At 68.7% G+C, this 57,671-nt stretch carries 41 protein-coding genes (2 of these 41 only partly in view); 21 read left to right on the top strand and 20 right to left on the bottom strand.

Annotation, left to right across the window (positions count from 1 at the left end; all coding sequences use genetic code 11):
* Positions 1-542 carry the 3' end of a bifunctional glycosyltransferase/CDP-glycerol:glycerophosphate glycerophosphotransferase gene (locus AC3RX1_RS00730; RefSeq protein WP_491499313.1) on the top strand. The gene continues 2,134 nt to the left of window position 1, outside the view, so 542 of the gene's 2,676 nt are visible here — the last part of the coding sequence; the start codon falls outside the window, past its left edge; it ends in the stop codon at positions 540-542.
* 7 nt (positions 543-549) lie between these two features.
* Here AC3RX1_RS00730 and AC3RX1_RS00725 read toward each other — a convergent pair whose 3' ends face one another.
* The 3 genes from AC3RX1_RS00725 to AC3RX1_RS00715 all read right to left on the bottom strand — a co-directional run bounded on the left by AC3RX1_RS00725 (position 550) and on the right by AC3RX1_RS00715 (position 3,790).
* Positions 550-2,160 (bottom strand): glycosyltransferase family 61 protein, encoded by a 1,611-nt coding sequence (locus AC3RX1_RS00725; RefSeq protein WP_491499312.1) that lies wholly within the window; start codon positions 2,158-2,160, stop codon positions 550-552.
* Positions 2,161-2,288: 128 nt separating this feature from the next.
* On the bottom strand, positions 2,289-2,420 hold the full coding sequence (locus AC3RX1_RS00720; protein ID WP_491499311.1) for a hypothetical protein: 132 nt from the start codon (positions 2,418-2,420) through the stop codon (positions 2,289-2,291).
* Positions 2,417-3,790 (bottom strand): SDR family NAD(P)-dependent oxidoreductase, encoded by a 1,374-nt coding sequence (locus tag AC3RX1_RS00715; protein WP_491499616.1) that lies wholly within the window; start codon positions 3,788-3,790, stop codon positions 2,417-2,419. Before AC3RX1_RS00715 ends, AC3RX1_RS00720 begins: the two co-directional genes overlap by 4 nt.
* Before the next feature lie 173 nt (positions 3,791-3,963).
* Between AC3RX1_RS00715 and AC3RX1_RS00710 the strand changes: the two genes are divergently transcribed.
* Entirely contained in the window at positions 3,964-5,403 is a 1,440-nt protein-coding gene (locus AC3RX1_RS00710; RefSeq protein ID WP_491499310.1) for a glycosyltransferase family 2 protein, read from the top strand.
* Here AC3RX1_RS00710 and AC3RX1_RS00705 read toward each other — a convergent pair.
* Positions 5,381-7,750, bottom strand: a complete 2,370-nt coding sequence (locus AC3RX1_RS00705) for a CDP-glycerol glycerophosphotransferase family protein (RefSeq protein WP_491499309.1) — start codon at positions 7,748-7,750, stop codon at positions 5,381-5,383. The two genes, AC3RX1_RS00710 and AC3RX1_RS00705, sit on opposite strands and share 23 nt — an antisense overlap.
* 106 nt (positions 7,751-7,856) lie before the next feature.
* Between AC3RX1_RS00705 and AC3RX1_RS00700 the strand changes: the two genes are divergently transcribed.
* The 3 genes from AC3RX1_RS00700 to AC3RX1_RS00690 all read left to right on the top strand — a co-directional run bounded on the left by AC3RX1_RS00700 (position 7,857) and on the right by AC3RX1_RS00690 (position 14,228).
* Positions 7,857-9,680: a DUF4012 domain-containing protein gene (locus AC3RX1_RS00700; RefSeq protein ID WP_491499308.1), complete on the top strand. Its 1,824-nt coding sequence runs from the start codon at positions 7,857-7,859 to the stop codon at positions 9,678-9,680.
* 66 nt (positions 9,681-9,746) lie between these two features.
* Positions 9,747-11,579: a DUF4012 domain-containing protein gene (locus AC3RX1_RS00695; protein WP_491499307.1), complete on the top strand. Its 1,833-nt coding sequence runs from the start codon at positions 9,747-9,749 to the stop codon at positions 11,577-11,579.
* Between the two features lie 21 nt (positions 11,580-11,600).
* Positions 11,601-14,228 (top strand): bifunctional glycosyltransferase/CDP-glycerol:glycerophosphate glycerophosphotransferase, encoded by a 2,628-nt coding sequence (locus AC3RX1_RS00690; protein WP_491499306.1) that lies wholly within the window; start codon positions 11,601-11,603, stop codon positions 14,226-14,228.
* On the opposite strand, the gene AC3RX1_RS00685 is transcribed toward AC3RX1_RS00690, so the two are convergent.
* Together AC3RX1_RS00685 and AC3RX1_RS00680 are read right to left on the bottom strand one after the other, a co-directional pair.
* Entirely contained in the window at positions 14,213-15,529 is a 1,317-nt protein-coding gene (locus AC3RX1_RS00685; RefSeq protein ID WP_491499305.1) for an O-antigen ligase family protein, read from the bottom strand. The genes AC3RX1_RS00690 and AC3RX1_RS00685 overlap by 16 nt on opposite strands.
* Positions 15,526-16,950, bottom strand: a complete 1,425-nt coding sequence (locus tag AC3RX1_RS00680) for an O-antigen ligase family protein (protein WP_491499304.1) — start codon at positions 16,948-16,950, stop codon at positions 15,526-15,528. The genes AC3RX1_RS00685 and AC3RX1_RS00680 overlap by 4 nt, the downstream gene beginning before the upstream one ends.
* A 192-nt stretch (positions 16,951-17,142) precedes the next feature.
* Between AC3RX1_RS00680 and AC3RX1_RS00675 the strand changes: the two genes are divergently transcribed.
* Genes AC3RX1_RS00675 through AC3RX1_RS00665 form a run of 3 tightly spaced genes read left to right on the top strand, consistent with a single transcriptional unit; the run spans position 17,143 to position 21,871 of the window.
* Complete coding sequence (locus AC3RX1_RS00675; RefSeq protein ID WP_491499615.1) at positions 17,143-17,463, top strand: WhiB family transcriptional regulator; 321 nt, start codon at positions 17,143-17,145, stop codon at positions 17,461-17,463.
* A gap of 59 nt (positions 17,464-17,522) precedes the next feature.
* Positions 17,523-20,489, top strand: a complete 2,967-nt coding sequence (locus tag AC3RX1_RS00670) for a glycosyltransferase (protein WP_491499303.1) — start codon at positions 17,523-17,525, stop codon at positions 20,487-20,489.
* Complete coding sequence (locus AC3RX1_RS00665) at positions 20,486-21,871, top strand: DUF5719 family protein (RefSeq protein WP_491499302.1); 1,386 nt, start codon at positions 20,486-20,488, stop codon at positions 21,869-21,871. The genes AC3RX1_RS00670 and AC3RX1_RS00665 overlap by 4 nt, the downstream gene beginning before the upstream one ends.
* 171 nt (positions 21,872-22,042) lie before the next feature.
* Here the strand turns inward: AC3RX1_RS00665 and AC3RX1_RS00660 are convergent, their stop codons facing one another.
* Entirely contained in the window at positions 22,043-22,474 is a 432-nt protein-coding gene (locus AC3RX1_RS00660) for a metallopeptidase family protein (RefSeq protein WP_491499614.1), read from the bottom strand.
* A gap of 221 nt (positions 22,475-22,695) precedes the next feature.
* Here AC3RX1_RS00660 and AC3RX1_RS00655 point away from each other — a divergent pair, with 221 nt between their 5' ends.
* A complete protein-coding gene (locus AC3RX1_RS00655) occupies positions 22,696-25,218 on the top strand; it encodes a CDP-glycerol glycerophosphotransferase family protein (protein ID WP_491499301.1) in 2,523 nt (840 codons plus the stop codon).
* A gap of 21 nt (positions 25,219-25,239) precedes the next feature.
* On the opposite strand, the gene AC3RX1_RS00650 is transcribed toward AC3RX1_RS00655, so the two are convergent.
* Genes AC3RX1_RS00650 through wecB form a run of 3 tightly spaced genes read right to left on the bottom strand, consistent with a single transcriptional unit; the run spans position 25,240 to position 32,251 of the window.
* A complete protein-coding gene (locus AC3RX1_RS00650; RefSeq protein ID WP_491499300.1) occupies positions 25,240-29,850 on the bottom strand; it encodes an FkbM family methyltransferase in 4,611 nt (1,536 codons plus the stop codon).
* The gene (gene wecC / locus AC3RX1_RS00645) at positions 29,847-31,094 is read right to left on the bottom strand and encodes a UDP-N-acetyl-D-mannosamine dehydrogenase (RefSeq protein ID WP_491499299.1); all 1,248 of its coding nucleotides are present in this window, start codon (positions 31,092-31,094) and stop codon (positions 29,847-29,849) included. Before wecC ends, AC3RX1_RS00650 begins: the two co-directional genes overlap by 4 nt.
* Positions 31,091-32,251 (bottom strand): non-hydrolyzing UDP-N-acetylglucosamine 2-epimerase, encoded by a 1,161-nt coding sequence (gene wecB, locus AC3RX1_RS00640; protein ID WP_491499298.1) that lies wholly within the window; start codon positions 32,249-32,251, stop codon positions 31,091-31,093. Before wecB ends, wecC begins: the two co-directional genes overlap by 4 nt.
* Before the next feature lie 193 nt (positions 32,252-32,444).
* Here wecB and AC3RX1_RS00635 point away from each other — a divergent pair, with 193 nt between their 5' ends.
* The 3 genes from AC3RX1_RS00635 (at position 32,445) to ahcY (ending at position 36,317) form a co-directional block, all read left to right on the top strand.
* Complete coding sequence (locus AC3RX1_RS00635) at positions 32,445-34,346, top strand: glycosyltransferase family protein (protein ID WP_491499297.1); 1,902 nt, start codon at positions 32,445-32,447, stop codon at positions 34,344-34,346.
* Between the two features lie 157 nt (positions 34,347-34,503).
* Complete coding sequence (locus AC3RX1_RS00630) at positions 34,504-34,710, top strand: DUF3499 family protein (RefSeq protein ID WP_491499296.1); 207 nt, start codon at positions 34,504-34,506, stop codon at positions 34,708-34,710.
* 134 nt (positions 34,711-34,844) lie between these two features.
* The gene (ahcY, locus tag AC3RX1_RS00625; protein ID WP_491499295.1) at positions 34,845-36,317 is read left to right on the top strand and encodes an adenosylhomocysteinase; all 1,473 of its coding nucleotides are present in this window, start codon (positions 34,845-34,847) and stop codon (positions 36,315-36,317) included.
* Between the two features lie 214 nt (positions 36,318-36,531).
* On the opposite strand, the gene AC3RX1_RS00620 is transcribed toward ahcY, so the two are convergent.
* Positions 36,532-37,368 (bottom strand): RDD family protein, encoded by an 837-nt coding sequence (locus AC3RX1_RS00620; protein WP_491499294.1) that lies wholly within the window; start codon positions 37,366-37,368, stop codon positions 36,532-36,534.
* A gap of 17 nt (positions 37,369-37,385) precedes the next feature.
* Here AC3RX1_RS00620 and AC3RX1_RS00615 point away from each other — a divergent pair, with 17 nt between their 5' ends.
* From AC3RX1_RS00615 to katG, 3 genes are all read left to right on the top strand, one after another.
* Positions 37,386-38,381, top strand: coding sequence for a stage II sporulation protein M (locus AC3RX1_RS00615; protein WP_491499293.1), 996 nt, complete (start codon positions 37,386-37,388; stop codon positions 38,379-38,381).
* A gap of 264 nt (positions 38,382-38,645) precedes the next feature.
* Positions 38,646-39,098 carry a Fur family transcriptional regulator gene (locus AC3RX1_RS00610; protein ID WP_491499292.1) on the top strand — a complete coding sequence of 151 codons (453 nt, stop codon included), beginning with the start codon at positions 38,646-38,648 and terminating at the stop codon, positions 39,096-39,098.
* A 41-nt stretch (positions 39,099-39,139) separates the two neighbouring features.
* Positions 39,140-41,395, top strand: a complete 2,256-nt coding sequence (katG, locus tag AC3RX1_RS00605) for a catalase/peroxidase HPI (RefSeq protein WP_491499291.1) — start codon at positions 39,140-39,142, stop codon at positions 41,393-41,395.
* 162 nt (positions 41,396-41,557) lie between these two features.
* Here the strand turns inward: katG and aqpZ are convergent, their stop codons facing one another.
* The 7 genes from aqpZ to AC3RX1_RS00570 form a co-directional block, all read right to left on the bottom strand.
* A complete protein-coding gene (aqpZ, locus tag AC3RX1_RS00600; RefSeq protein WP_491499290.1) occupies positions 41,558-42,331 on the bottom strand; it encodes an aquaporin Z in 774 nt (257 codons plus the stop codon).
* Between the two features lie 130 nt (positions 42,332-42,461).
* Entirely contained in the window at positions 42,462-43,613 is a 1,152-nt protein-coding gene (locus tag AC3RX1_RS00595) for a calcium:cation antiporter (protein ID WP_491499289.1), read from the bottom strand.
* A 386-nt stretch (positions 43,614-43,999) separates the two neighbouring features.
* A complete protein-coding gene (locus AC3RX1_RS00590) occupies positions 44,000-45,301 on the bottom strand; it encodes a DUF58 domain-containing protein (RefSeq protein ID WP_491499288.1) in 1,302 nt (433 codons plus the stop codon).
* A 2-nt stretch (positions 45,302-45,303) separates the two neighbouring features.
* Positions 45,304-46,401, bottom strand: a complete 1,098-nt coding sequence (locus AC3RX1_RS00585) for an AAA family ATPase (protein WP_491499287.1) — start codon at positions 46,399-46,401, stop codon at positions 45,304-45,306.
* Positions 46,398-47,654 (bottom strand): DUF4350 domain-containing protein, encoded by a 1,257-nt coding sequence (locus AC3RX1_RS00580; protein WP_491499286.1) that lies wholly within the window; start codon positions 47,652-47,654, stop codon positions 46,398-46,400. Before AC3RX1_RS00580 ends, AC3RX1_RS00585 begins: the two co-directional genes overlap by 4 nt.
* Positions 47,651-48,343 carry a DUF4129 domain-containing protein gene (locus AC3RX1_RS00575; protein WP_491499285.1) on the bottom strand — a complete coding sequence of 231 codons (693 nt, stop codon included), beginning with the start codon at positions 48,341-48,343 and terminating at the stop codon, positions 47,651-47,653. Before AC3RX1_RS00575 ends, AC3RX1_RS00580 begins: the two co-directional genes overlap by 4 nt.
* Entirely contained in the window at positions 48,340-49,782 is a 1,443-nt protein-coding gene (locus tag AC3RX1_RS00570) for a glycerophosphoryl diester phosphodiesterase membrane domain-containing protein (RefSeq protein WP_491499284.1), read from the bottom strand. Before AC3RX1_RS00570 ends, AC3RX1_RS00575 begins: the two co-directional genes overlap by 4 nt.
* A 165-nt stretch (positions 49,783-49,947) precedes the next feature.
* Here AC3RX1_RS00570 and mtrA point away from each other — a divergent pair, with 165 nt between their 5' ends.
* The 5 genes from mtrA (at position 49,948) to hpf (ending at position 55,756) form a co-directional block, all read left to right on the top strand.
* Positions 49,948-50,628 carry an MtrAB system response regulator MtrA gene (gene mtrA / locus AC3RX1_RS00565; RefSeq protein ID WP_491499283.1) on the top strand — a complete coding sequence of 227 codons (681 nt, stop codon included), beginning with the start codon at positions 49,948-49,950 and terminating at the stop codon, positions 50,626-50,628.
* Between the two features lie 7 nt (positions 50,629-50,635).
* Positions 50,636-52,402, top strand: a complete 1,767-nt coding sequence (mtrB, locus tag AC3RX1_RS00560; protein WP_491499282.1) for an MtrAB system histidine kinase MtrB — start codon at positions 50,636-50,638, stop codon at positions 52,400-52,402.
* Positions 52,399-54,093, top strand: a complete 1,695-nt coding sequence (locus AC3RX1_RS00555; protein ID WP_491499281.1) for an LpqB family beta-propeller domain-containing protein — start codon at positions 52,399-52,401, stop codon at positions 54,091-54,093. The genes mtrB and AC3RX1_RS00555 overlap by 4 nt, the downstream gene beginning before the upstream one ends.
* A gap of 187 nt (positions 54,094-54,280) precedes the next feature.
* Positions 54,281-54,958, top strand: a complete 678-nt coding sequence (locus AC3RX1_RS00550; protein WP_491499280.1) for a ComF family protein — start codon at positions 54,281-54,283, stop codon at positions 54,956-54,958.
* Positions 54,959-55,090: 132 nt separating this feature from the next.
* Entirely contained in the window at positions 55,091-55,756 is a 666-nt protein-coding gene (hpf, locus tag AC3RX1_RS00545; RefSeq protein WP_491499279.1) for a ribosome hibernation-promoting factor, HPF/YfiA family, read from the top strand.
* Positions 55,757-55,804: 48 nt separating this feature from the next.
* On the opposite strand, the gene AC3RX1_RS00540 is transcribed toward hpf, so the two are convergent.
* Positions 55,805-57,151 (bottom strand): hypothetical protein, encoded by a 1,347-nt coding sequence (locus AC3RX1_RS00540; RefSeq protein WP_491499278.1) that lies wholly within the window; start codon positions 57,149-57,151, stop codon positions 55,805-55,807.
* A 131-nt stretch (positions 57,152-57,282) separates the two neighbouring features.
* On the bottom strand, positions 57,283-57,606 hold the full coding sequence (locus tag AC3RX1_RS00535) for a DUF2249 domain-containing protein (RefSeq protein WP_491499277.1): 324 nt from the start codon (positions 57,604-57,606) through the stop codon (positions 57,283-57,285).
* A 60-nt stretch (positions 57,607-57,666) separates the two neighbouring features.
* Here AC3RX1_RS00535 and AC3RX1_RS00530 point away from each other — a divergent pair, with 60 nt between their 5' ends.
* On the top strand, positions 57,667-57,671 hold the 5' portion of the coding sequence (locus AC3RX1_RS00530; protein WP_491499276.1) for a helix-turn-helix transcriptional regulator. 673 nt of this gene lie beyond the right edge of the window; only the first 5 of its 678 coding nucleotides appear in the window; the start codon lies at positions 57,667-57,669; the stop codon falls past the right edge of the window.

Raw genomic sequence — 57,671 nt, 5'->3', positions numbered from 1 at the left:
TCCGCTCGCCGCGGCTCGCCGAGGCCGCGCGGAGGACCCATTCGCGGATCGTCTTCATGCCGCATCCGAACATGCACGCCTACCTCGATCGCTTTGAGCTACCGCGCGAGGTGACGGTGGCGTCCTACGACGACGTCGATGTCCGCGAGATGATCGTGCGTGCCCGCGTGCTCGTGACCGATTACTCCTCGACCGCCTTCAACATGGCCTATATTCAGCGACCGATCGTGTACTTCCAGTTCGACCGAGAAGAGTACTTCACCAACCACACCGAGCGCCCGGCGTACTTCGACTACGAACGAGACGGGTTCGGACCCGTGACGACGCAGGCCGACGCGGCGGTCACGGCCGTCGCCGACGCATTGGCCGGGTCGGTCGATGCCGTCTACGCCGAGCGCATGCGCCAGACGTTCCCCGTCCGAGACGGACAGAACTGTCGACGGGTGTTCGAGGCGATGCTCGAGGCTCGGCGTGTGCGCCCGTTCGAGGAGCGACTCACCCGGGCGGAGACGGATACCTGGGCGCAGGACGCGGGCCGCTGAGTCGCGGTCATCCGAGGGCGCGAAGCGTCTCGCGCAATGGTGTCCCGTTTCGTTCGAAGTCGAACTCCCAGGCCGAGTGGAAGGCTCGGGGATCGAACGTCGCCCCGGTTTGGGGACGGTCAGGCCGGCTCCAGAAGTAATGGAGCTGGGCGCCGAGGCCCATGGCGTACAGGTGTTCGTTCCGGGCCGCATACGCTTCGTGGTTCAGGACGACCATTGCATGCAGCCGTCCGGAGAAGAGAACGTTGAACATCGCCGACCCGCCGAAGCCCGCCACGATGCGGGCCTTCGCGAAGAGCGCGGCCTGTTCCCTCAGCGTGTGGTCCTCGGGATAGACCACCTCGAAGCCGTGCTCCTGGAACAGCTCCTCCACGTCGGGGGCGTTCCGGCAGTCGCGATGGACCATACCCGGACGTCGCGACACGAAGAGCTTGCGTTCTGCATCTCGTCCGGTGACATCGGTGAGTCCCGCTCGCAGTCGCGCCCACACCTCCCGGATGGCGGGGTGGAACCAGTACGGCTCGTGGTTCTGCCAGAGCGGCGTGCAGGCGATGAGCGAATCGACCTCGGCGGGATTCTGCTGCCAGACGACATCCTCTTCGCCGAGACCGTAGGCCCCCAGGAGCTCCCTCTCATAAGTCGGTTCGTACCCGGGAGGGACGCGGATGATCGCGCGGAGGCCGGGATAGCGTCGCTTGGCTTCGTCCCAGCCCCAGAGTTTCGCGGGAACCTCGGTCATGAAGTGGCCGAAGTGAGCGTGGTACGCGGTCGTCAGGTCGTACAACGGACCCGGAACACTCGCGGTCGGAGCCTCGAACCTGGCCGGAATCGAAACGAAATCAGGAGTGACGTCGGGCGCGAGGACCGTCCCCGGAACAGCCTCGGTGGGGAACCGGAATGAGGGCGGAAGAAGCGTATGTTCGTGAACCCATGCCATGTGGCTGAGCACTCGCAGACGTCCGCGATAGTGCCGCATCACGATCTCTGGTGTGTCCATCTCGGTGTCCAGGTTCTCGACACCGGCACCCGGGTCGTTGGTGTGCACCTCGCGCGTGGCTGCGACGTGCGCCCCCGGGAGGGTGTCGAGTACCTCGATGCCGAGGTGCGGTGCCCGGGTGGCGAGGGACGCCACCCGACGCTCCGGGACCTTGAGGAAATGAGCCCGCGCCTTGGTGTGCACGGCGTAGCCGCCGAGAACCTCGACCTTGGCGGTCGCGGCGATCAGATCGTCCGCCAGCTTGCCGGACGTCGGCTCGGAGGGAAGACGTCCACGGACGACGCCCGCCCAGCCTCTCGGATCGCCTGCCGATGCTCCGTGGGCGGTGCGGTGCACGTACAGGCCGTCTGCGGGCAGATGCGGGTAGAGCGCCCGCCAGCGAGCGACCGAATCCGCCTCCGCTGCGGGGTCGCAGAGATCGATGATGATGTCAGGCGGAGGCACCGTGCGCAGTGAGTCGCTGATCGACGACGCCGGGCTGCGCGGGTGGACACGTACCTTCGGCTGGTGCATTCTGCTCGGCGCGAAGCCCGACGCGTAGACTGCGACGTCGTCGGCGAAGAACGTGCGGAGCCACCGCTGCACTCGCCAGCGTGAAGGGCGATCGGCGATCAGGACCACGCGCCGATCCTCTCCTGGCCGTCCGGGGATGAGAGCGCGGATGGCGTCTGCCACGGACGATGTGGACGGGCGTCGTCGCCAGCGCCACAGGACGTACCCGAGGGCGCGCCGCGCGAGACGACGGATGCTCACTCGAACGCCTCCCCGTGCGCGATCGAGCGAGTCTGCCGGGCCGCGATTGCACGAAGCCTCGTCGATGCGGCGTCTGCCCGCCGCTGCAGCGGTACGGTGACGCCGACCACGAGGCCGAGCTCTGTCATGGGCGTTCTCGGAGCGCTGCCATCGCTGCCACCTCCACGGTGACGACCTGCCCGGTCAGATCCGATGCGAGGACATGCGTGGTGACGCGTGCGACGTCGTCAGGGTCGAGCAATGTACCGTCCGGCTCGGCGCCGAACGCTGCGGTCCGCATGGGAGTCGCCGTGCGTTGGGGGTTGATGCAGTTGATGCGCACGCCACTGTCTGCCCATTCTTCGGAGAGCGCCTGAGTGAGATTCACCACACCGGCCTTCGTCGCCGAGTACGTGCTGTAGTTCGCGCGACCGCGTGTGTACGAACTCGACGTGAAGAGTACGACCTGCCCCTGCGTCTCGGCCAGATACGGATAGGCCTCGCGGCAGACCAGGGCGGGAGCTGTGAGGTTCGTCAGGATCGTCTTCTTCAGGTCGCTCTTCTTCGTCTCGATCAGGGGGGCTATCCGGAGCACACCCGCAGTGATCACGACAGCATCGATCCGACCGATTTCGGCGGCCGCCTTCGCGAGAGCCCTGCGCACATGCTTACCGGAGGTGACGTCCGTGCCGGTGCTCGACCGGCTGAACTCGACAACGGCAGCACCGGCCGCTGCAGCGAGCCGGACGATGCTCGCGCCGATCCCATAGCTGCCGCCGAAGACGACGATTCCCCGTCCGGTGAGGTCGGGAAGGGCGCCCATACCGTCGAGCGAGAGGCTGGCCGACTGCAATTGGAAGAGCTTGTCCGCGATGTGCACGTCTATGGGCTCGGTCACCTTCATGTTCTCGGCGGTGCCGTCGACGACGAAGATCGGCACGTGGGGAAGGTAGGTGAAGACGACTCCGCAGTCGTCCGTGGCATGGAAGTCGGGGTCCTGCCGGGCGAGTTCGTATGCCCTCCGGATCGTCCCTAACCGGAATGCCTGCGGCGTCTGGCCACGGCGGAGCGTGGAACGGTCGGGGATCGCGGTCACATGTCCCGCGCCGTTGACCTCGATGATCGTGTCTGCCGAGGGAATCGCGGTGTCCACGGCGTCGTACTCGTCAAGAGCAACGACGCAGTCATGAATGATGCGCTCGTCGATGAACGGACGCACGGCGTCGTGAAACAGCACCTTGGTGTCATCGCCGGCCAGTGCGGCGATGGCAAGCTCTGTGGTGTCGTTCCGAGTCGCGCCACCTGGGAGGATACGGCTGAGCTTCGGGAAGCGGGCATCGTTCTTCAGGTGCTCCAGCTCTGCGATCGCACCGGCATTCATCATGACGACGATCTCGTCGATGTCGTCGCTTGCCTGCACCGCCTCCAGAGTGTGCTCGACGATCGCCTTGCCCGCGATCCGGATGAGCTGCTTCGGAATGCCGAGGCCGACGCGCACTCCGATGCCGCCTGCCAGCACAACCGCCACCGTTCGGGTGCTGTCACTCACGTGTCGATACCTCGTGCAATTCGTCGGATCTGAGAGAGAAACCGCCGCATGGGGCGTCCGCCCATCTTACGGTTGACCAGCAGGAGGTGCTGTGATGGCGTCGTCCTCACGTCTTCGCCGGCTCGGAATAGGATCGGTGGGCAATGATCTCCATCAGCGCCGTCATCCCGCTCTACCGCGTCGAGAGGTACCTGCCAGACCTGCTCGACAGTCTCTCCGAGCAGCGGCCGGGGGAGTATCGGCTCGAGGTGATCTTCGTCGATGACGGTTCTCCCGACCGGTCGGCGACCATGGCGGAGGACTGGCTCGCTGGCTCCGACGTTGAGGGGCGCCTGATCCGCCAGGAGAACGCCGGAGTCAGCGCCGCGCGCAACGCCGGTCTCGATGCCGCGCAGGGCGACTGGTTGACGTTTCCCGACTCGGATGACTATCTTGCGCCCGACTATTTCTGCCGCGTCGCGCGGTTTCTCGTACGTCATGGCGAGGAGGTGAGCGTCGCCTCCACACACCTCCTACGGTTGCGTGAGCCAGACACGGTGACGAAGGACGTGCACGCGTTGAAATTCCGCTTCATGGCCGGGAACCGCTGTGTCTCGATGAACGAGTTCCCGGACTTCTTCCAGTTGAACGTCGCCTCTGCATTCTTCCGTCGGGCCGATCTCGTGTCCCGAGGTGTGAGATTCCGCTCGGGCCTGCATGCCTCAGAAGACGCCCTCTTCGTCGCGGAGTTCCTTCTCGGCACCGCCGATCCCGTTCTCGGGCTCGTCGCCGACGCACGCTACGTGTACCGCAAACGGGCGACCGGTGATTCGGCCGTCGACAGGTTCCGCCGCGACCCCGACACCTATATCGAACGCTTCCGCGACGGTTACCGAGTCCTCATGGAGGGCGCCGCCGCCGGCGCCGGCGTGCCGGGATGGCTTCAGTCGATGTTCCTCTACGAGTGCCAGTGGATCCTGCCTGCGCAGCTCACAGAAGAAGGGCATGCCGACGTTCTGGGCCCATCCGAGCGCACCGCCGCACTCGACGCACTCGCCGCCTGCGCGCGACACGTAGCCGAGCAGCGGTTGTTCGAGTACGACGCGACCGCGCTGCCGCTGGAATCCCGTCTGCTGCTCCAACGACTCGCGGGACGGACGGTCCCCGCCTGGGTTGGCGCCTATCGGGACCTCGGCGGCCGCGTGATGGTTCCGACGGCTGAGCCTGCAAAGGTCGAGTTGCATGACGTGCACGACGAGGTCCTCTCCGTCGCCCCAAGTGTCATCACGCCGGACTACTTCGGTCAGCAATTGCTGCATCGGTGGCAAGCCGAGGCGCCGACGGCGCGGTGGGCGGTATCGGACGGGGAGCGTCGGTCGGTCGTTGAGCGGAGAGCCGACGACACGGCCACTCAGCAGCAGGACCGTCATCGCCGGGAGCGGTTCGGTCAGCTCCATCGTGCCGTTCCCGCCAGAACCGGCGAAGTCAGGGTATGGAAACCGGTGCCCGGTCCGACGGGATCGCGGTGGCGGCGCCTGCTCTGGGACGCCCAGCTCGCGCGTCATCGCGCCGGCCGTCTGGTCAGGCGTCTGCTGCGGCGATGATGAGACCCGCGATTGTGTCCGCACACGCCGTCGCGGGGTTGGCGGTCGGGGGGACCTGCACCCACCGGTTGGCGAACTCGCGGGCGGCTTCGCGCGTACCTTCGTTCGCCTCAATCGCTGCAACGAGGGCCGCGATGTCGCGAACAATCGGGCCCGGAAGGTCGGCGCCGTAGTCGATGTAGAAATCCCGTGACGCGATGTACTCATCGAGATCGGGTGCAAGGAAGTAGCTCGGCACTCCGAGCACCGCCGCCTCGTAGAGCGTCGAGGAGTAGTCGGTGATGAAGAGGTCGGCGACGTCAAGGAGCTCCTGCGTCGAGAACCCTGGGGCGGTGTCGACCTCTGGCCCGAAGTCGACCGGCATCAACGGATGCACTTTCACGACCAGGTGCACCCCGATCTTCGCGAGCGCTGCCGAGACCGCTGCGGCATCGGTGATGACACTGCCATCGAGGCGGAACGTTGGTGCGAACACCGCGACTCGGGCGTCTCGCAGATGGGGATGGACGCCGAGGATGCGATCACGTGTCCGCGCGGCGCGGTGTCGGTCGAGAAGCCGATCGACGCGGGGGAGCGGAGCGACGGCGACCCTGTCGACATCCGTTCCGAATGCTTCGGCGAACGCCGGTCGGCAGTCCTCGCTGCTGGAGAGAACGATGTCGTAGCCCTCGTGCATCCGCATGGCCCGCGCCAGCCGGCGGTCACGTCCTTCCTCGTGGTCGAGAATGCTCAGCCCGAACTTCTTGAAGGCCCCCAGGGCGTGCCAGATCTGCACGACCGTCAGGCCCCTGCCGTGCTTCAGCAGGCTCGCGACCATTGCGTAGGTATCGATCACCAACACCCGCGATGTGGCCACGTGGTAGAGCTGCGCGAGCATGTGGAACACGTATCCGACCTTGGCGAGCACCCCGGGCGGCACCATCTGTACGAGCGTCACGACACGAACGGAAGGATCCGCACGGGAGATCGCATCTGCGAGGTCGGTGAAATCCTCCGGCACGGTCTCGTGCTCCCGGCTGATCATGACCACCTTGCGCCGCCGGGGCAGGATCCGAAGAGGCGTATACACGATGTTCAGGCCGATGCGTGCAGCATGTGCGACAAGCAGTCTCAGGCCCATGGCGCCTCCGGTCCGAGTCGGCTCGGGCGCGCTGCCCCCCGGGGCTGCCGCTGCTGGTCGGCCGCCCGTGCGCGGGGTGAGGATGAGTTCCCGTGTGATGCGCTCGCTGGATCGTCCGTCGCACGCCGACATGAAGAACTCGAGGAATCGGTCCTGCTCGGCCTCGTGGCGTGCCTGTCTCACGGCATCCGGTAGCTCGGCGGCATCGCGGACGAGCGGTCCGGTGACGTAGCGCTCGAACGGATAGTAGAAATCCCTGTCTGCGGTGTACTGCTCGAGGTCAGGGCAGAAGAAGACGATGGGGCGGCGCAGCAACGCGTACTCGAAAATCGTGGACGAGTAGTCGGTCACGAGCACGTCCGCGGCCATGAGCAGCTGCGTGATTTCGCGATCGCCCGTGACATCGATGACGCCGGTGACGGAGGGGCGTGCAACGATGAGGGGCTTCACGAACGGATGCATCTTGACCATGACGACCCAGTCGTCGCCAAGGTCGGCGGCCAGGGCATGCCAGTCGATGCTGTCGTAGTCGAACGTTGCGGTGAGCTGGCCGTTGCCGCGGAACGTGGGCGCGAAGAGCGCGATACGGGCTCCGTCGGCGATACCGTAACGTGACCGCACCGAGCGACGGGCCTCGGCGATGAAGGTCTCGTCGAAGAACATGTCTGTGCGGGGAACGCCGAGCGCCTTCACTCGGGCGACATCGATGCCGAACGCTTCGGCGTAGTCGGGGCGAACTGCTTCGCTGCTGACCGTCACATCCGTGTAATTGCGGTGGATGATCGAGCCCGGGATCGGTCCTCCCGGCAGTCCCTCCCGGCTGAAGCCGACGCGCTTGAAGGCGCCGGCTGCATGCCACACCTGCACCAGGCGACTGCCGGGCCGGATTCGGAAGCCGTAGATCGCCGGATAGAAGTCATCGACGACGATCGTCTGAGCGGTGGCGGCGAGCCATGGGAGGCGTACGACATCACGGAGTGGACGACGCGCCGCCATGCTCCGCTTGAACAGCCCGATGACCTCGGCGGCCGGATTCTGGCGGTTGATCTCTTCCCGGAGCAGCGCGATGTTGCCGGAGTAGCCGGCCCGTGAATCGGACAGGAACAGCACGCGCCCGGGCCGTATTCGCACGATTCGGGCGAGGATCGCGTACGGAAGGAAGTAGTGGGCGAACCGCCACTTCTGGAGGATGCGGCTTCTGCGGAGAATCCTGCGGAGGCTGGGCATCTGGGCTCTCTTCCGAACGGCGAAACTGTACGGGATCCTATGACACCGACATCAGTGATTCATGAGACTCGGCTTCGTCACAGTTGCTGCTCGCTAGGCTCGGGCCGTGCCCGACACCCGTGCAGCCGGACGCCACAGCGCCGCAACGAACGCCACTCACGCCACGAGCAACCGCCGTCGGCGCTGGCCATGGATCACGGCGATCGTCGTCGTCCTGATCGTCGGCGCCGCAGCGGCGGTCTTCGCTCTGCAGGCGTTGTCCGTCAAGAACGATCTCAATGCGGCGAGGTCCGAGGTGTCGGCGATCATGAAGGCGGTCAAGAAGGGCGACACCGCGTCGATCAAGGCGTCGGGCGACAAGGTGATGACGCTGACCGCCCACGCTGATGACACTGTGGCCGGGCCCCTGTGGACGGTGTTCGGTGCCATCCCGTTCGTCGGCGCCAATGTGGACGCCGTGCGCACCGTCACCCAGGCGACGCACACGATGGTTGCGGGCGCGATGCCTTCCGGGGTGAGGATGCTCAGCACACTCAAGCTCGACAGCCTCGCTGTGAAGGGCGGCGGCATCGACCTGAAGCCCATCCAGGAGGCAAGTGACTCGCTGCCAGCGATCACGGACGCCTTCGACAAAGCCCAGGAGCAGCTCGCCACGGTCGACCGCACGAAGATCCTCCCCATGGTCGACGGCGCCATCAGCCCGCTCTTCGATCTCATGGACGAGACGGCCCCGGTCCTGAAGAATGTCCAGAAGTACCTCCCCGCGCTGCTCGACATCGCGGGCGCCAAGGGGGAACGTTCCTACCTGCTGATCTTCCAGAACAACGCTGAGTCGCGCAGCACCGGCGGGCTCCCTGCCGCGACGGCGAAGGTGATCGTCGACGATGGCCGCATCTCGCTCGGGAAGCAGACGAGCACCTACAGCTTCCCGCGCGACCGTCAAGTAATCGATCTTCCCGAGAAGACGCTCGCGTTGTACGACTCCGACACCTTCTCGGGCTTCGGCAACTTCACCCGCACCCCGAACTTCCCGACCACGGCGAAGGCGTTCCAGGCGCTCTGGTCGAACACCTATGGCGAGAAGCTCGACGGCGTGATCAGCATCGACCCGGTCGTACTCTCCCACGTGCTGAAAGTCACGGGGCCCGTCACGGTGACCGACGGCACGAAGCTGACGTCGAAGAACGTGGTCGACGAGGTGCTCTACAAGCCGTACATCCGCTACCCGTCCCGTGACGCACAGGATCTGTTCTTCGCCGACGTCGCCGCACGCGTCTTCATGAAGGTCGCGGGTGGAGGCTGGGACGTGCCGAAGATGTTCAACGCGCTCAAGACCTCGGCCCAGGAGCAGCGCCTGTACCTCTGGTTCACGCGAGACGGCGAGCAGGCGATGGCCACCGAGTTCGGGCTGGACGGCGCCCTGAAGACGAAGAACACGGGCACGACACAGGTGGGCATCTTCCTCAACGACTACGCCGCGAGCAAGCTCGAATACTTCCTGACTTCGAAGGTCGCTGTCGCCTGCGATGCTGCCGCTCGCACCGTCACGACCAGCGTCACGGTCACGAACACGCTGACCGATGACGACGAGCTGTCGTCGTACCAGATGGGCATCCGCAACAGGGGGTACGGCATCCCGCGCACGTCGTTCATTCTCGACGTCATGTACTTCGCTCCGCCCGGAGCATCGATCGGGTCAACCGATCCGGCCGCCGGAGATGACCCGTCCGCGACGCGCACGGGCGAGGAGGACGGCCGTGACGTCGAGAGCATGCGCATCTTCGTAGCGAAGGGCGAGACACGAACCGTCTCGTTCACCAGTACGGTGCCGAAGGGCGAGCTCGGTCCGCTGTCGGTGCGGTACACGCCGACGGCGACGTCGACGAAGGTGGACGTGGCCGCATCGTGCGGCGCACTGGCCGGCTCGTAAACATCCGACTGGTCCCCGGCCCCGTCATTCGGCGGGATCACAGTGTGACCCGGGTATTCTCGACGGGTGCCCAAGACCTCTTCTCCTGGACGCTACCGCGCGGATCGAGCCGGATCCCACGCGGCACCCAAGCGCCGTCACCGCTGGCCGTGGATCACCGCATCCGTGGTCGGCGGTGTCATCGTCGCTCTCGGCGGGGTGACCGCCGTCTTCGCCTTCCAAGCGATCTCGGTCAAGGACGACCTGATGTCGGCGAAGAGCGAGATCAGCTCGATCACGAAGTACATGAAAGCCGGCGACTCTGAGAAGATCGTCGCGGCGGGCGACAAGATCCTGTCGTTGACGAGGGGCGCGAACAGCACGGTACAGGGTCCGCTGTGGGAAGTGGCAGCCGGGATTCCGCTTGTGGGGCAGAACGTCGACGCAGTGCGGAAGGCGACGGAGGCGACGCACACCCTCGCGGAGGGCGCCATGCCGGCGGGCGTGAAGCTGCTGAGCACTCTGCAGATCGACAAGATGTCGGTGAAGGGCGGAGGCGTCGACCTCGAGCCGATCAGCGAGGCGAGCAAGTCTCTGCCCGAGATCACCGACGCGTTCGGTCGTGCGCATGAGCAGCTGAAGGGTGTCGACCGCACGAAGATCCTGCCGGTCGTCGACAATGCGATCGGGTCGCTGTTCGACGTGATGGATGAGGCCGGTCCGCTGCTGAAGCAGGTGCAGCACTACCTGCCCACCCTGCTGAAGGTTGCGGGCGAAGACGGCAAGCGCACCTACATGCTCGTGTTCCAGAACAATGCCGAGTCGCGCAGCGGGGGAGGCCTGCCGGCCGCCACGGCGATCGTCGACGTCGACAACGGGCACATCAAGCTGCGGGAGCAGACGAGCACCTTCACCTTCCGGCGCGATCTCCAGGTGATCTTCCCACCCGAGGAGACCCAGGCACTCTACGAGCCCGACACCTTCCGAGGATTCGGCAACTTCACCCGTACGCCGAACTTCCCGACGACAGCCGAGGCGTTCGATTCGCTCTGGGACATCACGACGGGCAAGCACCTGGACGGGGTCATCACTCTTGATCCGGTCGTGCTGTCGCACATGCTCAAGGTGACCGGACCCATCGAGACGGCCGATCACCGCAAGCTCACGTCGGAGAACGTCGTCGAGGCGCTCCTGTACGACGCGTACACGCGCTACAGCGGTAACACCGCGCAGGATGCGTTCTTCGGCGACGTCGCATCGCGGGTGTTCACGAAGATCTCATCGGGCCAGTGGGACGTCATGAAGATGCTCGACCAGCTCACGATCTCGGCCGAGGAACAGCGCCTGCATGTGTGGTTCCCGCGCAAGCAGGAGCAGGCGATGGCCGTCGAGCTGGGGCTCGACGGCGCCCTCGCGACGGACAACAAGAAGACGACCGAGGTGGGCGTCTTCGTCAACGACGCCGCGTACAGCAAGCTCGAGTACTTCATGAAGACGAAGGTCAACGTGACGTGCAACGCCGAGGACCGCACGGTCACCACGGCGCTGACCATCTCGAACAGTGCACCGCTGGAGGGGATGACGAAGTACCAGCTCGGCATCCGGAACAAGCGCTACGGGCTGCTCAAGAACACCTTCATCCAGGACGTCATCTACTTCGCGCCGCCGGGATCCGAGATCACCTCTGTGGATCCCGAGTACGGCGACTCCGCCTACGACCGCCGCGAGGGCGTGGAAGACGGACGGAACGCCCAGAGCATCCGTGTGTTCGTGCCCAGCGGCGAGAGCAAGACCGTGACCTACACCAGCACGTTGCCGAAGGGTGAGCTCGGACCGCTGTCGGTGCGCTACACCCCCACCGTGACGTCGACCCCCGTGACGGTCGCGAAGACCTGCGACGGTTTGTTCGACGCAAACTAGCACGCCGCAGAAAGCGCTCAGATGCCGACGTACTCCGTCATCACGCCCCTGTACAACGTGGCGGCATATCTGCCGGACTTCTTGCGGTCGCTGCTTCGGCAGAGCATCGGATTCGATCGACTGCAGGTGATCCTCGTCGACGATGGGTCGACGGACGACGGAGCGACCGCTTCACTCGCTCGCGAGTTCGCGGACGCGCACCCTGATAACGTCGTCTTCCTTGCCCAGCCGAACGGCGGACAGGCGTCGGCGCGCAACCTCGGCCTCTCGGTGGCGACGGGCGAGTGGCTCACGTTCCCCGACCCGGATGACGTGCTCGGCCGCACGTACTTTGCGGAACTCGAGAAGGCGCTGGCTCGCGTCGATGCTGACACGGTGGATGCGGTTTCGGCACGCATCCTGCTGTGGTACGGACGAGAACGCGGCACTGAGCCGCATGCGCTCGACGGACGGTTCCACCACGGAATGACTCTCCGCCACCTTGACACTGATCCGGATTGGATCCAGCCGCACGCCACATCGGCACTCATCCGTCGGAGCATCGTCGAGCGGTTCACGCTGCGATTCCCTGAGGAACTTCGTGTGCGGTTCGAAGACGCGGCCTTCCTCGCCGAGTACCTCCTCCGGGTGGACGACCCAGTGGTTCTTTTCGTCCCGGCGGCGCGATATCTCTATCGACAGCGTGCCGACCAGTCCTCGACGATCCAGTCGACCAGGGCCGACCCACGTAAGTACGTCGACCACTTGAGGCATGGCTTCCCCCGCGTGATCGACACTGCGCTTCGCACACATGGACGCGTTCCTCGCTGGGCGCAGAACCTCATGCTGTACGACCAGTTCTGGATCCTGCTCTCGTCGCAGTCGGGACCGGCCCGCAACGGCCGATTCCCCGAGGGGACGCATGCCGCCCTGCGTGAGCTTGTTCCGGCCTACCTCGAGCACATCGACGTTGAGGCGATCCGCTCGTTCGGCCTCATCCCGGTCGAGGAATGGATGCGGGACGCTCTGGTCATTGCGAAGGGAGCGGCAATCCATGGTGACGTCGCGATGGCCGGCTCCGATCGACGTCAGGGGCTGCGAGCATATGTCTACCGTCACGGCGCGGATGCTCCGACAGAGGACGTCCTTGTCAATGGACGCCGCGTGCAAGCGCACCATGTCAAGACGCAGGGGATGGAGTACGTCGGACGTCCGATCGTCTGGGAACGGACGTTGTGGCTGCCCGATGAGGTCGAGCCGATCATCGTGCTCGATGGTCGAGAACTGCCGGTACGGCGTGCTCACGCATCTGCGAACGCCTTTGCTCGGAAGGAGGGGGGCCTCGCGGCGCGTGCACACGCGGCCCGCTTCACATTCGTGGCGCAGACGCGCCGGATCGTTGCCGGCGTGAACCGGCGGCGCGGTCGAATCGCACAGATCGGACGCCAGGCCCTCGCCATGCGCTCGCCCCGCTCTGCGCGGCGGTTCCGCCGCGCGTGGGTGTTCATCGACCGAGACGTCGACGCGAACGACAGCGGGGAGGACATGTATTTCTGGGTACGCGAGAATCACCCGGAGATCAACGCGTGGTTCGTGGTGACGAAGGGCACCCCCGACTGGGAGCGCCTCGCCGTCCGCGGTGCGCGTCTTGTCGGTTACGGTGAACCGGAGTTCTTCGCGCTCCTGGCGCATGCAGATCACTACGCTTCCAGCCACGCCGACAGGTTCATTACCGATGTGCTGCCGAAACGACGCCGGACCGGCTATACCTTCACCTTCCTGCAGCACGGAGTGATCAAGGGCGACATCTCGGACTGGCTCAACAAGAAGCACATCGACGTCTTCGTCACCTCGACAGAGGCGGAGTACGACTACATCACCGATTCATCCCCGTACAAGTTCGGAACCAAGGAGGTGCGGCTCACCGGCCTGCCGCGGCATGATGTGCTGCGACTGATGCGCGCCGACGGGCGAGACGATGTCCGGCGCACCGTGCTGATCATGCCGACGTGGCGGGACTACCTGGTGGGGGAGATGACCACCGATTCGGGGGTGCGTGAGCACATCGCCGGATTCGCGACGTCCGCCTACGCCCGATCCTGGGCTGCTCTGCTTGCAGACCCCCGCACAAAGCAGCTCGCGGGCGACGGCTATGACGTGGTCTTCATGCCTCATCCGAACATGCGTGCTTACTTGCCCGAGTTCGTTGTTCCGGATCATGTCCGCGTGCTCTCGTACGCGGATGCGAACGTTCGAGAGCTGCTCGCGGATGCCGCTGCACTGCTCACCGACTACTCGTCGATGGCGTTCAACGCCGCCTACCTGCGGACGCCTGTCGTGTACTTCCAGTTCGACCGCGACGAGTATCGCGCGGGGCACACCGAGCGAGATGGGTACTTCGATTACGAAGCCGGCGGATTCGGTCCCGTGCACGTGGATGCTGCATCCGCGGCCGGGGCTCTCGCCGACGCTGTGCTGCGCGGAGCGGGGAACGAGTACTCAGCCCGAATGGCCGCCGCGTTCCCTGTGACGGATGGCAAGAACCGCGAGCGTGTGTTCCAGGCGATGGTCGCCGCGCGTACCCGCAAGCCGCTCGCTGCGCGGCTTCGCGCCGCAGCGCCGGATCGCTGGAAGCGTGAGGCCAGGACAGAGCCTCAAACGGGATCTTGAGGAAGTGCGGAGCCCGTCTCCGCTGCATCCAGTCTCTCTCGCCACGACCGTGACTGCCCCGCTCTCACGAGACACACGACGAGGATGAGCCATCCGGCACCGAAGAGGGCGAAGCTCTCGAACAGCGAGTTCACGACGATCGCGACGAGGATCAGCGGCGTCCACGCGTAGACGATCGAGCGGCGTTCGCCGGAGACGAGCCACGACCGGATGACGGCGATGCCGACCATGCCCACGAACAGGAACGCACCGACCCATCCCACCTGGAGCACGAGATCGGCGTAGGCGTTCAGCGCCGTCGTGTAGTGCTTGTCGAGCGAGAAGTTGATCGCGACGAACGGGTACTCGTCACGGGGCCACGGGCCGAACCAGCCGAAGCCCTGAACGGGGTAGAACCGCACGTAGAACGAGAGCACACGCCACAGGTTCGCGCGGATCGAGAAGTCAGTCCCCGCCGCCGCGATGATCTGATGCCGGAAGACGTAGGCCGATGCGAGCGCCACCACGACCACTGCGCCGAGGGTCCACTGCACGGTCATCCGGTTGTGCGGCTTCGTGTGGCGCACGAGCGCCAGCGCCGCCGTGGCGAGCCCGACGCCAGCCGCCACGACGAGCACCGTCGGCGATCCGCTCAGCACCGCCAGCACGCCGCCCACGGCGACCGAGTACACCGCGACACCCGGTCGGACCGACGCCGTCCGCCATTCCACCACGAACGTCACCAGCGCGAGCACCGCGACGAAGCCCAGCATGTTGCGTGTGCCGAACAACCCCTCGACAGGGCCGAGGTGGATGATGTTTCCCTCGATGCCAAGCCAGTGCACGGGCGTGCGCATCAGGATGCCGATCAGGATCTCGAGCCCCAGCGAGATCGACAGCAGCCACCGCATGACGTCCCCGAGCGCCCGCGCCGTCTGCAGCGTGTCACGCACGTGCCCGACCACGATCGCCAGGAACGCGATCCCGACGAGAGACGTCCATCCCACCACGGTGTCGGGCGGCGAGTAGCTCCAGAAGACGCTGACGGCCGTCCACGCGAGGAACAGCAGCAGCGAGACCGGGACGAGACGCAGGAACGAGATCTCCCGGCGCCGGGCGAGGAGCATCCCGAGGCCGATGAGGCACAGCCCGATGATCACCGTGACGTAGGTCACCAGCCCAGCCAGCCACTGGATCGCGTGCGACGAGAACACCGCGGCGAACGCCGTCAGCGTGAACGCACGCGCCATCCCCGCCGACCGCAACAGCTCGGAGAGCCACCGCATCGGATGCGGCTGGTAGCCGTGCTGCGCACTGCTCACGTGCGACCTCCGGGCGCGGCCGGAGCATCCGCCACCAATTCCCCGCGCTCGATCGCGGCGCGCTGCTCAGCGCGCCCCACGCCGACATGCGGAGACTGCTTGATCTTGAACGCGAGCATCACCACGAACATCCAGCCCCACAGCAGCAGCGGCTCCGACTCGGCCACGCCCTGCACGAGCAGCACCGTCGCGACGAGCGTGGGGAGCAGCGTGAGAGGCGAGTAGGGACGGTCGGCCCGCAGATCCCACCGCGGCCGGTCGACCGCGAAGAACCATGCCCGCCAGATGAAGGAGAGGTACACGAGTCCGAGCAGCACGATGCCGACGATGCCCAGCTGCATCGAGACGTCGACCCACATGTTGTGCGCCTGCATCACCGACTGACCGTGGTCGATGATCCAGCCGTCGAAGTGCGGATCGCCGGTGAGCCACGGTGTCGCGAAGCCCCATCCGATCGCCGGCCGTTGCGCGGTCCGCTCGAGCACCGCACTCCAGATGCGCTCCCGGCCGGTGAGATCGGCCGATCGCCCGAGCGCCGTGAAGATCGTGCCACGCACGAGCCACGCCGTGAGCGCGCCGCCGAGACCGATCACGGCATACAGCGCGTAGTAGAGCGTGCGTTGGCCGGGCCGCCGTGCCGAACGCATGAGGAGCACCGTCACGAGGACCAAGGCGGCGGCGACGGCGGCGAGGTACACGGTCGCGGACGACGCCCGATACATGAGATACGCCGCAACGACGATCCATACGCCGAGCAGCGCCCGCCGCGGCGCCTTCGCCGCGATGCGGATCGCGAACACGATGATCGCGAGCAGACACACGATCGCGAGCGGGTTCGCGTTGCCGAAGATCCCCTGGATGCGCCCCCCGTTGAAGAGGTTCCCGCGGCACCAGTACACGATGGGATCGACGCTGCGGTCGGCCGGGATCATGAACTCCGGCAGCAGCGGACCGCGAACGAAAACGGCCACGGCCAGCTCGAACAGGAGCGACAGCCCCACGCACCATTTGAGGGCGGATGCAATGGCCCGGATGATCTCGCGCCACGTCAGCACCGCGGCCACGAACAGCCCCTGCAGGGTGGTGAGCACGAGCAGTCCCCATGTGATCGCGGAGACGCCCAGCCACTGCGACCAGATCATCGACAGTCCGGCCCAGACCAGATACAGCACCGGGAACCACGGCAGTCGCTGCCAGTGGACGGGGGGACGGATGGCGAGCCACAGGATCAGCGAGACGATGCTCGCGCCCACCGTGAGCGCCGCCGATGCCACCGCGCCGATCGCATTGACCCAGGAGACGCCCGAGAGTACGAGGAAGAGCACGAAGATGCACCAGCCGCGCAGCAGCAGGTGACTCGTCCGCTCGCGCACCGGCGCCTTCGGCGGCGCCGACACGGGATGCTTCGAGAGGACGGCCATGGTGTGATTCAGGCTACCGTGCCCCTCCTGTGCGCCCGGATCGACGCTCGATCGCGACACGCCGCGGCGCGTCGCAAACGTTCAACTGGAGGATGAGGCTTTACGATCTGCGACTTGACCATCGCGAATGACACCTGTGTAATTATCAGCAAGCGCGGAATCGCGTGGGGGGAAGCAGGTTTGGAGAACGAGATGACCGGGGCTCAGTACCGCTCAGGCGTTCCCGCAGATTGGTTCGTCGATCCCGTCGAGCTGGGAGTGCCGGGCGTCCGGCGCGCTGTCGAAGAAGACAACCCGCTCGCATGGCAGGCCGATGCGCTGTGCGCGCAGACCGATCCGGAGGCGTTCTTTCCGGAGAAGGGCGGCTCGACGCGCGACGCGAAGCGGGTGTGCACCTCATGCGAGGTGCGGTCGCAGTGCCTGGAATACGCGCTGCAGAACGACGAGCGCTTCGGGATCTGGGGCGGCCTCAGCGAGCGTGAGCGTCGGAAGCTGAAGCGCCGCGCGAGCTGACCGGCACGGCGGCGCGTCGAGCAGGATCGGTGACGCCGCTCGCCTAGGCTGACGAGGTCATGCCCGCCCGAGTACACGCCATCCTCGTCGTGCGTTCCGACGCACACATCCCCGCAGCCCACCGTCTCGAACGGATGCTGGCCGCGCTGTCGGCGCAGACGCATCCCATTGACATCCTGACGATCGTGCTGTGCGGGGAGGATGCCGACACCGCCGCATTCGCCGCGGCCTCCGGCGCCGAGGCGGTGCTCACGGCGCCCCGCACGACGAGCTTCGCCGATGCTGTGCAGCTCGCCGCTCGCCGCATCAACGGCGATGCGGTCTGGCTGCTCGCGCAGGACACGGTGCCCGAGCCCGCCGCCCTCGCGCACCTGGCCGATGCGCTCGAGATCGCCCCGTCGGTCGCGGTGGTGGCGCCGAAGCTCGTGCGCTGGGACGACACCGACCACATCGTGTCGCTCGGCGTCACGATGACCCGATTCGGTCGCTCGGTCGGACTCGCCGACGAGGAGTTCGACCAGGGGCAGCACGACGCCACCGAAGACGTGCTCGGCTCCGACGTGCGTGGCGTGCTCGTGCGCGCCGACGCATGGAAGGAGCTGGAGGGGCTCGATCCCGCCCTCGCCGGCGGTGACGAGGGTCTCGACCTCGGCGTGCGGGCGCACTTGGCAGGCGGGCGCGTCTGCGTCGTGCCCGCCGCGCGCGTCGGCGTCTACGGTGACGGCGTCGCCGGGTCGACGGGTCTTCCCCCGGAGCACGGCTTCCACAACTCCTACGTGCGCCGCCGGGCTCAGCTGCAGCGGCGGCTCGCGTATGCGCATCCCGTCGCCCTCCCGTTCGTGTGGCTGGCGATCCTCCCGGTCGCGGTGTGGCGCACGATCGTGCAGCTGATCGCGAAGACACCGGGACGCATCCTGCCCGAGTGGGGAGCCGCGGTCGTCGGCCTCGTGTCGCTCCCGGGGGTCGCGCGCGCCCGCGGCAGGATCCGCCGCACGCGCCGCGCGACCTGGAGTCAGCTCGCCCCGCTGCGGCTCACCCGCGATGAATTGCGCACAGGGCTCCACCCCGACGCCGAGGTGCACGTGGGTGGTGACCGCCGCGGCGATCTCCGGTTCTTCTCGGGAGGCGGCGCCTGGGTCGTGCTCGGCGCCCTGGCCGTGTCGGCCGCCCTGTTCCCGACCCTGCTCGTCTGGCCCGCCCTCGGCGGGGGAGCGCTCGCCCCCCTGCGCTCGACCCTCGCACGGCTCTGGTCCGACGCCGAGTTCGGACTTCGTCCGACCGGTCTTGACCAGATCGCGCCGGCGGATCCCTTCTCCGCGGTGATCGCCGTGATCGGCAGTCTGTGGCCCGGCGACCCGTCGCGGGCGCTCGTGCTGCTGTGGCTGCTCGCGTTGCCGCTCGCGGTGCTCGGCGGGTGGTTCGCCGCGACCCGCCTCACCGACCGGTCACTCCTGCGCATCACGGCGGCGGTCGCGTGGGCGCTGGCTCCGACGTTCCTCGTCGCGCTCACCCAGGGCCGCCCCACCGGCGTGCTCGTGCACCTGCTTCTGCCCTGGCTGTTCTACGCCGGCACTGCGGCTCATCGCTCGTGGGGATCGGCCGGGGCGGCATCCGTCCTCTTCGTCGCGGCGGTGGCGTGCGCGCCCTCACTTGCGCCGGCACTCGTCGTGCTGTGGCTCGTCCTGCTCGTGGGCCTCATCGTCGCCGGTCGCGGTCACGGCGTCGCGCGCGTGGGCTGGATGGTGATCCCGGCCGCGGTGCTGGCGGCGCCCATGGTGTTCCGTCAGCTGCAGGCGCATAATCCGTGGGGACTGCTCGCCGACCCGGGGTTGCCGTGGAAGGGCCCGCAAGTGGCGGCGGATGCGGCCGGGCGGGCGCTGCTCGCTGCGGGATCGCCGACATCGGATCCCGGGGGCTGGGGGACGCTGCTGCGTCGCGGCGCGTTCGGCGACTGGGCTACCGGCGTCCCCGCCGCCTGGCTCCTCGTTCTCCTCGTCCCGCTCGGCGCGCTCGCGGTGCTCGCGCTGTTCACCCGGCGGTGGCTGGCGGGTGCGGCGCTGATACTCGTGGCAGTGCTCGGCATCCTCACGGCGTTCATCGTGGTGGGAATCGCCGTCACTCTCGTCAACGGGGCCGCTGTGCCGATCTGGCCGGGAAGCGCCCTCAGCCTCGCGTGGGTCGGCATCGTCGGCGCTGCCACGCTCACGCTCGACACTGGCCTCGCCCTGCGTCCGTCGCTCGATGCCGACCGCGCGCTCGCCGCTGGGCGATCGCGCGTGCTGCTCGCCACCGCGGTCATGCTCGCGCTGGGCGTCTTCGCGCTCCCCGCCCTCACCGCACATCTGCGCGGTGCCGATGCGCTGACGAACGGACCGCAGTCGACTCTTCCCGCGTTCGTGACGGCGGAGGGCCGCAGCAATGCCGACACCGGGACGGTGGTGCTGCAGCCGCTCGCGACCGGTGCCGTTGGCGCGCAGGTGGTCTGGGGGGAGAGTGCGACGCTCGGCGGTCAGTCGACCGCCCTCCACACGCGCACCGAGGTCGACGAGCACGACAGGGCGCTGGCCGAGCTCGCCGCCGATCTCGTGACCCCCACGTCGTCCGACGTCGTGAAACGTCTGCAGGCCGAGGGCATCGGCTTCGTTCTGGTCGCGCCGGCCGACGAGAACGCGGACCACGCCCGCTCGCTGCGGCTCACGGCGGTGACGGCGCTGAACCAGCGCGCGGGCCTCGATCCGGTCGGTGACACCGACAAGGGAACGCTGTGGCGCGTCACGTCGGGCGTGCAGCCGCGGGCGACCGCGTCGGCCGCCGTGGTGTCACTCGGTCATTCCATCGCCGTCATCCAGCTGCTCGCGGTGGCGGCGGCTCTGCTGCTGGCGGTGCCCACCGCGGCGTCACGTCGGCGTTCGCGTCGCTCGCCGCGCGTCGTCGGGCGCCGAGAGGCGGTGCCGGTGCCCGTGCGCCTCGACAACGCTCCGACGGCGGCGGCCGACGCCGGTTTCGGCGAGGAGGGGGACTCATGACCCGCGTGGCGCGTATCGGTACCGCAGCCCGTTTCACCGCCGGCGCGGCTGTCGCGACAGCGACCCTTGTGGTGGTCGGCGGCGGAGTGGCCTTCGGATGGATGCCGCACCGCGCGGCGCCCGCATCCGTCGCCGTCGCGCCGGCGGCCGCAGACTCCGTGCTGACGTGCGCCGGACCGCTGCTCGCGATCGGGCGCACGTCAGAGGATGTCGACAAACTGGCCGTCGCGGCCGAGGAGCACGTCACGGCGTCGGGTTCCGGCGTCCAACGCGACACGTTGTCTGCGCGGGGACTGCCGGAAGACGCCGGGCCGACGCGGCTTGTCGCCGTGGCCGAGGGACGCACTGTGCCGGTGGCGGTCGGGGCGTCGTCGGCCTCGGTGGTAGCGGCCGATCTGCAGGGGTTCGCCGCGTCTGCGTGTGCGCCGGCACTGATGGAGTCGTGGCTCGTGGGCGGCGCAACGACGACCGGATCGTCGGACCTCGTGCTCCTGGCGAATCCCGGAGCGGTGACGGCCACCGTGAACCTCACCTTCTACGGGGCGGACGGCGCGCAGCAGCCCGGCGCCGGCGCGCACATCGTGATCGGTGCCGGTCAGCAGCGGATCATCCCGTTGGCAGGTCTCGGACTGCAGGAGGCGGCTCCGGCGGTGCGCGTGACGGCGATGGGCGCACCGGTGCGCGCGGCGCTGCAGTCGAGCATCACGCGCGGCCTGACGGCGAGCGGCACCGACCAGGAAGGCGCGATCGCTGCGGCCGACACCACACAGGTGATCACGGGCGTGCGCGTGACCAAGCCGCCGCAGGACAATCCGACCACGATCCTGCGGTTGCTCGCGCCCGGTGAGGCGACCACGGCGACAGTGACGGTGGTCGGCGCGCAGGGGGCGGTCGGGAAGCCGAAGGACGTGCCGTTGACCGCTGCGTCGCCGGCGGAGCTCGAGCTCGACGGTCTGGCGCCCGGCTCGTATACGGTGCTCGTGAAGGCGGACCAGCCGGTGGCGGGCGCCGTCTGGCAGGCGACCGGAACCGGCAAGGGCGATGATTTCGCGTGGGTCACATCGTCACCGCAGCTTCCGTCGTCGAAGGAGGGCACGGTGTTCGCGGTCCCTTCCGGCGAGAGCCCTTATCTGGTGCTGACGCCTTCGGGCGAGGGGGACGTCAAGGTCGCCGTGGCGCCCGCGGGCGGGGGAGCGGCGGTCAGTGCCGTCGCTGCGGGTGGCCGCGCCACAGCCATCAAGCTGAGCGCCGGCGTCGCGTATCGCCTCATCGCGAACGCACCCGTGCACGCGGCCGTGACGTTCGCGGGCGCCGGGCAGCTCGCCTCGTACCCCGTCTGGCCGCAGGACGCGGCGTCCGCCCCGGTCATCGTCTACCCGTAACGCGGTGCCTTTCGGCTCGTCGCTGCGCTCCTCGCTCAGGGACCTCGGCAAAGCCCCGGGCACACCCTCCCGTCAGGTCCCTGAGCGAGCGCAGCGAGTCGAAGGGCCGGTCCCCGACGCGCTCCCGTCAGGTCCCTGAGCGAGCGCAGCGAGTCGAAGGGCCCTCAGCCCTCAGAAGTACCGGAACCGCTCGGGGCCGAGATCCCACGGATCGCGGCCGAGGTACTCGGCGGCGGCGCGGAAGACGCATCCCTCGATCTCCATACGCCGGTGAAGGTCGTCGTTGCGGTGCAGATGGCTGAGGCGCTCGATCGGGATGCGGAAGAGGATGATGCGCTTCTCGTCGCGGGCGATGTGCCAGCGGGGGATGCCGCCCTCATCGGGGCCGAGAGGCATGTCGGCGATCTCGAAGCTCACATCGCGCAGGTCGTCCCACGCGGAGCGGAGGAACTCCGCGGCCGTGCCGACGACGAAGTCGAACCGCTCGAATCGCGTCTCGAGCGGCGGAAGCGGCGGCCGCACGACGGCACTGCGCCCGAGCCGGCCGTGGCGCCCGTGACGAGCGGGGCGCGCGTGAGCGCTCGCGTTGGATCGCCGGCGCATCATGCGTCCATCCTACGGTCGGGTCGGGTCGGGTCGGGGCGGGGCGGGGCGGGTCGGGTCGGGTTGGCTCGGCGCCAGCTTGTCGGCCGGCATCCTTCCTCCCCGGCATGCCGCCACAAAGCACACGGCGCGCCGGATAGAATCTAGGGAGGTTGAGAGCTCCCTTCGGGTCCTTCTCGAACCGGACGAGACGCCTCCCCAGAAACCATGATCGCGCAGCTATGACATCGGCCGCCCTCTCGCTCATCATCCCTGTACGCCGGGCTGGTGCGGAGTTGAATCAGTTTCTTGCGTCTCTCGCGACACAGGCGCTGACCACCGATACAGAGTGCATCTTCGTGGTTCTCGGTGACGGTGAACAACACGGTCGGGTTGTGGCGAGCGTCGGGGTGCACGGCATTCAGGCAGAGGTTATCCGCTCGTCGAAGGAGGACATCGCGATCGCCCGCCGAGAAGGTCTCGCAATGGCGACCGGCCGATGGGTTACCTTCCCGAACGCGCGCGACGGTCTCAGCCGGGGCTACGTCACCGAGGTGCGGAATGCCATTGAAGCATGTGGCGACACAACGGATGCGTTCGCTGTTTCGACCGTTCCGATCGACCAGGAGCCGCAGGTCGGCACCGGTCTCAGCAGGGTCGAACTCGACGAGACGTTGAGCGGTCTTCCATCGGACGTGAGTCGCCTCGTCCTTCCTCGGCGGCACGTGCCGACCGAAGCGACGGCTCTCGGTTCATACGCCGATATCATGCTCATTCTCGATCTGCTGGGCCCGCAGAAGCCTGGTGTGCTCCGGCTCGTTCGCGGCGCCCGGTACATGCGCCGCCCCATGCGGTCTACCGACCCCCAGACGGACGCCTTCCGGGCACTCGGTGAGAACTACCTCTCGTTCCTCGAGAACCTGGGGGACCGTATCGGGGGATTGGAGCCGAACGGCGCGAGTTGGCGTCATCGGCTCGCCGTTCGAGAGCTGTTCCGGCTCACGGAGTTCGAGAACGCGACGACCAAGCGAGCGACTGTCCTCTCGGGCGACCTTGGCGTGCGCTTCCGCGACAAACTTCGCCGCCTGCTTCAAGCCTTCGATGAGGATCTCTTCGCCCGTGCAAACTCCCCGACGGGATTCGATGAGCGTCGGGACGTGCTGTGGGGCCTGCGCGGGCGGCGAGGCGCTTCACCGATCGCGCACATCGTCGATGTGGATCCCGGCGCAGGGTTGATGGAAGTTCGGCATTCACGATGGGAAGCGACGCAGAGCGAGTCGTTCGGGTTCGCGGAGAGGCGGATCACTCCGGTTCACGGCAAGAGACGCTCACTGGAAGCATTCGGCGGTCGAGTGCTTGACCAGCAGATCGCGTGGGTGCCTGCCAACGGCGGCCTGCGTCTGGCAGTGAACGGCACGGATGTCACGCTCGCTCTCCCTGACGGCCAGCAGGTGCCGGAATCAGCCGATGCTGCCGCAATCGAGGCGCTGCGGACTCGACACGACCGTCTGCGCACGAGGCAGGAGCGCTCGACCGCCAGCACACTTGACCAATGGCGTCGGGGTATCAGGAGCGCCCGGCGCAGCTGGCTGAGCAAGGCCGCGGCTGTCCGAGTGGCCGCCCATACTCCCGGTGTCGCTCGTCAATTCCGGGACGCCTGGTTGCTCATGGACCGCGCAGACATGGGTCGAGATAACGCAGAGCACATGTACCGATGGCTACTGCAGAATCACCCGGAGATCAACGCGTGGTTCGTGCTGCGATCGGATTCGCCGGATTTCGCACGCCTCAAGTCCGAGGGTTTCCGCCTGGTGGAGTACGGGTCCCTGCGTCACCAGCTGCTGCTGAACAACACGAAGCAGTATCTTTCGTCCCACGTGGGCATCGATGTAAGCCGTCCGATCTTCGACCGATACCTGCTGCGAGACGCACCCTGGACCTTCACCTTCCTGCAGCACGGCGTCATCCACAACGACTTGTCCCTGTGGCTGAATCGTCAGAAGCTTCGGCTCTTTATCGCGTCGACGCATCAGGAGTTCAACGGTCTTGCCGGCGATGCCTCTCCCTACGTCTTCACCGACCGTGAGGTGCGTCTCACAGGCTTGCCTCGCTTCGACAAGCTCCGGCGGATAGCCGATGCAACGCCGGTGGATAAGCGCCGAACGATCGTGATCGCTCCGACGTGGCGTAACGGGCTGTTCAACCCGCCCGAGCGCTCGGGTCAGCTGCGCAAGCCGAAGCCTGGCTTTCGCGAGTCGCCCTTCATCCAATCGCTCCTCGGGGTGCTCAACGACGAGGGCCTCCGGGCTCTCGCAGACCGGGGATACACGATCCGCTTTGTGCCGCATCCGAACCTCGCGGCGCACTTTCCTTACGCGGACGTCCCGGATTACGTCTCCATCACGACTTACGACTCGACCGACGTCCAGGAACTCATTGGCACCGCCGCGGTTTTCCTGACGGACTACTCCTCGGTTGCCTTCGATGCTGCCTTCGCGGGCGCGGCGGTCGTGTACATGCAGCTCGACGAGGGAGCGATCTACGGCGTCGACCACACGCTGTTCCCCGGATACTTCGACTTCGAGCGGGACGGCTTCGGCCCGGTGTGCAGGACCCTCGACCAGACGCTCCAAGCCGTAATTGACGCCACCGAAGGGAATGCGCCTGCGCTGTACCAGGAACGGGCGCGCACGACGTTCGCGCACTGGGATACGAACGCCTGTCAGCGGGTCTACGAGGCGGTCATGTCCAACGCTGCGCAGTAAGGAACTGGCGACCAGCCGTCGTCAGCTGTCCTGATCACGGTTGATGAACTCCAGCTCCCGCGCGATGACGATCTCAGATGATATCTGACGACGCACTCGAGCAGCGCTGGCCGCCGACTTCGCCAGGAACACGCCCGGATCGCGGTACATCTCGCGGATGGCGTCAGCGAGGCCGCGATGATCTTCTGGCGGCGCGAGATACCCCTCGGCCTCACTGACGAACTCCGGCACGGCGCCGGCGGCAGACGTCACCGGCACGAGGCCGGACGACATCGCCTCGCCTCTGCTGACGCCTTGCGTGTCGGCCCGTGTCGGCACGAGGAAGACCCCGTACCCGGCGTGTGCGTCGGCGATCTCACCCTGAGTGAGGAAGCCGCGGTGCACGGTCACGTTGTCGAACGACAGCAGCGGCGCGGTGATGCTCTCGAACAGAAGGCCGTCACCGATGAAGGTGAAGGAGAGTTCGTCGAACCACGGTTCGGCAGCGAGTTCTTGAACGGCCGCAACCGCGAGGTCGTTGGCGTAGATCGGGCTCGCGTACGGCCGAATGGACAGGATGCGGAGCCGCGCCGACGCGTCCTTCTCGCGGTAGGCGAAGAGGGACGTATCGATCGGGTTGTGGATCACCGCGACCTGGTCGTCCGGTACCGCGCGCTCGAGGTCCTCGAAGGCTTCCCGCTTGAAGTGGTCGGAAACGAACACCAATCCGAGGCGGGGAGGGAGGTCGTCGAGCAGATCGCGCCAGAAGTTCAACCGAGTGACGGTGGCGGCCTTGGCTGCCGCGAGTTCTCGATCGTTCGCGTACGTCCGCCGCCACCAGGGTTGGATCTCTGCGCCGTGAACCCAGACCGTGATCCAGACACGGTCGCTGAACTCACGGAGAATCGACCACAACTCCGGGGAGAGGAAGTGCACGAGAACCCGCTTGTACTGCCCGGAAGCGAGGGCCTGGCGCAGCGCTTCCGCATTGCCCGACTCGACCTCTTGTCCTTCGAATTCGTAGAACGTGTGCTGGTCCGCCCGCTGATAGCGGAAGACATCCACGTCGAATCCTTGCTTCCGGTACTCACGGATCCGGGAGTGGACGAAGCCGTACCGGTAGAGGTTGTCGTAACTCGGGTAGGCATCGGCCACCAGCAGCGTGTCGGACGTTCGTGGTGTGAGAATCACGTCGGGTTCGCGGTGGCTGAGCGCGAGATATCGCACGGTGACTGCCCCCGATCCCTCGACACGGACTCCCAACTGGGCGCTCACCGCCTCCGGCGGGGCCACCACCGTGTGGTTGTGGTTGGGAATCAGCTTGACCCAGGTTATGGCCTTGCCGTCGCGGTCGAACCACCGGACGATCAGGCTCGTGTGGACGGAGCCGTAAGCTTCGAGCCGCATCGGCAACGTGCCGTCCGGCCCGGTGACCGCGAGGTCGACGCGGCCTCTGCACCACAGGGTCGCGGCCGGTCCTTCCGCGAATCGACTGATATGCCGCGTGCCGAATCCGCGTCGCACGATGGCCCAGCCGGAATCGGCGGGCGGGGACAGGGGAAGATCGGAGGGAGCGACGACCACCGGCCGATCGGCAGGGATGTCGTGGCCGACGTATCTGTCGTTGAAGGCCAGCAGGTCTTCGATGCTGGCGCCCTCATCGATGGTGGACTGTGCCGCGGAATAACGAACCTCTCGCGCGCCCATCCCGTTCTCACAGAAGTCGAACGGATCGACCGCGACGACTCGGCATGCGGCCTCGAGCTCGACGTCGCCGCTCAGAAGCTGACCGAGGACGAGTGAGCCGGTTCCGGCTGGGGTGAGGACCGACATGGTCGGATCGATGCTCCCCGGTGAGAAGATCCCGAAGAGATCACCGGTGTGGACTCGGGCGACGTCTCCTCCCGGTTCCCGTACGAACCGGTCGCGCTTCGTGAGCCAGCCGGCGTCACCTGCATACGCGGTCGCGCCAAGAAGGCTCTCGAGGTAGGCCGGGCCGTATCCGTGCCGTTCATCGAGGACCGCGACCGGTCCGCCGGCCGCGAGCTCGGCGAGGCTGACGGCGTCGGCTTCCGCGCGGGAGACCGTGCGCCAGCCCCTGTCGGCTGCCGCCTGAGCGATGGAAGAGACGTCCGTCACCACGACCGGGGCGGTCTCCACGCGGACCTGAGAACCGATGACCCGACACAGCCTGTCCCAGCCGTCCGTTGTCCGGGGCGCCAGGATGACGGCGCCTCGCGGTGCAGTCGGCCGGTAGGGCTCGCCCGTCACGGTCGAGACGATCAGGTTGAGTCGCTCGGCGTAGGTGTGCTCGCGGATGACCTTCCGCAGAGCGAGGGTCCGGACGCGGTCTCGGTGGTCGACGTCGGCGTCGAGACGCTCGATATATGAGCGGAGGCCCGCTGCGTCGTCACTCGATGGCATGAGATCGCCGAAAGTGGCGGATAGGCCGCGCGCATAGTTGGACACCGTGGCGGTGCCGCTCATCGCCAGCTCGAAGACGCGCCGGGCGAACATCGTCGTCGAGTCCTTGACCGAGTTCAGATTGAGTGCGAGGTCGTAGCCCTTGTACGCGTCGTCCAACTCGTCGGCGGCGAGAGTGCCGACGATGAGGTGCTGAAGGTCTTCGGGGAACGCGTAATCGGGCAGCGTCGTTCCGTATGAGCGGTCGAAGATCTCGATCGGCATCACGTCTGTCGCGGCCCGGATCGCGGCTGCCAGGTCTCTCATCCGTTCGGGATAGCGGCGATAGTATCCGCCCGCGAACATCATCGCGCGCCGTCGAGGCCGAGTCTGGAGCGGATTGTGGTGCGCAGGTTGCGACGCGAACGGAAGGAACCGGACGCGATCATGTGCGAGTTCTCGCATGTAGAGCGGAACGCGGTCCAGATCGGTCGTCATGACGAAATCGAACTCTGCCGCAAGAGGCAGGAACGTCTCGAAGTGCACGGGGTCTTCCTTGTTCCAGAAGACGGTCGGTATCGAGTGGTCACCGCACCATGCGAGCATCTCCCGAAGCTCATTCGGAATGGACGGGAGCGCGTTGTGCCACGTTCCATCGGCGCCCCGCCAGGCGGACTCGACGAAGAGGAGGTCAGGTCCGAACGACTCGATCTGCTCCCGCCACTGCTCTCGGTCGAGATTGATGAAGTCGGTCTCGGCGGAGAACCCATTGGCAGTGAAGTCGTCGGCGATAGCGGCGATGCGTGGGCGTCGGCCGCTCACGCTGACGCGGAAAGAAGCGGCCGCGCGTTGAGCTCGTTCGGTGCTCGCGAGCCTGAGCTCCGTGGAGAAGCGAGCTTCGCTCGCGTTGTCTAGAAGCACCGTGGGTGTGAACGGTGCGGCCTTCGGGGACGTGGCCGGACCGGTGGTCTTCACCTCCGGTGCGGTGGGTCCACTCGGCGCCCGCAGGCCCTGTAGTGCGCTGCGAAGCCCCTTTCGTGCGGCGGCGAGCCTGTTTGCGGCGACAACCGCTTTCCGCTTCCTCAGCGTGCGCAACTGCGCGTCACGCCGCGCTGCAAGCGCGCGGGACGACTTCAGCTGCCCGGTGAGACGGCTGACGGTCGCCTTCTGTTCAACAACGGCATCCTGAAGCTGCTTCACTCTGGCGCGTGCGGCGTCTCGCTCTTCGGACGCCCGGAGCGCTTCCGCTCGCACCCGCTGGAAGCCCGCTTCGGCAGTACGGGCGCGTCGTGTCAGCGTTGCGACGTCCTCGTCGCGGGCGTGAGTGAGTTCGGCCACCTGCGCGCGGAGTTCGGTGAGCGTTGCGTCCGTGCCCCGATACTTGAGATTTGCGCTGTCGAGCTTCGCACGGAGGTCGGTGAGCGTTGCGTCCGTGCCCCGGTACTTGAGATTTGCGCTGTCGAGCTTCGCTCGCAGCTCTGTGATTCTCTGCGTGAGCTCGTAGCGGTCTCTGATGAAGTCGGCGATGTGCGCGCTCAGCGCGCGCTCCGCTCCGTCGCGCACAGGATGGAACTCGTGCGTCGGTGTCGCGTTGTAGGTTGCAGACGGGCCGTAGCCGAGTTCGGCGAGGAAGGCCGAGATCGCGTCGAAGTGCTCGAGGTCGGCGCACTCGATGAACAACGTGGGAGAGTCCCGTCGGATGAGGGCGGCCGCCCCGTGCAGCGCTTCCAACTCCATCCCCTCGACGTCGAGCTTCATGACCGAAACGCGCATCTCCGCGTCGATGTCCTCATCGATCACGACGACGTCGATCTCGCCGTCGCTCGTGCTCACGAGAGACTGCGCGCCCAGATTCGTCGGGATGTGCTCGCGGAACCTGGCGTGCCCCGACCGGGAACCTACAGCAGCGCGGCGGACCTCGACGCGGCCGCTGAGCCCGTTCGCCTCGACGCTGGCTTCGAGCGCGTCGCAGAGGTCCTGGTTCGGCTCGTACGCGATGACCTCGCACTCCGCGTGCGTAGCGAAGTAGATCGTGTGGTTCCCCACGTTCGCTCCGATGTCGAGCACCCGAGTGCCCGGGACGATCCACGGAATGACTGCGCGGAGCATCTCGAACTCGTACGGCTCGTGGGTCGTTGCGATGTGCATCTGTATCGCGTCTGTCTCGCGGTTCGGCAGTGCGAGCTTGTAGTCGCGCGTCGCCCCTTTGACCTGGATGATGTGCTCTGCCCCTGGGCCGGCCGCAGTCATCGCCACACGCCTCGGGTGTCGATGACCTTCTCCGGATCGATGCCGAGTTCTCCGAGGTCGGCGGCGCGGAATTCGCGGTGGTCGACGAGCAGGACGACAACATCGGCGTTGGACGCCTCCGCCAGATCTGCAAGCTCGATGTTCGCCCGGGTGTTGAGGGCTCCGGGCAGCGAGGCGATGTTGGGCTCAACCGCGAGCACGCGTGCGTTCGAGAACTCGTCAGCGATGTCAGCGGTGATGCGCAGCGCCGGAGACTCACGCAAATCGTCGATATCGGGCTTGAACGCCAAACCGAGCGTGGCGATGACTGGGGCATCCAGAGCATCGGCCTTTTCTCGGACCTTGTCCAGCACCCAACTCGGTTTCGCGTCGTTGACCTCCCGGGCAGTGCGGATCAAACGGGCTCGATCGGGTGCGGCATCGACGATGAACCAGGGGTCAACGGCGATGCAGTGGCCACCGACGCCTGGCCCCGGTTGAAGGATGTTGACCCGCGGATGGTGGTTCGCGAGCGCGATCAGCTCCCACACGTTCACGTCGAGATGATCCGCGATGACCGACAACTCGTTCGCGAAGGCGATGTTCACGTCCCGGTACGAGTTCTCCACGAGTTTGGCCAACTCCGCGGTGCGTGCGTCCGTCAGGTGGATGTCACCGTCGCAGAACGTCGCATAAAGAGACTGCGCTCGCTTGGCGGCCTCTCGCGTGACGCCACCGACGATGCGGTCGTTGGTGACCAATTCCACCATCACTCGTCCTGGCAGCACCCGCTCGGGGCAGTGGGCCAGCAGGACGGTGAGCATGCCGTCGATGCCCACGAGGTCAGGGCGAAGTTCGTGAATCCACTTGCCGATCTGCTCCGTGGCACCCGGAGGGGAAGTGGACTCGAGGACCACGAGGTTGCCCGGGCGCAGCTTGGGAGCGAGGGCGGCGGTTGCTGCCTGGACGTAGGACAGATCGGCGCTGTGGCCCTCCCTGAAAGGAGTTGGCACGGCGACGATGTAGGCGTCCGCCGCGATGACATCGGTGCTCGCCGTCAAACGACTGGCTTCGACGGCGCCGTTGACATAGCCGGCGAGATCTGGCTCCACGAAGGGCACAGACCCTGCATTGACGGCTGAGACGGTCGCTTCGTTCACGTCCGTGCCGTGCACGTTGAGGCCCCGAGCCGCGAGAATGGCCGCCGTCGGCAGACCAATGTAGCCGAGCCCGATGACGTTGACGGTCGTGATCAGAGTCGTCACGCAGTTGCTCCTTCGTATGTGAAATCAGGCAGACGGGAGCCCAGGCCGAAGTGAGCGCGCAGCGCCGCTACCGAACGCTCAGCAGCACGGCCGTCGCCGAAGGGGTTGCGAGCGCGCGCCATCCTCTCGTAAGCGACGGGGTCGGTGAGCAGGCCGTCGACCGTTGCCTCGATGAGGTCGGTGTCAGTGCCAACCAGGACGGCGGTGCCCGCGTCCACGGCTTCGGGCCGCTCCGTGGTCTCACGGAGGACCACGACGGGCTTGCCGAGCGCTGGCGCCTCTTCTTGGATGCCCCCGGAATCAGTCACAGTGAGCACGCAGCGGTCGAGCGCTTTGCACAGGTCGGTGTAGCTCAGAGGCTCGGTGAGCACGACATTGCTGAGCTCCTCCAGCACCGGCGCGAATATCTGACGAACAGTCGGGTTCGCGTGCAGCGGGAAGAGGAAGATGGTGTCAGTGTGTCGTTGCGCGAGGCGGCGAAGCGCGTCTGCCGTACGCCGCATCGGTTCGCCCCAGGACTCGCGGCGGTGAGACGTCACGAGGACCAGGCGCCTCGGGTCGGCGTCGGCCTGGGCGAACCGGGCGTCTTCGATGGGTAGATCGTCCCTGCGTGCCGTGGCAAGCAATGCGTCGATGACAGTGTTCCCCGTCACGACCACGCCGGATTCGTCGATGCCGTTGCGGAGAAGGTTCGCACGGCTGGCGGCCGTGGGCGCCAGATGAAGGCTTGTGATCTGGCTCACCAGACGGCGATTTCCCTCTTCCGGGAAGGGTGAAGCAATCGACTCCGTTCTCAGCCCGGCTTCGAGATGGACGACGGGTATCTGCTGATAGAAGCCGGCCAGCGCGGCCGCGAGAACAGAAGTCGTGTCGCCCTGGACCGCGATGGCGTCGGGACGCCGTTCGCGGATGATCGGCGCCAGGTGGGTGAGCGTCTTCTCGGTGACGGTGCTCAAAGTCATGCCGTGTTCGAAGATGTCGAGATCGTAGTGAGGCGAGATGCCGAAGACACGATTGACCTGATCGAGCATTTCCCGATGCTGACCCGTGACGACCGGAACGACCTCGAAGTCCGCACTCGCTTCGAGCGCAGCGATGAACGGCGCCATCTTGATTGCTTCAGGGCGTGTCCCGTACACGGGCATGATCGAGTACACGGCGGCGGGATCTCCTGAGCGTCTTCTGGATTGAGGCGAATGCCCAAAGAAGGTTACCAGCACTCTCTCAGGATGCGGTTCGGGGAGGGCTCCGGAGGGGTCGCTCCACGCGCATCGACGACGGACGCCGACATCGCGACTCTAGGATGTCCCCCGGGAGCCATTGCTTTCCAGACACGACGACTTTCGCGGATTGGGGGAGCAGATGGGCCTCTTTTCGCGGGCGCCGTTGTTGAGCGTCGCCGTGCTCGACTACTCTGCATCGGTCGTCTCTCAGCGCGAGGACCCCGTGATTGCCGCTCGCGATGTCGAAGTGGTGGAAGGACATCCACGGGAGGTCTCGACGCGCCTCACAGGACGCTGGGTCTTGGCTGTTCCGTCCGGAACCCTGCTCCCCCCTGCCGCCGTGATCGACACGCTGTGTAGACGCCTTCGGCGCATGAGGGGGGTCGCCGTCGTCGCTGAAGACGGCGAAGAGTCGGTCCCCCTCGCCGGCGAACCGCTCATGAGACTTGCTCTCACGAGCCCCCTAGTGGCCGTCGAGCGTGCCCTCGTTAGATATGAGGATTTCGACGTCCCGATCGCGGCAGACATCGTGGTGCGTGCCGCAGCGATCGGACGATGCCGGACGTCCCCGGGTGTGATCCCCATCGCTTCACCGCAGAATGCCGCCCCCGAGCACTCCACAACAGGTCATCCAGCGGCAGTCGCCGGGGCGTGGCTCGACGTGTTCGCAAGAGTGGAGGAGATGGGGCGAAGGTCTGAACGAATGCGGCGTCCGCTGCTCGTCGTGAAGAACCAGATCGCCCGGGAACTGGGCCGCGTCATAGCCCGAGAGCCGTCGCTTCGTCTGCCGATCTTCGACGAGGTCAGGGCGCGCGGCTTCACAGCCTTCTCCGAGCGCACTGTCAACGTCGAGTGCAGTCATGACCTCGCTGTCGTTTACGGCTTCCCGCCCTTCCTCGATACGGGAGGGTTCGTGGTCTCACGTCGTTTCCGAGGCAACGCGGAGCCGTACGACGTTCTCACTCAGGACATGTCGCGGCGAAGGCCGAGGGATGATCGGTCGCTTCAGCTCGCGAGTCGCAATCTGGGGCGGCGCATGGTGGTGAACACACCGCTGGCTACGGGGAACTGGACACAGGTGGAACAGTTCTGTCGGGCGGGGATGGCGAAGATCGCCGAGCGAGAGGCCAAGCAGGGCGCGTACCGGACGATCTACACCCGATCGATGTGGATCGCACCGTCCGTGCTCGGTGCGTGGTACAAGGCCCGGAATCCGGAAACGCCGTGGACCGCCGAGCTGTCGGATCCCCTCGCATACCGACCGAACGGCGAGCTTCGGCCGAATCCCTTCCCTGACAACGACATCCTGCGCGATATTCGCACCGCGGTGGAGGAGCGCCGCCTCCCCGATTGGAGAGGAGACCGCTTCTTCGAGGGCGTTGAGTGGATGGTCTATGCGCTTGCTGACCGGATCATTTTCACGAACGAGAATCAACGGGATTTCATGCTCAGCGCGTTCCCGGACCAGGTGCTGGCATCCCGAGCTCGTGCAGTGTCGGAGGTGCAGCCGCACCCGGTCCCAGAGCCCGAACTCTACGAGTTGGCGGACTCTGCCGTGGAGCTTCCAGCTGATCGGATCAACATCGGGTACTTCGGCAACTTTTACAAGGTTCGTGGGGTGGACGACCTGCTCGCACCCCTCGCTCTTCTCACGCCCGAGGAGCGGAACCGACTTCGGTTGACGATCTTCACGGCGACGGCCGACGAAATAGCGCCTTCGATCGCCGACCATCCCGCTGCCGACTCCGTTCTGGTCTTGCCGGCGCAACCGTACTTCGAGTTCCTGGCGCTGACCCGGCGGATGGACTGGCTGATCGTCGTCGACGCACGCACTCCGGATGTCTTCGGGCGTAATCCCTTCCTTCCTTCCAAGCTGGCCGATTACCGAGGTTCCGGTACTCCCGTCTGGGGAATCGTCGACGGCGACTCGGTTCTCAGCAGGTCACCCCTGGACGCACGATCGTTGCTCCGCGATCCGTCGACGAGTGCGGAGGTGCTGCGGCGGATCATCTCCCAGGGAAGCCGATGACTGCCGAGGGCTGAGCTCCGGCTTTCCAAACCTGCCCGCACGCACCGACGAGGGTTTCGTCAGTGCGGACGATCAGAGCCGGCGACGAAGCGTCCGCGCGAGAGCGACGGCGCGCCGATGCCCGGGCGATGAGCGCGGCCACTAGCGTTGAGGAGAAATGCGCCAGAGACTGTGCTCTAAGGTGGGATGCGCCCGCGAAGCGGTGTCGACCCTGACATATGACTATGCCGACCAGATGGCCGCCGTCGGCCCGCTCGGGCGCCAGGGCGATCCGCACGCCCACGACCTCTGCGCCCAGCACACCGACCGGCTCTCGGTTCCGCGCGGCTGGGTCGTCGTGCGACACGAGACGCTGCAGGCATAGGCGCGCCGCGGGGGAGTCGTTTCGACTCGCTGCGCTCGCTCGACGACCGGGGGCGCTCGATAAGCGACGGGAGCTCTCGCTCAGCGAGCCGTCTGCTCGCGCAGCGATCGGGGTCGGCGTGGGAGAATGGCGGGATGCCGGCATCCACTTCCGAGGCTCCCGTCCGCCCGCTCGACTACCGCGTCGCCGACCTGTCGCTCGCCGAGGCGGGGCGGCACCAGCTGCGGCTCGCGGAGAACGAGATGCCCGGCCTCATGGCCCTGCGCGCCGAATTCGCCGCATCCCAGCCCCTCGCCGGCGCCCGCATCGCCGGCTCGCTGCACATGACCGTGCAGACGGCGGTCCTCATCGAGACCCTCGTCGCCCTCGGCGCCCAGGTGCGCTGGGCCAGCTGCAACATCTTCTCCACCCAGGACGAGGCCGCCGCTGCCGTCGTCGTGGGACCCGACGGCACGGTCGCCGAGCCCCGCGGCGTGCCGGTGTTCGCGTGGAAGGGTGAGACGCTCACCGAGTACTGGGACTGCGCCGACCGCATCTTCGACTGGTCGGCCGAGGGCTTCGACGGACCCAACCTCATCCTCGACGACGGCGGCGACGCCACCCTCCTCGTCCACAAGGGCGTCGAGTTCGAGAAGGCAGGACAGGTGCCGGATGCGTCGCCCGACGATTCCACGGAGTACCGCGTCATCCTCGACCTTCTCCGCAAGAGCCTGACCCGCAGCCCGCAGCGCTTCACCCGCATGGCCGAGGGGATCCTGGGCGTCACCGAGGAGACCACGACGGGCGTTCACCGCCTCTACGAGCTCGCGGCCGCCGGCGAGCTCCTCTTCCCCGCGATCAACGTCAACGACTCCGTCACGAAGTCGAAGTTCGACAACACCTACGGGATCCGTCACTCGCTGCCCGACGGCATCAACCGCGCCACCGACGTCCTGATCGGCGGCAAGGTCGCCTTCGTCGTCGGCTACGGCGACGTGGGCAAGGGCGCCGCCGAGGCCCTCCGCGGACAGGGCGCCCGCGTGATCGTCGGCGAGGTCGACCCCATCTGCGCGCTGCAGGCGGCGATGGACGGCTTCCAGGTCGCACGACTTGATGACGTGGTCGACCAGGTCGACATCCTCATCACCGGAACGGGCAACACCCGCGTCGTCACGGTCGACCACCTGCTCGGACTCAAGCACCTCGCGATCGTCGGCAACGTCGGCCACTTCGACGACGAGATCGACATGGCGGCGCTCGAGGCGCTCCCCGGCGCCGAGAAGGTCGAGATCAAGCCGCAGGTGCACGAGTGGCGACTGCCGAACGGCCGCAGCATCCTCATCCTCTCCGAAGGTCGCCTGCTGAACCTCGGCAACGCCACCGGTCACCCGTCGTTCGTGATGAGCGCGTCGTTCACAAACCAGGTGCTGGGCCAGATCGAACTGTTCACGAAGAAGGACGAGTACCCGATCGGCGTGTACACCCTGCCGAAGGTGCTCGACGAGAAGGTCGCGCGCCTGCACCTCGACGCCCTCGGCGTGCGGCTCACGATGCTCACGGAAGAGCAGGCCGCGTACCTCGGCGTTCCGGTCGACGGGCCGTACAAGCTCGACCACTACCGGTACTGAGTCGGCGTACGCCGGTCCGGTCTGCGCTTGAGTGCAGCGCTTCCGCACGAGCGGAGGGCTTTCGCGCTGATTACTCCGGCGGAGGGCTTTCGCGCGAACGGAGGGGATTCCAGCGACGGATGCCCTCGGCTCGAGTGCATCCCCTCGTCTCGGCAGGATGAAACCGGCATGGAGGATCGCTCGCGTCGGAGCAGGCTCTGCGCAGGGAAGCGGCTCAGCGCTGCGGGAAGCCGCGTGGGACCGTCGCGGTCCGGGCGATGAGGGCGTCCACCCGCTCGGTCTCCAGCTGCAGCGCCGCGTACTCCCGGTCGCGCCGGGCGGCCACGACGCCCCGGACGAGCGTCTCCGCATCCGTCGCCGGCATCGGCGAGACGAACGGCGCCACCTCGGCGGCGAGCGCACCGGCCAGTCTCAGCCGTGCGGTCTGCTGCATGTGCTCGGCCTGGCGCACGAACTGCGCACAACGCCGGGCCAGCGCGTCGGGCAGGCGCGTGGCATCCGCCACCGCCGCCCACTCCATCAGCGCCACCGGCATCGGCGGCGCTCCGGCGGGCAGCGGGGGAGTCCGCGTGCGCTGACTGTACGTGCCCGCGAGCAGATCGCCGAGCCGCTGCGACCGAGGGGTGAATGCCCCGACGAGCGCTGCGAGGCCGCCCAGCGTCATCCAGATCTCGAGCACCCCCACCAGCGCGCGGATCAGCGCCTGCCGGAATCCCGCCGCGCCGCCGTCGGCCCGCACGATCCGCCCGCCGACCGCAAGGCGACCGAGGCTGCGCCCGTGCGTCAGCGTCTCGACCGCGGTCGGCAGCACCACGACGACGAGCACGATCATCGCGATCCCCACGATGCTCGACGCGCTCGAGGAGATGACGTTCTCGCCGAGGAGCCACCCCGACGCCCACGCCAGCAGCAGCATCACGCCGATCGCGACGAGGAAGTCGATCAGCGCGCCCAGCGCCCGCAGGAAGAACCCGAGCGGCTGCACATCGAGCGCCACGGCCTCGCCCGTCAGCACCTCGTCGGGCACGATCGTGAGCGCTTCGGCGGCCATGACCTACAGTGAACCACATGGACCTCGACGCCCTGGCCGCCGCCCGCAGCCCCGAGTGGTCCAGGCTCGACGAGCTCAGCCGCGCTCGCCGCCTCACCGGCGCCGAGGCCGACGAACTGGTCACGCGCTACCGTGCCGCATCCGCCGACCTCGCCGACATCAAGACGAGCGCCGGCCGCACGCTGCTCGGCGACCATGTGTCGACGATCATCGCCCGTGCGCGGCTGCGCCTCACCGGCAGCGGCACCGACCCGCGCGGCGCCCTTCCGCGCTTCTTCGTCTGGCAGCTGCCGGCGGCGCTCTACCGGCTGCGCTGGACGACCCTCGCCATCGCGCTGGCCTTCTTCGCGATCGGATCGCTCGTCGCGATCTGGATCGGCACCGACGCGCAGGTGCTCGCCGCGCTCGGCCAGAAGGCCGACCTCGAGTACTACGCCGAGCACCAGTTCACCGACTACTACCGCGAGAATCCCGCCGCCGTGTTCGCCGGCACCGTCTGGACCAACAACGCGTGGATCGCCGTGCAATGCGTCCTGTTCGGGATCACCGGCATCTGGCCGCTCTACGTCGTGATGCAGAACGCCGTCGGCGTCGGCACCGCGGGCGCCGTGATGGTGTCTCTCGGGCACGGCGACGTGTTCTGGCAGTTCATCGCCCCGCACGGCCTGCTCGAGCTCACGAGCGTCTTCGTCGCCGCTGCCGCCGGGCTCCACGTGTTCTGGGCCTGGGTCGCCCCCGGCCGCCGCAGCAGGGGAGAGGCACTCGCCGCCGCAGGACGCTCCCTCGTCACCGTCGCGATCGGGCTCGTGTTCTCGCTCGCGCTGTCCGGCGCCGTGGAGGGATTCGTCACCCCGCAGCATTGGCACTGGTCGATCAAGGTCGCGCTCGGCGCGCTCGCGCTCGCCGTGTTCCTCGTCTACATGCTCGTGGTCGGGCGCCGCGCGGCGCGTGCGGGCGAGACCGGCGACCTCGCCGAGAGCGAGGCGGGCACGCCGCGCCTCGTGGCGGGGTAGTGCCGCCGCCGAGAACGAAGCGGGCACGCCGCGCCTCCTCGCCGGGTAGCGGGCTCCGACGACCTGGCGGCACGCCGTGCCTGGTCGTGCGGTGACGCCGCCGCGGTCAGAACTCATCTCATTTGGAGCCTCGGCGCGGTGAAACGGGCTCGTTCCGGCCGTCGCGTGCGATCTGTGATGAGTTCTGCACGCCGGCGTTCCGGACAAGCAGAGCCCGAGCCCCACCACTTTTTGATTTGATCAATTAAAAGGTAGGCTGAGGGCATGCACGCGCACCGGAGTGATCAGGATGCGGCGGCCGCCATCCGCGCCGCCGGGCTGCGCGTCACCGACTCCCGCTGCGCGGTGTTCGACGCGCTCCGCGCGCAGCCGCACGCCAGCGCCGACGACGTCTTCGTCGCCGTGGCCCCGCTCCTCGAGCACCCGAGCCTCCAATCGGTCTACAACGCGCTCGGCGACTTCGCCGACGCGGGGCTCGTCCGCCGCATCGAGCCGGCCGGGCGCCCGCAGCTGTTCGAGCTGCGCGTCGGCGACAACCACCATCACCTCGTATGCACCGGATGCGGCGCTGTCGTCGACGTCGACTGCGTCGTGGGGGAGGCGCCGTGCCTCAGCCCCTCCGATGCCGCCGGCTTCCGGATCGCGGAAGCCGAAGTCACCTTCTGGGGCACCTGCGGCGACTGCACACACGCGGCGGCCGACGCATCCGTCGCCTGAGACTTCCACCGACCCACGCAACCCACGAAGAAGGGACCACAATGACTGACAGCGTCATCGACGAATCTGAGGGCGTCATCCCCACGCCCACCGCAGAGGAGTCGGCGGTCGCGGCCGAGGAGGCCACGTGCCCGGTCGTACACGGCGTGAGCCGCGCCGGCGGCTCGAGCGCCCGCAACTGGTGGCCGAACCGCCTGAACCTGCGGATTCTCGCCAAGAACCCGCCGGCCACTAACCCGCTCGGTCCCGACTACGACTACAAGAAGGCGTTCGAGACCGTCGACCTCGACGAGCTGCGCGCCGACATCGAGGAGGCGCTCACCACGCCGCAGGACTGGTGGCCGGCCGACTTCGGCAACTACGGCCCCTCGATGGTCCGCATGGCCTGGCACAGCGCCGGCACCTACCGCGTGACCGACGGCCGCGGCGGCGGCAACAGCGGCCAGCAGCGCTTCGCTCCGCTGAACAGCTGGCCCGACAACGCCGGTCTCGACAAGCCGCGCCGCATCCTCTGGCCCGTCAAGAAGAAGTGGGGCGACCGCATCTCGTGGGCCGACCTGATGATCTTCGCCGGCACCGTCGCGATGGAGCAGATGGGCTTCACCTCGTTCGGCTTCGCCGGCGGCCGCGTCGACGCGTGGGAGCCCGAGGACGACGTGTACTGGGGCTCGGAGAACACCTGGCTCGGCGACGACAAGCGCTACACCCCGGGTGAGAAGCGCGATCTGGAGAACCCGCTCGCCGCGGTGCAGATGGGCCTCATCTACGTGAACCCGGAGGGCATCGGCGGCAACCCCGATCCGGTGGAGCTCGCCGGTGACATCCGCGAGACGTTCAAGCGCATGGCGATGAACGATGAGGAGACGGTCGCGCTCATCGCCGGTGGCCACACGTTCGGCAAGACGCACGGCGCCGGATCGGCCGACCTCGTCGGTGCGGCGCCGGAGGATGCCCCGCTCGAGCAGATGGGTCTCGGGTGGAAGAACGCGCACGGCACCGGAAAGGGCGACGACCAGACCGCGAGCGGCCTGGAGGTCACCTGGACCTACCACCCCACGCGCTGGGACAACGAGTTCTTCCACATCCTCTACGCGTACGAGTGGGAGCTCATGGAGAGCCCGGCCGGCGCGAAGCAGTGGCGGCCGAAGAACGGCGCCGGCGCCGACATGGTGCCGATGGCCCACGACTCCACGAAGCGGCGCGAGCCGCGCATGCTCACGAGCGACCTATCGCTGCGGTTCGACCCGATCTACGGGCCGATCTCGAAGCGGTTCAAGGACGACCCGGAGGCGTTCGCGGATGCGTTCGCCCGCGCCTGGTTCAAGCTGACGCACCGCGACATGGGGCCGTCGACGCGTTACCTCGGCAAGCTCGCGCCCACCGAGGTGCTCATCTGGCAGGACCCGGTGCCCGCTGTCGACCATGAGCTGATCGACGAGGCCGACGCCGCCACGCTGAAGGCCGAGATCCTCGCCTCGGGCCTCACCGTCTCGGAGCTCGTGTCGACCGCCTGGGCGGCCGCGGCATCCTTCCGCAACAGCGACAAGCGTGGCGGCGCCAACGGTGCACGCCTCGCCCTCGCGCCGCAGAAGGACTGGGAGTCGGGCAACCCGGCCCGCTCGGCGAAGGTGCTCGACGTGCTCCGCGGCATCAAGGAGCGCTTCGCCAAGCCCGTGTCGCTCGCCGACCTGATCGTGCTCGCCGGCAACGCGGGTGTCGAGAAGGCGGCGAAGGATGCCGGACACGACGTGGTCGTGCCGTTCCACCCGGGACGCACCGATGCCACGCAGGAGATGACCGACGTCGAGTCGTTCGCGTACCTGGAGCCGGTCGCCGACGGGTTCCGCAACTACGTCGGACCGCTCGCGACGGCCGCCGACCTGCCGGCCGAGCACCTGCTGGTCGACCGGGCGAGCCTGCTGAGCCTGACGGCACCCGAGATGACGGTGCTCGTCGGCGGCCTGCGCGTGCTCGACACGAACTGGGACGGCTCGAACTACGGCGTGCTCACCGAGCGCCCCGGCGTGCTGACGAACGACTTCTTCGTGAACCTGCTCGACATGGGCACCGAGTGGAAGCCGCTCGACCCGGGTTCGCACGCGTTCCAGGCGTCGGATGTCGTCACCGGCGAGCTGAAGTGGATCGGCACGCGTGCCGACCTCGTCTTCGGGTCGAACTCCGAGCTGCGTGCCGTCGCCGAGGTCTACGGCGCCGATGACGCGGGCGAGAAGTTCGTGAAGGACTTTGTCGCGGCCTGGACGAAGGTCACCGAGCTCGACCGGTTCGACCTGGTCTGACAGGCAGACCTCGCTTCAGGTCCCTGAGCGAGCGCAGCGAGTCTCTTCAGCTCCCTGAGCGAGCGCAGCGAGTCGAAGGGCCGGTACCCACCATCGCGGAGGGTACCGGCCCTTCGACTCGTCGCTGCGCTCCTCGCTCAGGGACCTGTTGTCGTGTGAGGATCACACGCCGTTCGTGGTGACGACCCGCGGCTCGGGGAACAGCGCCTTGTGCACGAGGCCGGCGATCGCCCCGCCGACGAGCGGGAACACGATGAACACCCACAGCTGTGCGAGCGGTGCCACGCCGCCGTAGATCGCCGCGGCGATCGACCGGGCCGGATTGACCGAGGTGTTGTCGATCGGGATCGAGATGAGGTGGATGAGCGTCAGCGTCAGGCCGATCGCGATCCCGGCGAAGCCCGCCGGCGCGCGCAGGCTCGTCGCCCCCGCCACGACGAGCACGAAGATCGCCGTGAGGATGATCTCGATGATGATGGCCGCGCCCAGGCCCCAGCCCGAGGGGGACTGATCGCCGAAGCCGTTGCTGGCGAATCCTCCCGCCTGCGCCTTCTGCAGCCATCCCGGCGGGCCGAACAGCCCGACGAGCACGATCAGCGTCGTGCCGACGATGCCGCCTACCACCTGCGCGACCCAGTACCCGACGACGTCCTTCCACGGGAAGCGGCCGCCGATGGCGAGGCCGAGGGTGATCGCCGGGTTGAAGTGGCCTCCCGAGATCGGCCCCCAGGCGTACACCCCGACGAGCACGGTGAGGCCGAAGGCGAAGGCGACGCCGAGGTGGCCGACGCCGAGCGGTGTCCCTTCGCCGCCGACGGCGAAGTCGGCCGCGATGAGGGCCGTGCCGACACCGCCGAGGACGAGCACGAGCGTTCCGATCGCCTCGGCCACCATCCGGGTGACAAGGGGCGGCGACACGTCCGTCGAATCAGCCATCACAGGCTCCTTTCGTCGGTGCCGTGCGGCGCGCGGCATCCGTCGGGCCTGAGATTATCGGCATGGTCGGCCGCGCGGTGCGGTGCGACACGGCGAACCGCGTCGTTCCGCGCGTTCGGTGGCGGATGCCTCACCCGAACAGGGTGAGCGTGTACAGCGCGAACACGGCGAGGTGGGCGGCTCCGTGAACGGGAGTCCCCCGCCGCGCGGTGAAGGTCACGATCGTCAGCACGAGCGAGACGCCGAGCAGCACGAGCGCCGTCGGGTCGGCCGCGAACACGGCGTGGTGCCCGGTGATGAGGCCGACGACGAGCACCGCAGGGACCGTCAGCCCCACGGTCGAGACCAGGGCGCCGTGGCACAGGTTGCTCACGCGCTGCGTTTCGCCGGCGGCGGCCGCACGTACCGCGGTGATCGCCTCGGGCAGGAACACGATGGCGGCGATCAGCGCACCGGCCAGCGCGGCCGGCGCGCCCACTCGGTCGAGGGCGTCGTCGAGGAGCGCCGCGAGGCTGTGCGAGAGCAGGACGATCGGCAGCATCGTGGCCCCCAGCAGCAGGAGCCGGATGCCGATCTCGCGCCGATGGGCCGCGAGGCTCCCGCGGGCGACGGGATGCGTCTTCTCGCCGATCTCGCGGAAGTCGCTGGCCTGCGGGCCGATCTGCCGGTGCAGGAAGAACACGTACAGTCCGACCGTGAGGACGGTCACGATCGCGGCCTGCGGCACCGTGAAGCTGCCGCCGACGCCGATCAGCGCGGGGAGCGCGAACGCGACGGTGCAGAGCACGACGAGCATCGCGACGTAGGCCGAGGTGCCGGCGCGGTTCGCCCGCATCCGGTGCCCATGCAGTCCGCCGACGACGAGGGACGCCCCGATCACGAGGTTGAGGATGATCATCGACACGGCGAGTACCGAGTCGCGCGCGACGACAGCGTGGTCGCCGGGGCCGAGCATGACGGCGACGATGAGGACGACCTCGATCAGCACGATCGACAGGGTGAGCACGAGCGTGCCGAGCGGATCGCCGAGGCGTGCGGCAAGACGCTCGGCCTGGTGCACGACGCCGAACGCGCACACGACGATCACGGCGATCGTCGCGGCGAGGGCGCCGACGCTCGCGGCGGGTGAGCTCAGCGCCGGGCCGAGGAGCGCGAGCGCGCTGACGGCGATCCAGCCGAGCGCCGCGCGGCCGAGGGCGGCCGGGGTGAGGATGTCGCGGAGCGGCGTGGGGGTTGTGGCGTGGGCCGTGTCATTGCGCGGCGCGCGGGTCGGGACGGTCATGGGAGAGCCTCTGGGGCCGTCCCCGTCCGGATGTGGCAGCGCCGGGCCGTCCCGTTCGCTGTCGCGCATCAGCGTTGGCCTCCACCGTAGCAACAAGGCCTGGGCAGCGCCCGAGCATCGTGCTGACGCATCCCTCCCTTGGGTGGCCCTTCGACTCGGGGCTTCGCCCCTCGCTCAGGGACCTCGGATCAGCCAGATCCCTGAGCGAGGGGAGGGTGAACCAGATCCCTGAGCGAGGGGAGGGTGAGCCAGGTCCCTGAGCGAGCGGAGCGAGTCGAAGGGCCGCCTGCGCCGTCACGGAGGGGAGGAAGACCGGCGGAGGGAGGACGAGCGGCGCGGTGTCGTCCTTCCCTCGTCTCGTCTCCTCCGCTCAAGGGCTGGGGCGTTCAGAGGCGGCCGGTGGCCTTCAGCTGCAGGTAGCGGTCCGCGATGCGCGGCGGAAGGTCGTCGGGGCCGGCGGCGATCGCCTCGGCGCCGGCACGGCCGACCGCCTGCGCCACGCGGTCGGCATCCGCCAGCGTTTGCTCGGCAGCCGCGGCCCGGTACACCTCGCCCACCGTCGCGCGCGCGGCGGCGCGAGCGGCGAGCTCGCCGTCGGTCACGGTGCCGACCAGCACGTGGGTGTGCGCGGTGACGGCCGGCAGTGAACCGAGGAAGCCGCGCGCCGATGCCGCCTCATCCTGCGCCGTCAGCAGCACGACGAGCGACGGCCGCACGCCGAGGGCACGCACCTGCGCGAAGGCGGCATCCCAGTCGGTGTCGATCAGCGTCGGCTCGACCGGCGCCATCGCGTCGACCAGGGCCGGCAGGAGCATGTCGCCGTCGACCCCCGAGACCCGAGCCCGCACCGCCCGGTCGAACATCACGAGGTGCACATGGTCGCCCGCCTGCGCGGCGAGAGCCGAGAGCAGGAGCGTCGCCTCCATCTCGGCGTCCAGCCGGACTCCGTCACCCACGCGGGCCGCCGAGGTGCGCCCTGTGTCGATCACGATCACGATGTGCCGATCGCGTTCTGGCCGCCACGTGCGCAGCATCGTCGTGCCCGCCCGCGCCGTCGCACGCCAGTCGATCGAGCGCACGTCGTCGCCGCGCACGTATGGCCGCAGGCTGTCGAACTCGCTGCCCTGCCCGCGGATCAGCACGCTCGTCGCGCCGTCGAGCTCGCGCAGCCGGGCGAGACGAGACGGCAGATGCCGGCGCGCGGTGAACGGTGGCAGCACCCGGATGGCGCCGCGCGCGTCGATGCGCGCCTGTCGCCCCGCGAGCCCGAGTGGACCGAGGCTGCGCAGCACCACGAACTGCGACACCAGCTCTCCGCGCCTGCGGGGCCGCAGCAGGACGGGGAGCCGCAGCGGCGTCTCGGGCTCGAGCTCCACCCTGATCCGCTCGGCCGGCGCACCGGCCGTCGGCTGCCAGGCGTCGCGCAGCCAGCCCCGCAGTCGACGTGGCCCGCGCAGCGTCAGCGTCGTTTCCACCTCGGCGTCGCGCAGGATGCGGCGGGGGAGCGTCCGCACGACGCGAACGGCGCGCGGATCGGCGGCGGCCAGCGCATCCGCCCCCGCCGCGATCGCACACAGCACGACCCATCCGGCAGCCGCGATCCAGGCGTCGACACCGGCGATCGACAGCGCGATCACCGGCAGCGCGCCGAGCGCGACCAGCAGGGGGAGCCGTCCGGTGAGATACATACTCAGATGGGCACCCGCGTCTGCTGCAGCACGGAGGTGAGCACGGCGTCGACCGACACTCCCTCGAGCATCGCGTCGGGCCGCAGGCGGATGCGGTGCCGCCAGGTCGGCACGAGCATGGTCTGGATGTGATCGGGCGTGATCGCGGGGTAGCAGCCGAGCCACGCCCACGCCTTCGCCGTCGCGAGCAGCGCGGTCGCCGCGCGCGGGCTCACTCCGAGCTGCACGGAGGGGCTCTGCCGGGTCGCCCGGGCCAGGTCGACGAGGTAGCCGAGCACCTCGTCGGTGACGGCGACGGATGCCGCGGCCTGGCGCGCGCGGCGCAGCTGCGCGGCATCCACCACGGGCGCGATCTCGCGCAGCACATGAGGGTCGAAGCCCGCCGCATGCCGGCGCAGCACCTCGAGCTCGGCGTCGCGCTCGGGCACCCCGATCACGAGCTTGAGCAGGAACCGGTCGAGCTGCGCCTCGGGCAGCGGATACGTCCCCTCGTGCTCGATCGGGTTCTGGGTCGCCGCGACCAGGAACGGGTCGGGGAGCGCGCGCGTCACGCCGTCGGCGGTGACCTGGTGCTCCTCCATCGCCTCGAGCAGTGCCGCCTGCGTCTTCGGCGGCGTCCGGTTGATCTCGTCGGCGAGCACGATGTTCGTGAAGATCGGCCCCTCGCGGAACTCGAACTCCGCCGTGCGGGCGTCGTAGACGAGCGATCCCGACACGTCGCCGGGCATGAGGTCGGGCGTGAACTGCACCCGCTTGGTATCGAGGCCGAGCGCCTTGCTGAACGCCCGCACGAGCAGCGTCTTCGCGACGCCCGGAACACCCTCCAGCAGCACGTGGCCGCCCGCGAGCAGGGCGATCAACAGACCCGCGATCGCCCCGTCCTGGCCGACGACGGCCTGTCCCACCTGCAGCCGCACCCGGTGCAGCGCGTCGCGGAGGGCCGCGTCGGCGGATGCATCGGGCGCCGCGGAAGTGGACGCGTCGGGTGCCGTGCGGGCGGATCCGTCTCCGGTCGTGGCGGCACGTGTCGCGGCGGCCGTGTCGGCGGTGCCGGATGCGTCGGCGGTCGGGGGAGCGGATGCGGGTGTCGGGTCGCTCATGGGCGGTTCCTCCCGGTCGGGGTGTCGTACGGACGCAGCGCGGTGGTCACGGCGCGCTCGAGGTCGCGGAGCCGGTCGCTCAGGTGGAGCAGGGCACCATCGGTGGTGGGGATCTCGTCGATCAGCACGCCACGCACCTGGGCACGCGGCATCCCGAGCAGGTCGGCGGCGGCATCGCACACTTCCGTCGCGGACGCGGTGGGCCCGAGGCCGAGTATGCGGCCGAGGCGGTTCAGCGTGCCGATGCGCAGCCGGTCGGCGACGTGCAGTCGGTCGCGCGAACGGGCGTACAGGCGCGCGCGGCCGTCCGTCGTCTCGGCAGTGCGCACGGTCACGGGGAGGTTCTCAGCGACGAGCGGTCCGAACCGGCGTCCCCGCCACACACCCGCGGCGACGCCGGCGACAAGGAGCAGCACGATCACGGGGCTCACCCACGACGGCGTCAGCGTTGCGAGCGTCGGCGGCTCGGTGCCGGCGTCGGCGTCGTCGGCCGACGGCACGTACCAGATGAGGGTCGGGTGCGCTCCGAGGAGGTTCACGGCGAGCGCCGCGTTGCCGTTCTGGGTGAGGGCCGCGTTCGTGAAGAGCTCGGTGGCGTCGATCACCGTGCTGGTGGTGCCTGCGGTCGTCCGCTGCAGGAGCGCCGCGTCGGAGCCGACGCGGTAGCACGCGGTGACGGCCGGGTCGGACCCCGGCGCGTAGAGCGTGCCCGGAAGGATGCGTCCCGCCCGCTGAGCGGCCGGCAGTGGGCAGCCGGCGGTGACGGGCGCGTCGGCGCCGAAGCCGGCGGTGGAGGCGTCGAACAGCAGGCGCACCGTGCGCGACTGCGGCTGGATCACCGCGACGTCGGCCGCCGATTCGGCGAGCTCCTGGAATCGCTTGTCGGCCACCAGCGGGCTGTCGGGCAGCACCAGGGTCGCTCGCGCCGGGCTGCCTCCGGCGCGACCGGCGTCGGCGAGAGCGTGCGCGAGAGCGCCCCGGTCGCGCACGACGAGCACGTCGACGCCGTGATCCGACAGGATGCGTGCGAGTGCGCGCGCTCCGTCGGGTCCGGCCGATTCCGGGTCGAGGAGGTCGCGCTTCGTCCACTGGCCGATTCCGCTGAGCACGGCGCCGATGATGCCGACGATGACGAGGACGACGGCGATCGCGACCCAGGCTGCCGCACGACGTCGGCGCGGTGCGGGCCGTGGGTGAGTGGGGGCTTCGGGGGCCGGCGGTGTCGCCACGCCGGGATGCGTCGCCGTGGTCATACGGCCGCCTCGACGCGTTCGTGACTGGCAGGCTGCGCCTGTGCGACGGCGTCGTCGGCCCGTGCGACGCGGTCGTACAGGTCGGCGGTGCCGGAGCGGCGCAGATACCGCACATCGTCGAACGCCGCGGCGGCGTCGTCGAGCAGCGCGATGTCGGAGGGGAATGCACGTCCCGCCGCACGGGCGAAGGCATGCACCGTGGCGCCGGGCACGAGCTCGACGGCACCGCGTTCGGCGAGGCCGCGCGCCAGGGCGCGGAACCGCAGGATCACGGCTTCGGTGAAGTCGCCGGCGGTCACGGCCGCGGCGGCGGCGCGCCGCAGCTGCGCCGCGGAGCGCGTCTCGGCGTCGCCGAACAGGTCGGTGGGAGCTGTGGCGCCGCGCCGGGAGAGTCGGCCGCGCCCCGAGAAGATCACCGCCACGATGATCAGGGCGATGAGCACGAGGCCGATCCCCAATGCCAGCCAGAGGCCCCAGGCGCCGGAGGCGCTGCCCCCGAAGAGGTTCTCGAAGAACTGCTGCACGCCGCGCGCGATACGGTCGATGGGGGTCGGCTTCGCCGCGGCGTATGCAGGATCGCTCAGCTCGTGCTCCGCCCATCGCCGCGCCTGCTCGCCGTCCGGGTCGAGCGGCGGCGCCGTGGTCGAGAGGAAGGGCTGCGGGACGGAGATCGGCAGTCCTCGGCTCACGGCGCCTCGTCGCTCGGCCGGCCCGGCGCGGCCCAGTCGGTGGACGAGGGGCCGGCTTGCGACGAAGACCCGGGGTTCCGGCCCTTCGACTCGTCGCTGCGCTCCTCGCTCAGGGACCTGGCATCAGGATGGCGCTCGGGTGCCGGAGCGGACGGCTGCTGCGCGGACGGCGGCTGCTGGAGGTATGGAGGCGGCGCGTACGGCTGCTGGCCGTAGGGCTCGGGCTGTCCGTATCCCGGCTGTCCGTACGGCGGCTGGCCGTAGGGCCCGGGCTCTCCGTACGGCGGCTGGCCGTAGGGCCCGGGCTGTCCGTATCCCGGCTGACTGTACGGCTGCTGGCCGGAGGCCGGAGGTGGGTAGGCGGCGGGATACGCGGGGGCGGCGAGCGGAGGCCGCACGAGCGTGCGGCCGATGTGGGCCGTATAGGGGTCGGGAAGTTCGGTCGCTCCGGCATCCCGCCGCTCCACGTACTGCAGCAGATCGAGGTCGAGGCCCTCGTGACGCATCCGGGTGTCGATGTAGAGGATCGAGGTCGCCGTCGCCTGCACCACCGACGCGATCGACTGCACGAGCAGCACGACGATCTCGGCGACGATCAGCGTGCCGAGACCGGCGATCATGGCGCCGGATGCCGACTGGCCGGTCGGCGCGATGAACGCCGACGCCAGACCGCCCAGCACCGAGAACGGCAGCGACACGATCTGCGCCATCGCGCTGAAGATCACGCCGATCACGACGATGACGCCGAGGATCGGCCAGAACCGTCCGCGCGTGAGGCGCCACGACCGGGCGATGGCGGCCCCGATCGTCGCGCGCTCCATGATGATTGCGGGCGGCACGAGCAGCAGCTTCGTCGAGAGCCAGAGGTACAGCGGGATCGCGGCGAGCACCGCGAGGATCGTGAGGATGATCGCGAGCGCCTCGGCGACACCGGAGACGGCGATCACGACGGCGGTCACTGCGGCGATCGCGACGAGGACCGCGACGGTGATCAGCAGCGCGTAGCCGATGAGACGCCAGGCGACCGGGCGCACCTGACGCCACAGCTCGGGCAGACGCATCCGCTCCGCCACCGCGCCCCGTGCGACATCCGTCAGCACGACCGCCTGCACGATCACACTGAGCGCCGCGGTGGCGAGGCCGAGGACGCCGCCGGTGACGATCACGATGGCGGTCGATCCGGCCTCGATCGCCTGGTAGTCCGGCGAGGATGACGGCACGTTCTGCAGCCGCGAGAACGACCAGAACGCGGCCGCTCCGACCGCGGCGATGAGCACGAGGAACGCGACGACCTGCACGACGAGCGCGAAGCCCAGGAGCACGCGCGGATTGCGCCGCAGCGCCGCGAACGACCGTCCGAGCACCGTTCCGAAACCGAGCGGATGCAGCGGGATCAGCCCCGGGCGCGATGCGGGTGTCCAGGTCGGATACGCGGTCACGAAGCCTCCAGCAGGGGGAGCGGTGCGTTCCCTATCGTGTCACACCCTCGCGAGGCATCCGCCCCGGTCTGGGTCTGCTCGGCTACGCTGTGCAGAGCGCACGGGGACTGCGCTGTACAGCGTGCCATGGCGAGGCCTGGCCGGATGAAGGACGAAACGCGTTCAATGACTTCACGGATCCTGGTGGTCGACGACGACACGGCGCTCGCGGAGATGATCGGCATCGTGCTGCGCACGGAGGGGTTCGACACCGTCTTCTGCGCCGACGGCGCCAAGGCCGTCGAGGCGTGGCGCGCGCATCGTCCCGACCTCATCCTGCTCGATCTCATGCTTCCCGGGATGGACGGCATCGAGATCTGCAACCGGGTCCGCAGCGAGTCAGGCGTGCCGATCATCATGCTGACCGCCCGCAGCGACACCGCCGATGTCGTGAAGGGGCTGGAATCGGGCGCCGACGACTACATCGTCAAGCCCTTCAACCCCAAGGAGCTCGTGGCACGCATCCGCACGCGGCTGCGGCCGGGCTCGCAGGCCGCCGGCGAGGTGCTGCGCATCGGCGATCTGGAAGTGGATGTCGCGGCCCACGAGGTGCGCCGGGGGACGAGCTCGATCGCCCTCACGCCGCTGGAGTTCGAGCTCCTCGTGGCGCTGGCGTCCAAGCCCCAGCAGGTGTTCTCGCGCGAGATGCTGCTCGAGCAGGTCTGGGGCTACCACTACAAGGCGGACACCCGCCTGGTGAACGTGCACGTTCAGCGCCTGCGCGCCAAGGTCGAGCTCGACCCCGACAACCCCAAGATCGTCACCACGGTGCGCGGCGTGGGATACCGCGCCGGCGCCGTGGTCTGAGGCCCGCATGACCACCGCGCCCGTGCGCACCGCGTCGTCGCCCACCTGGCGCGACGGCGCCTGGTGGCGGGCCCGTGCCGAGGAGCTCGGCACTCTGTGGCGGCGCTCGCTGCGGTTCCGCACCGTCGTGATCAGCCTCGTGCTGACGGCGATCGCGGTGGTCATCGCGTGCGTCTGGATGGCCCTCGCGATCCAGAACGACCTGTACGAGTCGCGCAAAGAGCAGGCGCTCAGCGACGCGCGCCGTGCCGTCGACAGCGCGCAGGCGACGCTCAATGACGCCGTCGTGCAGGACGACCCGGTGCAGGTCCAGAACCTCATGAGCAGCGTGTCGACGTCGCTGGCCCGGCAGTCGGCGACAGACATGATGATCGCGATCCGCATCGACAAGACGCCGTCGCAGATCGCGCCACCGGGCTTCCGCTCGGGCGGTCTCACCGAGGACATGATCTCGCCCGAGCTGCGCACGCACGTGCAGGCCGAGAGCCAGACCGCCCAGACGCAGTGGGGGCAGTCGATCTCGCTGCCGTCGCCCGACGGCGCGGTGCGGCCGGGCATCGTCGTCGGGCAGCAGATCATCGTGCCGGACATCGGCCCGTACGAGCTGTACCTCGCGTACGACCTCGACGACGCCGCCAAGACGCTGAGCTTCGTGCAGGCGACGCTGTGGATCGTCGGCAGCGTGCTCGTCGTGCTCATCGGCGGCATCGTCTGGTTCACGATCCGTGCCGTGACGACGCCGATCCGGCAGGCGGCCGACACGAGCGCCAAGCTCGCCGCCGGCGACCTCGGCGTGCGGCTGACGGTGCACGGCGAGGACGAGATCGCGACGCTGGGGCGCTCGTTCAACGCGATGGCCGACAGCATCCAGTCGCAGATCAACCAGCTCGCCGAGCTGTCCCTCGTGCAGCAGCGATTCGTGTCGGATGTCTCGCACGAGCTGCGCACGCCGCTCACCACGATCCGGCTCGCGGCCGACATGATCAACGACCGGCGTGACGAGTTCGACCCCGCCACGGCCCGCGCCGCCGAGCTGCTGTACGCGCAGGTGCAGCGGTTCGAGGTGCTGCTCGGCGACCTCCTCGAGATCAGCCGGTACGACGCCGGATCGGTGCAGCTCGAGCTCGAGCCGACGAGTCTCGCCCACCTGGCCCAGGACGTCATCGCGTCGATGCAGCAGCTCGCCGACCAGCACGGCACCGACGTGCGCCTCGTCGCCCCCGGCGGCTATTCGCCGGTGGAGATGGACCCGCGCCGCATCCGCCGCATCGTCCGCAACCTGCTCGGCAACGCGATCGAGCACGGCGAGGGCCGCCCCATCGTCGTCACCGTCGACAGCAACCAGCAGGCCGTCGCGCTGGGCGTCCGCGACTACGGGATGGGGATGACCGAGGCCGACGCCGAGCACGTGTTCGACCGGTTCTGGCGGGCCGATCCCTCCCGAAAGCGCACGATCGGCGGCACGGGCCTCGGCCTGTCGATCGCGCTCGGCGATGCGACGCTGCACCAGGGCACGCTGACGGTGTGGTCGCACCTCGGGCGCGGCACGAACTTCGTGCTGACGCTGCCGCGGGGCGGGCATCCCGTCGAGGGCGCCTCGCCGCTGCCGACCGATCCCGGCGACGACGGCGCGTCCCTCGACGAGCTCGGACTCACGCAGCCGATCTCGGTGCAGGACCTCGGGCCCGACGCGCTGCGGGGTGCGGGTGGGCGCGGCGGCGCTGCTCCGGGATCCGACGCGCTGCACGACGCTCGCCACGGGGGTGCCTCATGACCGGTTCCCGCGGGCGACGCGGCGCGCTCGCCGTGCTGACGGCCGCTCTCGCGCTCATCCTGTCGGCGTGCGCCGGGCTGCCCACCTCGGGGCCGGTGTTCGCGGGGCTGCCGCCGGGGGCCGCGGATCCGCCGGACTTCTCGTTCGTGCCGCAGAAGCCGCAGGACGGCGCGTCGCCCGAGCAGATCGTGCAGGGCTTCATCGACGCCGGCATCGGGCCGGAGGGCAACTGGTCGGTCGCGCAGCTGTACCTCGCGCCGTCGTTCCGCGGCACCTGGAAGCCCGGCGACAACACCACGATCGACGACCGCGCCGCCCGCGTCTACACGACCATGGGCGACAATGTGACCCTCACGGTGACGCAGCGCGCGATCGTCGACGCCACGGGCGCGTACAAGCCGTCGGACGGCGGCCGGACCCCGCTGGACTTCTCGCTGCAGAAGGTCGACGGGCAGTGGCGCATCGCGAAGGCGCCGAACGGCATCGTGCTCGGCGCCGACCAGTTCACGGGAGTGTTCCGCGAGTACTCGCTCATGTACTTCGACCCCGGATGGCGCTACCTGGTCCCCGACGTGCGCTGGTTCCCGACGAGCATCGCGGCGACCCGCGTCGCGCAGACGCTCGTCGACGGCAAGCCGAGCCCGTGGCTTGCCGACAGCGTGGTCACGGCGTTCCCCGACAGCGTGAAGCTCGATGTGCCGTCCGTGCCGACCTCGGGCAGCGTCGCGCAGGTGGAACTGAAGGGCCCCGTGTTCTCCCTCGATTCCCAGACGCTCGACCGCATGCAGACGCAGCTGCAGCGGAGCCTCGCGAGCGCGGGCGTCACCGACGTGTCGATGTCGTACTCGGGCACGGTCGTGAATGCCGAGCCCGTCGCCACGGCGTCCACGCGGGTGGACACGCGTGCGCTGGTCAACACGGCGAAGGGTTTCGGGTTCCTCGCCGGGGGTGACGGGATCGAGCAGATCAAGGGCATCACGCAGGCGATGACGCGGGTGCACCCGGTCGCCATCGGCCTCGCGAACGACTACTCGGCCGCGGCGGTGCGCACCTCGTCGGGGGCAGTGGCCCGCGTTCCGGCGGCGGGGCCGATCCTGTCCCTCGACGAGCGCGCCGGGCTCGTCGATCCGGTGATCGACACGAAGGGCTTCATCTGGTCGAGCCCCGGCGACGATCCCGACGGCCTCGTCGCCTACAGCCCTGTCGGGAAGGCGACGAAGCCCGGACGCGGCTCGTGGGCGAACGCCTCGCACGTGACGGCGATGGCGGTGTCGCGCGACGGCACCCGGATGGCGGCCCTGCTGCGGATCGGCGGGGTGCCGCAGGTCGAGGTGTTCGGCATCGTGCGCGACGCGAACGGCACGCCCACCGGCCTCGGCGACTCGGTCATGGTGGCGAAGCTGCCTGGCGCGGGGATCGACGTGACCTGGCTCGACGACGCGACCGTGGGCGTGCTTGCGCGCTCCGGAACCGGGATCGTCGAGATCAGCCAGATCGTCGGCGGCCCCGGCGAGTCGATGTCGGCGCCCGACGGTGTCACGACGATCTCGGGCACGATCGGCACGACAGTGCGCCTGCGGGGATCCGACGGCACGCTGTACTCCCAGCGGGGGTCGAACTGGGAACAGGCCGGCGCCGGGGTCGAGGTGCTCGCGACGGCGCAGGGGATGCCCCAGCAGTCGCAGGGCTGACCCGGCGCGTCTCGGCGTCGTGCGGGGCCTTCGCGTCTCGCCGTCGTCGTGCGGCCTTCGGCGCCTCCCGCTGGTCGAGGGACGTCGGCGCCTCCCCAGACGGTGCGGACGGCGCGCTCCGCCGCAGTCGTGCACGGATGCGTCGCCGGGGCCGCTCGAGGGGCGGGTGGCCGCCGATGATCGGAGGATGAGCTCCGACACCGCCGCATACGACGACCTCCGCCGCCTCGCGCAGGACGCGCTCGCCGAGGCGCTCTCGCTCGTGTTCCCGGATGCGTGTGCGGGATGCGGGGCTCTCGACGCGGCGCTGTGCGCGAGCTGTCGCGGGCAGCTGCGGCCGCGCGTGGTCGCCGGCGAGGTCGACGGAGTGCCGCTGCGCAGCGGCCTGGTGTTCGACGGGGTACCCGCCCGGGTGCTGCGAGCCCTGAAGGAGCAGGGCCGCACCGCGTTCGCGCGATCCCTCGCGCCGGCGCTCGCCGCGGCGGTCGTGGCGCTCGACGCACCCGGTGCGGTGATCGTGCCGGTGCCGACGTCGCGGGCGGCCATGCGTCGACGGGGCTACCGCGTGGCCGAGCTTCTCGCGCGCCGCGCGGGCCTGGAGCCGCAGCGACTGCTGCGCGCTGCGCGACCCGTCGCCGATCAGCGGGCGCTCGGTCGTCGGGCGCGCGAAGTCAATGTCGCGGGGAGCATGGCGGTGACGCATCCGTCGGCTCTCGCCGGACGGGCGGTGATCCTCGTCGACGACGTCAGCACGACGGGTGCGACGCTCGCCGAGGCGGCGCGCGCGGTGAGAGCGGCGGGTGCGCGAGTGGTGGGAGCCGCCACCGTGGCGGCGACCCCGCGCCGGCGTCGCAGCGGCTGGTGACGCGGAGGAGACGGCTGGGCAGACGGATCGGGAACGGAGGGTGACAGTACGGGAAGCGCCGACTACGGTGGGGGACAAGAAGGCGACTCAGGTCCGCCCTTGGCCGGGAGGACCGGAACAAGGAGGTCAGGGATGGAAACCAGCATCGTCGGCGTGGGCGTGAGCGTTTCGGATCGGCTCCGCACCGTTGTCGAGGACAAGTCCGCCCGCATCGCGAACCTCGCGCCTCGCGCGCAGGCACTCGACGTCAAGGTGACGCATCGCGCCTATCACAACGGCGACCGCGAAGACTCCACCGTGGAGCTCACCCTCACCGGCAAGGGACTCCCGATCGTCCGTGCCGAGGCGGTCGACGGCGACAAGTTCACGGCGCTCGACCTCGCCGTCGACAAACTCGCCGAACAGGTCCGCCGCGCGAAGGAGAAGCGCGTCGACGGGCGCCGCCACCCTCGGGGCGCGAAGCTCGACAAGGGCACCGGCTCGCTCAGCGGCGTCGACCTGCAACCTGTCTCAGCCGACGTGCTGCGCGCCGTCGCGACCGGCGAGGTCCCGATCGTGACCGGTGCCGAGGAGGAAGCCGACTACACCCCGGTCGTGATCCGCACGAAGCGGTTCGACGCCGAGTGGATGACGGTCGAGGACGCCGTGGACCGCATGGAGCTGGTGGGGCACGACTTCTTCCTGTTCATCGACGCGCGCACCGACCACCCGAGCGTCGTGTATCGCCGCAAGGGCTGGGACTACGGGGTCATCTCGCTGACGACGCAGGCGCCCCCGAGCGCACAGCTCGTCTCCTGAACCGCAGGCGCGGCGGGCGGTCGAGGATCCTCGGCCGCCCGCTTCGTGTCAGTCGAAGAAGTCGCCGAGGATGCTGCCGATGACGAGGCCGCCGAGGATGCCGCCGAGCGCATCCCCGCCGCCCCCGCGCCGCGGGCCCTGCCCCCAGCCGCCATCGCCCCATCCGCCGTCGTTCCGGGGCCGGGCCACGTCGATGTCGCGCTGGGCCAGCTGCAGCGACTCCGCGGCGAGGTAGGCGACCCGTCGGGCAAGGGCGAGCGCCTGCTCGCGCCGGTCCTCCGCGACGGGCTGTGCGCCCAGCGCGGCGTCCGGTCCGATCAGCCGGGCGAGCTCGTCGCGCAGCCGCTCCGCCTCGGCGAGCCGGGTGCGCGCGTCCGCGCCGATCCAGCCGCGATGACCGCCGATGAGATCGCGGCCGATCGCCAGCTGCCGATCGGCGTCGTCGATCGCGTTGCGCACCTGCTCCGGGCTGGGCAGCGGATGCGCCGCGCGCTCGCGCGCAACGTCCACAGCGGCGTCGAGCGCGCTGTTCGACTCGCGCAGCGCGTTGAGATGAGCGAACGGATCCGCGTTCACGCCGGCGGCCGGCAGCGCGGCGAGATCGCCGGCGAGTCGCTCGGCGGCGGCGCGCACGTCCGGCGTCTGCGGCGCCGTGCGGGCGGCGACGAGGTCGTTCCGGGAGTCCTCGATGATCGCGCCGAGGGTCGATTCGGCGCGGAGCGCCTCGATCTCGAACCCGTCCACCGCCTCGAGGAGCGTACGGGCGCGGCGCACTGCTTCGGTCGCCGCCTCGAGAGCCACATTCGCCGGCTCCCGCTGACCCGCCTCCCGCCGCTCGTGCGCCACACGGGCGCTGTGCTCGGCGAACCCGAGCAGCTGTTCGGCCTCCGCGGGGTTGCCGTCGATCCGGCGCATGGCGCTCTCGGCGTAGCGCGCGGCGAGCCGCTCCACCGTGACGCGGGCGGGGGCGATGCGCTCACGCAGGTCGGCCGTGTCGCGCTGCACCTGGGCGAGGATCTGCGGGGCCTGGCGCGCGTGCGCGATGCGGTCGGACAGGGCGCCCATCCGCTCTTCGATGAGGTTCTCCGCCCACTCGCAGAGCTGCACGATGCGGGCGTTGCGGGTGCGGAGCTCCTCGGGGGTGTCGGGGATCTCGTCGTGGTTGAGCTGATTGAGCTGGAAGGCCTCGCCGAGGTGGTGCCGCACGCTCGCGAGCGCCTCGCGGAGCGGCTGCGTCGCCTCGTCGCCGAGCTCGGCTGCGGCGAACACCAGTTCGTCGGCGGTCAGGCGCACGCGCTCGTCCGCCGCGATCAGCGCAGCGTCGGCACGGCGGCCGAGCTCCGCATCCTCACCGGTGATCACGTCGCGCCGGCGTCGGCCCCAGAATCCACTCATGGGGGGATCCTAGAGCCCTCCGCTCGCAAGCGGCTGTGCGTCGGAGCCTCGTCGCCGCAGGGCCGACGCCGCGGGCTCAGCGGAGATGACTCCGCCCGGAATCGACGCCGAGCGGCGACCGGTGGACGGGCTCAGGCGGTGCGACGGATGAGGATGCGCCAGCGCTCCGGGCCCTCGTCCAGGTAGCGCGTCGCGTAGGCGTCGCCGTGGCGCGCCTGCAGCTGGCTGAGCAGCGGGAGCGGGTTGTGCGTGGCCGAGATGATGAGCGCGGCGCTCGGCTTCAGCGCGTCGATCGCTCCGAAGATCGCAGCGTGGCGGATCGCGTGCGGGATCGTCTGCACGTCGAGCTCGGGCAGCTCCTCGTCCTGCTCGCCGCACGTGCACCCGAACGTCGGGTTGTCGGCGTTCTGCTCGACGGCCTCGTCGCGGGAACGGTGGATCTCGATGCTCGCCATGGAACGCTCCTGTCTGTGCGGATGTGTGAATCCGCCTCCGAGTTTATTACACTTGTTTCCGTGGA

The organism is Microbacterium altimontanum (genome assembly GCF_058349865.2).
This window is presented reverse-complemented; position numbering and strand designations above follow the sequence as displayed.

Excerpts from the sequence above, each read along its gene's own strand:
- AC3RX1_RS00720 (WP_491499311.1), bottom strand. The coding sequence starts at position 2,420 with ATGACAGAGCTCGGCCTCGTGGTCGGCGTCACCGTACCGCTGCAGCGG.
- AC3RX1_RS00710 (WP_491499310.1), top strand. The coding sequence starts at position 3,964 with ATGATCTCCATCAGCGCCGTCATCCCGCTCTACCGCGTCGAGAGGTAC.
- AC3RX1_RS00705 (WP_491499309.1), bottom strand. The coding sequence starts at position 7,750 with ATGCCCAGCCTCCGCAGGATTCTCCGCAGAAGCCGCATCCTCCAGAAG.
- AC3RX1_RS00690 (WP_491499306.1), top strand. The coding sequence starts at position 11,601 with ATGCCGACGTACTCCGTCATCACGCCCCTGTACAACGTGGCGGCATAT.
- AC3RX1_RS00680 (WP_491499304.1), bottom strand. The coding sequence starts at position 16,950 with ATGGCCGTCCTCTCGAAGCATCCCGTGTCGGCGCCGCCGAAGGCGCCG.
- AC3RX1_RS00675 (WP_491499615.1), top strand. The coding sequence starts at position 17,143 with ATGACCGGGGCTCAGTACCGCTCAGGCGTTCCCGCAGATTGGTTCGTC.
- AC3RX1_RS00670 (WP_491499303.1), top strand. The coding sequence starts at position 17,523 with ATGCCCGCCCGAGTACACGCCATCCTCGTCGTGCGTTCCGACGCACAC.
- AC3RX1_RS00665 (WP_491499302.1), top strand. The coding sequence starts at position 20,486 with ATGACCCGCGTGGCGCGTATCGGTACCGCAGCCCGTTTCACCGCCGGC.
- AC3RX1_RS00660 (WP_491499614.1), bottom strand. The coding sequence starts at position 22,474 with ATGCGCCGGCGATCCAACGCGAGCGCTCACGCGCGCCCCGCTCGTCAC.
- AC3RX1_RS00655 (WP_491499301.1), top strand. The coding sequence starts at position 22,696 with ATGACATCGGCCGCCCTCTCGCTCATCATCCCTGTACGCCGGGCTGGT.
- AC3RX1_RS00650 (WP_491499300.1), bottom strand. The coding sequence starts at position 29,850 with ATGACTGCGGCCGGCCCAGGGGCAGAGCACATCATCCAGGTCAAAGGG.
- AC3RX1_RS00630 (WP_491499296.1), top strand. The coding sequence starts at position 34,504 with ATGCGCCAGAGACTGTGCTCTAAGGTGGGATGCGCCCGCGAAGCGGTG.
- ahcY (WP_491499295.1), top strand. The coding sequence starts at position 34,845 with ATGCCGGCATCCACTTCCGAGGCTCCCGTCCGCCCGCTCGACTACCGC.
- AC3RX1_RS00620 (WP_491499294.1), bottom strand. The coding sequence starts at position 37,368 with ATGGCCGCCGAAGCGCTCACGATCGTGCCCGACGAGGTGCTGACGGGC.
- AC3RX1_RS00615 (WP_491499293.1), top strand. The coding sequence starts at position 37,386 with ATGGACCTCGACGCCCTGGCCGCCGCCCGCAGCCCCGAGTGGTCCAGG.
- AC3RX1_RS00610 (WP_491499292.1), top strand. The coding sequence starts at position 38,646 with ATGCACGCGCACCGGAGTGATCAGGATGCGGCGGCCGCCATCCGCGCC.
- katG (WP_491499291.1), top strand. The coding sequence starts at position 39,140 with ATGACTGACAGCGTCATCGACGAATCTGAGGGCGTCATCCCCACGCCC.
- aqpZ (WP_491499290.1), bottom strand. The coding sequence starts at position 42,331 with ATGGCTGATTCGACGGACGTGTCGCCGCCCCTTGTCACCCGGATGGTG.
- AC3RX1_RS00595 (WP_491499289.1), bottom strand. The coding sequence starts at position 43,613 with ATGACCGTCCCGACCCGCGCGCCGCGCAATGACACGGCCCACGCCACA.
- AC3RX1_RS00590 (WP_491499288.1), bottom strand. The coding sequence starts at position 45,301 with ATGTATCTCACCGGACGGCTCCCCCTGCTGGTCGCGCTCGGCGCGCTG.
- AC3RX1_RS00585 (WP_491499287.1), bottom strand. The coding sequence starts at position 46,401 with ATGAGCGACCCGACACCCGCATCCGCTCCCCCGACCGCCGACGCATCC.
- AC3RX1_RS00580 (WP_491499286.1), bottom strand. The coding sequence starts at position 47,654 with ATGACCACGGCGACGCATCCCGGCGTGGCGACACCGCCGGCCCCCGAA.
- mtrA (WP_491499283.1), top strand. The coding sequence starts at position 49,948 with ATGACTTCACGGATCCTGGTGGTCGACGACGACACGGCGCTCGCGGAG.
- mtrB (WP_491499282.1), top strand. The coding sequence starts at position 50,636 with ATGACCACCGCGCCCGTGCGCACCGCGTCGTCGCCCACCTGGCGCGAC.
- AC3RX1_RS00555 (WP_491499281.1), top strand. The coding sequence starts at position 52,399 with ATGACCGGTTCCCGCGGGCGACGCGGCGCGCTCGCCGTGCTGACGGCC.
- AC3RX1_RS00550 (WP_491499280.1), top strand. The coding sequence starts at position 54,281 with ATGAGCTCCGACACCGCCGCATACGACGACCTCCGCCGCCTCGCGCAG.
- hpf (WP_491499279.1), top strand. The coding sequence starts at position 55,091 with ATGGAAACCAGCATCGTCGGCGTGGGCGTGAGCGTTTCGGATCGGCTC.
- AC3RX1_RS00540 (WP_491499278.1), bottom strand. The coding sequence starts at position 57,151 with ATGAGTGGATTCTGGGGCCGACGCCGGCGCGACGTGATCACCGGTGAG.
- AC3RX1_RS00535 (WP_491499277.1), bottom strand. The coding sequence starts at position 57,606 with ATGGCGAGCATCGAGATCCACCGTTCCCGCGACGAGGCCGTCGAGCAG.